Annotated in this window: 43 protein-coding genes; 18 read left to right on the top strand and 25 right to left on the bottom strand. The window is 67.9% G+C overall.

Features of this window, described 5'->3' with window-relative positions; all coding sequences use genetic code 11:
* Positions 1-246: 246 nt before the first annotated feature.
* The 7 genes from QHF83_RS38625 to QHF83_RS38595 all read left to right on the top strand — a co-directional run bounded on the left by QHF83_RS38625 (position 247) and on the right by QHF83_RS38595 (position 8,090).
* Positions 247-1,821 carry a hydantoinase/oxoprolinase family protein gene (locus QHF83_RS38625; protein ID WP_282423077.1) on the top strand — a complete coding sequence of 525 codons (1,575 nt, stop codon included), beginning with the start codon at positions 247-249 and terminating at the stop codon, positions 1,819-1,821.
* Entirely contained in the window at positions 1,818-2,921 is a 1,104-nt protein-coding gene (locus tag QHF83_RS38620) for a DUF917 domain-containing protein (protein WP_282423076.1), read from the top strand. Before QHF83_RS38625 ends, QHF83_RS38620 begins: the two co-directional genes overlap by 4 nt.
* A gap of 180 nt (positions 2,922-3,101) precedes the next feature.
* The gene (locus QHF83_RS38615) at positions 3,102-5,054 is read left to right on the top strand and encodes a serine hydrolase domain-containing protein (RefSeq protein WP_282423075.1); all 1,953 of its coding nucleotides are present in this window, start codon (positions 3,102-3,104) and stop codon (positions 5,052-5,054) included.
* Positions 5,055-5,106: 52 nt separating this feature from the next.
* Complete coding sequence (locus QHF83_RS38610; RefSeq protein ID WP_282423074.1) at positions 5,107-5,391, top strand: hypothetical protein; 285 nt, start codon at positions 5,107-5,109, stop codon at positions 5,389-5,391.
* Positions 5,367-6,122: a methyltransferase domain-containing protein gene (locus QHF83_RS38605; RefSeq protein WP_282423073.1), complete on the top strand. Its 756-nt coding sequence runs from the start codon at positions 5,367-5,369 to the stop codon at positions 6,120-6,122. Before QHF83_RS38610 ends, QHF83_RS38605 begins: the two co-directional genes overlap by 25 nt.
* Before the next feature lie 13 nt (positions 6,123-6,135).
* On the top strand, positions 6,136-7,164 hold the full coding sequence (locus QHF83_RS38600; protein WP_282423072.1) for a Gfo/Idh/MocA family oxidoreductase: 1,029 nt from the start codon (positions 6,136-6,138) through the stop codon (positions 7,162-7,164).
* 431 nt (positions 7,165-7,595) lie between these two features.
* Positions 7,596-8,090 carry a hypothetical protein gene (locus QHF83_RS38595; RefSeq protein WP_282423071.1) on the top strand — a complete coding sequence of 165 codons (495 nt, stop codon included), beginning with the start codon at positions 7,596-7,598 and terminating at the stop codon, positions 8,088-8,090.
* A gap of 18 nt (positions 8,091-8,108) precedes the next feature.
* Here QHF83_RS38595 and QHF83_RS38590 read toward each other — a convergent pair whose 3' ends face one another.
* Together QHF83_RS38590 and QHF83_RS38585 are read right to left on the bottom strand one after the other, a co-directional pair.
* On the bottom strand, positions 8,109-8,798 hold the full coding sequence (locus tag QHF83_RS38590) for an NAD(P)H-binding protein (RefSeq protein WP_282423070.1): 690 nt from the start codon (positions 8,796-8,798) through the stop codon (positions 8,109-8,111).
* A 16-nt stretch (positions 8,799-8,814) separates the two neighbouring features.
* Entirely contained in the window at positions 8,815-9,465 is a 651-nt protein-coding gene (locus QHF83_RS38585; protein ID WP_282423078.1) for a TetR/AcrR family transcriptional regulator, read from the bottom strand.
* Between the two features lie 78 nt (positions 9,466-9,543).
* On the opposite strand from QHF83_RS38585, the gene QHF83_RS38580 reads away from it, so the two are divergent.
* From QHF83_RS38580 to QHF83_RS38565, 4 genes are all read left to right on the top strand, one after another.
* Positions 9,544-10,245, top strand: a complete 702-nt coding sequence (locus tag QHF83_RS38580; RefSeq protein ID WP_282423069.1) for a VTT domain-containing protein — start codon at positions 9,544-9,546, stop codon at positions 10,243-10,245.
* 146 nt (positions 10,246-10,391) lie between these two features.
* Positions 10,392-16,079, top strand: coding sequence for an ATP-binding sensor histidine kinase (locus QHF83_RS38575; RefSeq protein WP_282423068.1), 5,688 nt, complete (start codon positions 10,392-10,394; stop codon positions 16,077-16,079).
* A gap of 61 nt (positions 16,080-16,140) precedes the next feature.
* On the top strand, positions 16,141-17,340 hold the full coding sequence (locus tag QHF83_RS38570) for a hypothetical protein (protein WP_282423067.1): 1,200 nt from the start codon (positions 16,141-16,143) through the stop codon (positions 17,338-17,340).
* Between the two features lie 270 nt (positions 17,341-17,610).
* Positions 17,611-18,480, top strand: coding sequence for a sterol desaturase family protein (locus tag QHF83_RS38565; RefSeq protein WP_282423066.1), 870 nt, complete (start codon positions 17,611-17,613; stop codon positions 18,478-18,480).
* On the opposite strand, the gene QHF83_RS38560 is transcribed toward QHF83_RS38565, so the two are convergent.
* The 5 genes from QHF83_RS38560 to QHF83_RS38540 form a co-directional block, all read right to left on the bottom strand.
* Complete coding sequence (locus tag QHF83_RS38560) at positions 18,472-20,250, bottom strand: ATP-binding protein (RefSeq protein WP_282423065.1); 1,779 nt, start codon at positions 20,248-20,250, stop codon at positions 18,472-18,474. The two genes, QHF83_RS38565 and QHF83_RS38560, sit on opposite strands and share 9 nt — an antisense overlap.
* A gap of 29 nt (positions 20,251-20,279) precedes the next feature.
* Positions 20,280-21,248, bottom strand: a complete 969-nt coding sequence (locus tag QHF83_RS38555; protein WP_282423064.1) for a PhnD/SsuA/transferrin family substrate-binding protein — start codon at positions 21,246-21,248, stop codon at positions 20,280-20,282.
* A gap of 51 nt (positions 21,249-21,299) precedes the next feature.
* Positions 21,300-22,574 (bottom strand): response regulator, encoded by a 1,275-nt coding sequence (locus QHF83_RS38550; protein WP_282423063.1) that lies wholly within the window; start codon positions 22,572-22,574, stop codon positions 21,300-21,302.
* Between the two features lie 341 nt (positions 22,575-22,915).
* Positions 22,916-23,185, bottom strand: coding sequence for a hypothetical protein (locus tag QHF83_RS38545; RefSeq protein WP_282423062.1), 270 nt, complete (start codon positions 23,183-23,185; stop codon positions 22,916-22,918).
* Positions 23,186-23,206: 21 nt separating this feature from the next.
* Positions 23,207-23,551 carry a hypothetical protein gene (locus QHF83_RS38540; RefSeq protein ID WP_282423061.1) on the bottom strand — a complete coding sequence of 115 codons (345 nt, stop codon included), beginning with the start codon at positions 23,549-23,551 and terminating at the stop codon, positions 23,207-23,209.
* Positions 23,552-23,623: 72 nt separating this feature from the next.
* Between QHF83_RS38540 and QHF83_RS38535 the strand changes: the two genes are divergently transcribed.
* Positions 23,624-24,601 carry a hypothetical protein gene (locus tag QHF83_RS38535; RefSeq protein ID WP_282423060.1) on the top strand — a complete coding sequence of 326 codons (978 nt, stop codon included), beginning with the start codon at positions 23,624-23,626 and terminating at the stop codon, positions 24,599-24,601.
* 63 nt (positions 24,602-24,664) lie between these two features.
* Here QHF83_RS38535 and QHF83_RS38530 read toward each other — a convergent pair whose 3' ends face one another.
* The 7 genes from QHF83_RS38530 to QHF83_RS38500 form a co-directional block, all read right to left on the bottom strand.
* On the bottom strand, positions 24,665-25,438 hold the full coding sequence (locus QHF83_RS38530; protein ID WP_282423059.1) for a LamG domain-containing protein: 774 nt from the start codon (positions 25,436-25,438) through the stop codon (positions 24,665-24,667).
* A 368-nt stretch (positions 25,439-25,806) separates the two neighbouring features.
* Positions 25,807-26,232 (bottom strand): hypothetical protein, encoded by a 426-nt coding sequence (locus tag QHF83_RS38525; protein ID WP_282423058.1) that lies wholly within the window; start codon positions 26,230-26,232, stop codon positions 25,807-25,809.
* A 76-nt stretch (positions 26,233-26,308) separates the two neighbouring features.
* A complete protein-coding gene (locus QHF83_RS38520) occupies positions 26,309-26,725 on the bottom strand; it encodes a hypothetical protein (RefSeq protein WP_282423057.1) in 417 nt (138 codons plus the stop codon).
* Between the two features lie 79 nt (positions 26,726-26,804).
* Positions 26,805-29,594 (bottom strand): CHAT domain-containing tetratricopeptide repeat protein, encoded by a 2,790-nt coding sequence (locus QHF83_RS38515; protein ID WP_282423056.1) that lies wholly within the window; start codon positions 29,592-29,594, stop codon positions 26,805-26,807.
* Entirely contained in the window at positions 29,591-30,412 is an 822-nt protein-coding gene (locus tag QHF83_RS38510; RefSeq protein ID WP_282423055.1) for a hypothetical protein, read from the bottom strand. Before QHF83_RS38510 ends, QHF83_RS38515 begins: the two co-directional genes overlap by 4 nt.
* Positions 30,412-31,071, bottom strand: coding sequence for a sigma-70 family RNA polymerase sigma factor (locus tag QHF83_RS38505; protein ID WP_282423054.1), 660 nt, complete (start codon positions 31,069-31,071; stop codon positions 30,412-30,414). The genes QHF83_RS38510 and QHF83_RS38505 overlap by 1 nt, the downstream gene beginning before the upstream one ends.
* A 93-nt stretch (positions 31,072-31,164) precedes the next feature.
* Entirely contained in the window at positions 31,165-31,707 is a 543-nt protein-coding gene (locus QHF83_RS38500; protein WP_282423053.1) for a dihydrofolate reductase family protein, read from the bottom strand.
* Between the two features lie 63 nt (positions 31,708-31,770).
* Between QHF83_RS38500 and QHF83_RS38495 the strand changes: the two genes are divergently transcribed.
* From QHF83_RS38495 to QHF83_RS38485, 3 genes are all read left to right on the top strand, one after another.
* Positions 31,771-32,766: a WYL domain-containing protein gene (locus tag QHF83_RS38495; RefSeq protein ID WP_282423052.1), complete on the top strand. Its 996-nt coding sequence runs from the start codon at positions 31,771-31,773 to the stop codon at positions 32,764-32,766.
* Positions 32,767-32,808: 42 nt separating this feature from the next.
* On the top strand, positions 32,809-33,423 hold the full coding sequence (locus tag QHF83_RS38490) for an FMN-binding negative transcriptional regulator (protein WP_282423051.1): 615 nt from the start codon (positions 32,809-32,811) through the stop codon (positions 33,421-33,423).
* A gap of 152 nt (positions 33,424-33,575) precedes the next feature.
* The gene (locus QHF83_RS38485) at positions 33,576-34,916 is read left to right on the top strand and encodes a radical SAM protein (RefSeq protein WP_282423050.1); all 1,341 of its coding nucleotides are present in this window, start codon (positions 33,576-33,578) and stop codon (positions 34,914-34,916) included.
* Between the two features lie 45 nt (positions 34,917-34,961).
* On the opposite strand, the gene QHF83_RS38480 is transcribed toward QHF83_RS38485, so the two are convergent.
* A complete protein-coding gene (locus QHF83_RS38480; protein WP_282423049.1) occupies positions 34,962-35,768 on the bottom strand; it encodes an arylamine N-acetyltransferase in 807 nt (268 codons plus the stop codon).
* Between the two features lie 106 nt (positions 35,769-35,874).
* Here QHF83_RS38480 and QHF83_RS38475 point away from each other — a divergent pair, with 106 nt between their 5' ends.
* Positions 35,875-37,836 (top strand): NusA N-terminal domain-containing protein, encoded by a 1,962-nt coding sequence (locus QHF83_RS38475; protein ID WP_282423048.1) that lies wholly within the window; start codon positions 35,875-35,877, stop codon positions 37,834-37,836.
* Between the two features lie 24 nt (positions 37,837-37,860).
* Here QHF83_RS38475 and QHF83_RS38470 read toward each other — a convergent pair whose 3' ends face one another.
* Together QHF83_RS38470 and QHF83_RS38465 are read right to left on the bottom strand one after the other, a co-directional pair.
* Entirely contained in the window at positions 37,861-39,456 is a 1,596-nt protein-coding gene (locus QHF83_RS38470; protein ID WP_282423047.1) for a lipase maturation factor family protein, read from the bottom strand.
* A gap of 99 nt (positions 39,457-39,555) precedes the next feature.
* Positions 39,556-39,924 (bottom strand): VOC family protein, encoded by a 369-nt coding sequence (locus QHF83_RS38465; protein WP_282423046.1) that lies wholly within the window; start codon positions 39,922-39,924, stop codon positions 39,556-39,558.
* A 157-nt stretch (positions 39,925-40,081) separates the two neighbouring features.
* On the opposite strand from QHF83_RS38465, the gene QHF83_RS38460 reads away from it, so the two are divergent.
* Together QHF83_RS38460 and QHF83_RS38455 are read left to right on the top strand one after the other, a co-directional pair.
* On the top strand, positions 40,082-40,774 hold the full coding sequence (locus QHF83_RS38460; RefSeq protein WP_282423045.1) for a YafY family protein: 693 nt from the start codon (positions 40,082-40,084) through the stop codon (positions 40,772-40,774).
* 138 nt (positions 40,775-40,912) lie between these two features.
* The gene (locus QHF83_RS38455) at positions 40,913-41,734 is read left to right on the top strand and encodes an NAD(P)H-binding protein (RefSeq protein ID WP_282423044.1); all 822 of its coding nucleotides are present in this window, start codon (positions 40,913-40,915) and stop codon (positions 41,732-41,734) included.
* Here QHF83_RS38455 and QHF83_RS38450 read toward each other — a convergent pair.
* From QHF83_RS38450 to QHF83_RS38415, 8 genes are all read right to left on the bottom strand, one after another.
* On the bottom strand, positions 41,724-42,740 hold the full coding sequence (locus QHF83_RS38450) for a hypothetical protein (RefSeq protein ID WP_282423043.1): 1,017 nt from the start codon (positions 42,738-42,740) through the stop codon (positions 41,724-41,726). The genes QHF83_RS38455 and QHF83_RS38450 overlap by 11 nt on opposite strands.
* A 179-nt stretch (positions 42,741-42,919) precedes the next feature.
* Complete coding sequence (locus QHF83_RS38445; RefSeq protein WP_282423042.1) at positions 42,920-43,999, bottom strand: prohibitin family protein; 1,080 nt, start codon at positions 43,997-43,999, stop codon at positions 42,920-42,922.
* 23 nt (positions 44,000-44,022) lie between these two features.
* Positions 44,023-44,703 carry a DUF697 domain-containing protein gene (locus tag QHF83_RS38440; protein ID WP_282423041.1) on the bottom strand — a complete coding sequence of 227 codons (681 nt, stop codon included), beginning with the start codon at positions 44,701-44,703 and terminating at the stop codon, positions 44,023-44,025.
* A gap of 37 nt (positions 44,704-44,740) precedes the next feature.
* Positions 44,741-46,282, bottom strand: coding sequence for a substrate-binding domain-containing protein (locus QHF83_RS38435; protein ID WP_282423040.1), 1,542 nt, complete (start codon positions 46,280-46,282; stop codon positions 44,741-44,743).
* 11 nt (positions 46,283-46,293) lie between these two features.
* Positions 46,294-47,019 (bottom strand): DUF6875 domain-containing protein, encoded by a 726-nt coding sequence (locus QHF83_RS38430; RefSeq protein ID WP_282423039.1) that lies wholly within the window; start codon positions 47,017-47,019, stop codon positions 46,294-46,296.
* A complete protein-coding gene (locus tag QHF83_RS38425) occupies positions 47,016-48,641 on the bottom strand; it encodes a cyclic peptide export ABC transporter (protein WP_282423038.1) in 1,626 nt (541 codons plus the stop codon). The genes QHF83_RS38430 and QHF83_RS38425 overlap by 4 nt, the downstream gene beginning before the upstream one ends.
* Positions 48,638-50,269, bottom strand: coding sequence for a cyclic peptide export ABC transporter (locus QHF83_RS38420; protein ID WP_282423037.1), 1,632 nt, complete (start codon positions 50,267-50,269; stop codon positions 48,638-48,640). Before QHF83_RS38420 ends, QHF83_RS38425 begins: the two co-directional genes overlap by 4 nt.
* The coding region (locus QHF83_RS38415; RefSeq protein WP_282423036.1) for a non-ribosomal peptide synthetase at positions 50,257-56,039 on the bottom strand (5,783 nt) is incomplete at its 5' end. The genes QHF83_RS38420 and QHF83_RS38415, both read right to left, overlap by 13 nt.

Genomic DNA, 56,039 nt, shown 5'->3' with positions numbered 1-56,039 from the left:
GCAGCGAAGGAGCCGCCACCCAGAGCGACGCCTGCTTCTCACGTGTTCGCCCCATCGACATGACGCGGACAAACTACCATCGTCGCCAGTTCTTGTCGATCCTCCTTCGGGATAAGTCCACGGGCTGATAGCTCCTGGAGCGCTCGATGGCGCGCCGTCTGCGACGAGCAGACCGACGGCGCCGTCGGCCGCCTCGAGCGCCCCGCGCATCGGGGCGAACCGCTCCCGGTGGGTTATCTTGACCGCATGCGCGTCGGCATCGACGTAGGCGGCACCCATACCGACGCCGTGCTCATGCGCGAGCGCGACGTGCTCGGCTGGGTCAAGCGGCCGACGAGCGCGGACGTCGCCTCGGGCGTCGAGGACGCGCTCGCCGCCCTCCTCGCCGAGACCCGCGCCGACCGAGGCGCCATCGGCGCCGTCATGCTCGGCACGACCCAGCTCACCAATGCAGTGATCGAGCGCCGCGGCCTGGCCCGCACCGCCGCCGTGCGCCTTTGCCTGCCGGCCGGGCAATCCATTCTCCCATTCGCCGACTGGCCTGACGACCTGCGGGACGTGGTCTCGGGCGGCGCGCACCTGCTCGCGGGCGGCCACGAGTACGACGGCCGGGAGATCGCCCCGCTCGACGACCACGAGGTGGACGAGACGATCGCGCGCCTCGCCGCCGCGGAAGTCGAGGCTGTCGCCCTCGTGGGCATCTTCTCCCCGGCCAACCCCGCGCACGAGGAGGCCGTCGCGGAGCGCGTGCGCGCGGCGCTGCCTCACGTCGCGGTCAGCCTCTCCCACGAGATCGGCCCGATAGGCCTGCTCGATCGCGAGAACGCCGCGCTGCTCAATGCCTGCCTCCGCCCGCTCGCGGACCGCGTCGTGGGCAGCCTCGAGCGCGCCGTCGCCGCGCACGGGCTCGCCGCGCGCATCTATCTGGCCCAGAACGACGGCACGCTCCTCCGCGCCGAGCTTTCGCGGCGCCACCCCGTGCGCACCTTCGCCTCGGGCCCGGTGAACTCCATGCGGGGCGCGGCCTTCCTGGCGAACGTGGCCGACGCCCTGGTCATCGACGTGGGCGGCACCTCGACCGACGTCGGCATGCTGGTCCACGGCTTCCCTCGCGAGGCGCCGGCCGGGGCGCGGCTCGGTGGCGTGCGCGTCAACTTCCGGATGCCGGACCTCGCGTCGCTCGCCCTCGGCGGCGGCAGCGTGGTGGAGGCGCGCGCCGGCGATCTCCGCATCGGCCCCCGCAGCGTCGGCCATGCGCTCGAAACGCGCGCCCTCGCCTTCGGCGGCGACACCTTGACCCTCACCGACATCGCCCTCGCCGCCGGGCTCTTCCGCCCTGCCGATTTCGCGCACGGCGGGCCCCGCCTCGAGCGCGTCGCCGGCCTCCCGCGCGACCTCCTCGCCGCGGTCGCCGCGCGCGTGCGCGCCCTCCTCGAGCAGGCCGTGGACGCGTGCAGGACCAGCCCGGAGCCGGTGCCCGTCATCGTGGTGGGCGGCGCGGCTGGCCTCGTGCCCGACGCGCTCGCGGGCACGTCGTCGGTGCTGCGGCCGGCGGCCGGCGGCGTGGCCAACGCCATCGGGGCCGCCATCGCGCAGGCCTCGGGCGAGGTCGACCGCATCTTTCCCCTCGAGCGCCGGAGCAGGGACGAGACCCTTTCGCGAGCCCGCGCCGAGGCGATCGAGCGCGCCCGCGTGGCCGGCGCGCGCCCCGACTCCATCGAGATCGTCGAGGTGGACGAGGTGCCGCTCACCTACCTGCCTGGCAATGCCGTGCGGGTGCGGGTGAAGGCCGCCGGCGATCTGGCGGAGGTGGCCGGGTGACCGACGCGCTTCGCGGGCTCGACGAGGAGCGCCTCGAGGATCTCGTCCTCGGCGCGGGCGTGCTCGGCGCGGGCGGCGGCGGCAATCCCTACCATGGCCGCCTCCGCCTCCTGCCCTACCTGCGCGCGGGCTGCTGCCCGCCCGTGGTCGCGCCCGAGGAGGTGCCGGACGACGCGCTGGTCGCCTCGGTCGGCGGCATGGGCGCGCCGACCATCGGGCTGGAGCGGCTGCCGCGCGGCGACGAGGAGCTCGTCGCCCTGCGGACCCTCGAGGCGCACCTCGGTCGCGCCGTGGACTACCTGATCCCGGCCGAGATTGGCGGGGGCAATGCCGTCGCGCCGTTCGTCACGGCCGCCCAGGCCCGCCTGCCCGTGATCGACGCCGACGGCATGGGCCGAGCTTTCCCCGAGCTCCAGCATTGCACGTTCACCATCTACGGCGTGCCCTGCACGCCTGCAGCCCTCGTGGACATCAGGCACCACACCGCCCTCTTCACGCGCGTCGACGACCCCGTCTCGCTCGAGCGCCTCGCGCGTGCGCTCACCGTGCAGATGGGTGGCGCTGCGGGGTTCGCCTTCCCGGTGATGCGTGGCGCCGACATGAAGCGGACCGCGGTGCGCGGCACCTTGAGCCTGGCAGCCGCCGTCGGGGCGGCCGTGCGCGAGGCGCGCCGGCGCCACGCCGACCCCATCGCCGCGCTGCTCCACGTCACCGGCGGCCAGGCGCTCTTCCATGGCAAGTTGCACGACGTGGAGCGCCGTTTCGAGGGTGGTTTCGCGCGCGGGCGGCTCACCCTGGAGGGCCTCGAGGAGGGCCGGGACGAACGCCTCGAAATCGAGCTGCAGAACGAGTACCTGATCGCCCGGCGCGGCGGCGAGGTCGTCGCCTCGGTGCCCGACCTCCTCTGCCTCGTGGACCGCCTCACCGCGGAGCCTGTGACAACCGAGATCGCGCGTTATGGATTGCGCGTCTCGGTGCTCGGGATCCCTGCGCCCCGCCTCCTGCGCACGCCCGAGGCCCTGCGCTTCGTCGGCCCTCGGGCGTTCGGTTACGACGTGGACTACCGGCCCCTGCCGGGCGTCTACGGCGCCGACCGCTGACGCGCTCCTGATCGTTATGGGTGATTGTCGACGCCGAGCGCGGCGATGGCGAGCAGCATTCCGCCCCTCTGCAATCTGGGGAGGTCGGTGCTACGCTCGGCGCCCGTGCGATCCCTCCTTGTAACAGTCCTCGTCGCTGCCATCGGCTGTAACTCGCCGGACCTTTCGCCGAAGGCTCCCATGGCGAGGCAACCCGCGCCGGTCGCGGCGCAACCGGCGGCGGCGCAACCGGTCGCGGCGCAAAGGCTTTCCGCAGATACGCCGAGCAAGACGGCCGCAGGCCATTCTTTCATCGCGCCGGCGGGCTGGTCGTTGCGGGAGAATGGCAATGCGGTGATCCTCGAAGCCCCCGAGGGCGGCTCGTGGATTGCCCTGGTCGACGCACAGGCGAAGGACGCGGAGGCCGCGCTCGCCGAGGCGTGGGCGGCGTATCGGCCGGACGCGAAATGGCCGCTCAGGTCGACCACGCCCGCGCCGAACAAAGATGGCTGGCAGGACCAGCGCACGTACACCTATCAGACCTCGCCGAACGAGCTTCGTACGGTCACCGCGCGGACGATGCGGCACGGCGATCGGTGGACCGTGCGGATTTCCGACGTGGCGAACGCGGTCGCCGGGAAACGCGAGGCCCAGATCGCGCTGGTGCTCGACCAACTCTTGCCAAAAGGCTACGTGCGCGAGACCTTCGCGGGGCGCAAAGCGCGGAAGCTCGACGCCGCGCGGATCGCCGAGCTCGAGGTGTTCATCACCCGTGCGCAGCAGGCGCTCTCCGTCCCCGGCATTTCGATCGGCGTGGTGCAAGACGGCGAGGTCGTGTTCGCCGGCGGGTTCGGCGTCCGCGAGATCGGCAAGCAGGCCTTGGTCGACGCGGACACGACGTACCTCATCGCGTCGAACACCAAGTCGCTCACCACGCTGATGCTCGGGAAGCTGGTCGACGAGGGCAAACTGAGCTGGGATACCCCGGTCACCACGTTATTGCCGGCGTTCAAGCTCGGCGACCCGGACACCACGAGCAAGGTCCAGGTCAAGCACCTCTTGTGCGCGTGTACGGGACTACCGCGTCATGATCTCGAGTGGTTGCTCGGGCCCGCGGGCGCGACGCCGGCGCTCGCGCTCACGATCCTCGGCAGAATGCAGCCGACGAGCAAGTTTGGCGAGATGTACCAGTACTCGAACCCCATTGCCGCGGCGGCGGGGCTGGTCGGTGGCCACGTGGCCTTTCCCGATCTCGAGCTCGGCGCCGCCTACGACCAGGTGATGGCGACACGCGTATTCGGGCCGCTCGGAATGACGCGGACGACGTTCGATTTCACGCGCGCGATGCGCGACAACTATGCGCGGCCGTATGCGTTCGACGTCGACGGCAAGATCGCGCCGGTCGCGATGGCGCAAAACACTCCGATTCGAGCGGTGCGTCCGGCCGGCGGCGCGTGGAGCACCGTCCGGGACCTCCTCAAATACGTGCAAATGGAGCTCGCCAAGGGCGCGCTGCCCGGCGGCAAGCGCTACGTCTCCGAGGCGATCCTGGCCGCGCGGCAGGCTCCGCAGGTCAAGACCGGCAAGGACTCGTGGTACGGAATGGGGCTGGACGTCGACACCACGTCCGGAACCCCGATGGTGTTCCATGGCGGCCGGATGCGCGGCTACCGGAGCAACATGGTATGGCTGCCGGAGCACGGGGTCGGGGCGGTGATCCTCACCAACGCGGACTCCGGCAATGTGCTGATGGACGCGTTCCCGCGCAAGCTGCTCGAAGTGCTGTTCGATGGCAGGCCCGAGGCGGACGACGCAGTCGCGGCCTCCGCGAAGGCGTGGCAGGAGTGGATCGCATCCTCGCGCAAGCTCCTGACCATCCCGCCGGATCCGGGCGAGGTCGCAAAGCTCGCGTCGCGCTACCGCAATGATGTGCTCGGCGAGATCCGGGTGATCAAGACGAGCGACGGCGCGACGTTCGATTTCGGCACGTGGAAGGCGCCAATTGCATCGCGCAAAAACCCCGACGGGACGATCACGTTCGTCGCGACAGCGCCGGGCTGGTCGCCCGAGTTCGTCGCCTCCGCGCAGGCGGGGCGTAGAACCCTGATGATTCGCGACGCGCAACACGAGTACGTGTTCACGGAGAGCGACTGACGAGAGCTCCACGGTCGATCACAAGAACATCATCATCGAGCGGTCGCTCCTCGTGGGTGACGAGTACAACGTCGTCTGCGCGACCGAGACCGCCTCGGGGCTCATGATCGAGGATTGCGAGATCTACGGCGGCATTCTCTCCCCGGGCAACACCACCGTGCGGCGGAGCCACACGCACGCCGGCCCCGCAGTGTTTCTACGCCTGGTACCACGCTCCCGCGTCCTCGCGCCGGCCCCCGCGGAGCCAGTGAAGCCGCATTTCATTGCTTCCATTGGAATGAACAGAAGCGACCGCCGCTCCACGGCGCGCTTGTGCGGTGGCACCCGTTCGTGCTAATGTGGCTCAGGGGGAGAAAGCAGGAAACGATGCACTTTTCTCCCCCCACGAGCGCCGTGGAAACGGTCGCTCCCTCTCATGGCGCGCCGCCCCAGGGGCATGAGCGCGCGTTCGACGTTGCAGCCTATCGGCGCAAGCTCGACGCGTTCAACCATTCGCACAATTATCGGATGGACCTCGACGCGTTGTTCAGCGTCGTGCGCGAGATGAGCTTCACGGCCATTCTGGACGTCGGATGCGGGACCGGCTTCATGGTGCGCGAGGCGAGGAAGCGCCACCCTGCGTGTCGCGTCGAGGGCATCGACCGTTTCGACTTCGACGGTGAGGGGTGCTGGGTCGCCGACGTCTGTAGCGTCGATTTTTCTTGGCAACGGCGCTACGATCTCTTGACGATGGTTCACGCGATCAACCACCTCGTCGATCTCGAGAGGGCCATCGAAAACCTGAATGTGCTCCTGGAACCCGGCGGGCACCTCCTCATCGCAAACCCGAACCCTGCTTTCGTGAAAATCATCCGTACGCTCAACGCTTACGGTCATCTGGAGACGCGCGGCGGTGACGATACCGTGGTCGCTTACCTGGGGGCTGCGGAAATCGATCGCGTCGTCAACCGGTGCGGTCTCGATCGCGTGCTACACCGTGAATACGGAGAAGCAATCCGGTGCACGGTGCACGGTACCGACATGGTCATCCGGGAGCGTGAGCTGCTCTCGTACCGGAAACGCGGATGAAGGGAGACCAGGAATGCGTCCGTTGCGCGTTGGTATCGTTGGGTGCGGGCGAAACGGTCTCGCGCATGCCGAGTGCTACCGTCGTGATGACCGAACCGTGCTCGCGGCGGTCTGCGACACGAACGAGGCCCACCGCGAGGAAGCGCTCGCCCGGCTGGGGCACGAGCCCGCGGGGTATGCGCGAATCGAGGACATGCTCGCACGTGCGTCTCTCGACATCGTTTCCGTGAACACCGATGATGCGCGTCATGCAGCCCCGTTTCTCGCTGCCCTCTCGGCGGGCTGCCATGTGTTCGTGGAAAAGCCGCTGGCAGACCGTCTCGAGGATCTGGACGCCATGGTCGAGGCCGCGCTGGCGCGACCTGCGCAGAGGACGCTCGTGGGGCAAATCCTCCGGTTCCACCCCTTTTTTCGCGAGGTCCACAGGCTCTGCTCCGATGGTACGCTGGGGCGGACCTTCTACCTGGAGGCGGACTATATCCACTACCTGGCCAAGGACACCTCCCACGAGCAATTCAACGCTGCATTGGGCGCGAACTGGCATCGCGAGTACGAGCAACCTGCCATCGGAGGCGGGGTCCACGCGTTCGATCTATGCCGCTGGCTCAGCCGCAGCAACGCCGTCGAAGTCATGAGCTACGAGAACAGGCTAGCGGTGCCGCAGATGCGCAATGCGGACTGCCAGGTGTTCCTCGCGCGGATGGCGGATGGAGCCATGTGCAAAGTGGCGAGCGCGTATGGGCCGATCGGTCCTCGACCTCCCGTGAGCCACCTTAGCGTCTATGGTACGCGCGGAACGATCCGGAGCACGGACATGTGGCTGGGCGAAGGAGCCGATGCGGTACACACCTCGCTCAAGGACCTGACCAGGACAGGGTACTCCTATGAGCTCGAAGTCGAGCACTTCGTGACCTCCATTCTCGAGGGCGTCGCGACCGTCTGCGAGGCCGTGGATGGGGCCAACAGCGCAGCTGCCTGCATCATCGCCGTGCAAGCCGCGAACACGGGCCGCGCGATGGCGGTGCCACAGTACACACGATAGTCCGTCCGTGGCGTCGTCCCAGCTTCGCACTGTCGTGGTCCGAGAACCGAAGGTGCCCCACGCCCCCTTCATAGCCCCGTGGGTCTCTTGACAATCGGAGCGGAGCCTGCGTTTCTGTCCTTTGGCTAGGCGCGGGCCCCAGAGGCTCGTTCGAGGCACTCATGCGCAGGCGACAAGCTCTCCAGATCGCAGCAGCCGCAGCGTCGTTCCCGTGGACGGGGTGTGGTGGCAGTTCTCCGAACCCCGGGACGGGGCAAACGAGCTCCCCGGCAGCGGCCCCCGGTACGAGTGCCGCGCCTACCCCCGAGCCGACCGCGCAGCCGAGCGCGACCGCGGCGTCCATCGAAGCGCCCCCGGAGCCCGCCACGAATACGCCCCCGGAGCCCGCGGCGAAGCCGCCCGAGCCATCGTTTGCGAGGGTGATCTGCAGGGTGGGGAAGAATCATGGTCACGTCTTCGTGGTGACGCTGGCCGACGTCCTTGCCGGCGCGGAAAAGACCTATCAAATCGCGGGGACGGCGAAGCATCCGCACGAGGTGACGCTCACCGCGGAGGATATGAAGACCCTTTTGCGTGGGGAGCTTCTGCGCGCCAAGAGCACCCAGGGCCTCACGCATACGCACCGCGTGCACGTGCGGTGCGCGCCCGCGGAGGATCCGCCGGAATGGGTGACCGCCTGCTCGGCCGAGTTCAGCGGGAAAGACGAGCACGAGGTCGTGATCACCGCCGCCGACATGGCCGCGGGTACGGATAGGACCTACGATGTTCAAGGTCTCGCCGGGCACGCGCACAAATTGACCCTGACCGCGGCGGATTTTCAAAAGCTGAAAAAGGACGGCGCCATCTCGATCCAGACCTCCAGGCTGGAAGAGGATGCCCACATGCACGTGGTGATCATCCGGTATCCGCCTCGGAAACGGGAGTAGAAAGCCCTCCGCATTGCATCAGCGAGCGGCTTCTCGCGAATACGCCTGCGAGAGCGCGTTGAGATCGTGATTTTCCAGCACGCGCCCGTCCGCGCCGTGCCGTGCCACCTGGAGCATCGCCCGCCCCACGTCCTCGGTGGTGATCACGTACTTCGGGGCCATGAGGCGAAAGACGGGGAAAAGTGGCCCCATGATGGCGTACCCGACGCGATAAAGCCTCGTCTTGGAGACGATGCCGTGCCGCGGCTGGATGTAGCCTGGCCGGAACATGTAGCTCGCCTTGAAGGGCAATCGCAAAAGCGCATTCTCGGTCTTGCCCTTCACCCGGGCCCACATCCAAGGGCCACGCTCGGTGCCGTCGGTGCCCGCGCCGGAGACATAGATGAACGTCATCCCGGGGTTCTTCCGGACGAGCGTCTCCGCCGCCGCCATGGTGAAATCGTAGGTGATGTGGTGATAGTCGGCCTCCTTCATGCCCGACGCGGAGACCCCCAGGCAAAAGAAGCACGCGTCGTATCCGGCGAGCTGGTTCTCGATGGCGGAAAAATCCGTGAAATCGTCATGGATGATCTCGCGCAGTTTTTCGTGCCGCTGCTCCGTCGTGCTGCGCACCACTGCGAGCACGCTCTCCACCCCGGGGTCGAGCAGGCACTCACGCAGCACACCCAGCCCGACCATCCCCGTCGCACCGAAGAGAAGGACTTTCATATCTCTTGCCCTCGAATCATCGCGTCTTGCCACGCGGCTTGCGCGGCCGGATCGCCCGTGTCTTCTTGCCGGCCTCCAGAAGCGGCATGCACATCACGCGCACTGCGATGTCCATGCTCTCGATGAACGCCTCGCGCGTCGCGGAGCCGTGCTTCAGGCCACGCGCCGTGGCATACAGCGTCTCCGCGAGCTTCGGCCCGGTGATCCCCGCAGGCTTGTAAACGGCCAAGAGCCCTGCGGCGCGCAGAGCCTTGGCCACGGCCTCGACGAACTGCTCTTCGTGTTCGCCGACCATGGGCCCGACGAGCTCCTTCGCGGCCGCTGCGAGGTCCGTCGCGTCGGGCCCGAGCGCGCCGACGAACCGGCCGACCCATACGTCGAACGCCGCCAGAAGCCTCTTTTCCAGCGGCATCTCCGCGTTCGCGAGGACCGCCGTCGAGCCGGCGAGCGCGGTGACGAGGAGGTATTCCACCGATGCGCGGAACAGATCTTCCTTGGTGGCGAAATGCAGGTAGAGCCCCTGCCGCGAGATGCCCGCGGCGCGCGCCACCTCGTCCATCGACGCCTTCCGGAAACCGAATCGCGTGAACACCGTGAGCGCCGCGTCCATCAGCTTGCGGCGGCGCGGGTCCTCCACGTACCTGTCGCGGGGGCTCGTCTCGTTCACGTCCGTCAATGTTGACAACTCTTGATAACTTTGTCAACCTGACTTGACAGGAACGACGCGGGCTGTAAACATCGTCGCGTGCGATCGTCCGATCCCCCGCCGGACCCCGCGGCGAGCCGCTCGCTCCGCAACATGAGGATCGCCGCCGTGGCCGCGGTGGCCGTCGGGCTGGTCGTGGCGCAGCGCCTGGGCCTGTTCGAGGTCTTCAGCGAGCCTGCGCGCATCAAGCAGGCGCTCGTGGAGCTCGGGCCGGGAGGGTATGTCGCGTTCGTGGCGGCGTACGCCGCGCTCCAGCCGTTCGGCGTGCCGGGCACGATCTTCATCCTCGCGGCGCCGCTCATCTGGCCGTGGCCGGTGGCATTCGCGCTCTCCATGGCCGGCACCATGGCGGCGAGCGTGGTGGGCTTTTCGTTCGCGCGCTTCGTCGCGCGCGATTGGGTCTCGAAGCTCGTACCCGCGCGCTTTCGCGCCTACGAAGAGGCCCTCGAGAAGCGGGCGTTCTTCACCGTGTTCATGCTCCGCTTCATCTTCTGGATGCCGCCCATGCTCCACGTGTTCTTCGGCATCTCCCGGGTGCGCTTCCAGACGCATTTCTGGGGCTCGCTGGCCGGGTACTTCCTGCCCCTCCTTTTGACCGCCTATTTCGGCGAGAAGGTCTTCGACGCGATGCGCGACGCGCCGCCCTGGGTGTGGATCGGCCTGGGCGCCGTATCGATCACCGTCCTCGTCCTCTTCTGGCGTTTCACCCGTCGCTCCCTCCAAAAGGTCATTCCCTCCTGAGGTCGTGGCTGCCCGGGCGGCGCGTCGCCGCCGCAGCGCTGCAAGACGTCTCCGGATGGCGTGGTGCGACTTGTGCTTACAAACAAGTGCAGCCCTCAGCCGCACCCAACGCCGCCGCCGACCGCCCGCTCGTCGCAGCACATTTCATGGACATGCAGAGTCCGTCCCCGTACACGATCACCGAGACCCTTTTCGAGGGTCGGGGGACCCTCGTGCTCCGTGCCATCCGAGAAAGTGATGGGCGCCGGGTGATCCTCAAGGCGCTCGATCCGAAGCGCAGCCGCCCGCAGGACATCGAACGATTGAAACACGAGCAAGCGCTCGGCGAGGCGCTGGACCTCCCGACCGTCATCAGGCCGCTCGCCCTCGACACGTATCACGGGCAGCCGGCGCTCGTTCTCGAGGACACGGCGGGCACGCCGCTCGACCGCCTGCTCGGGGCGCCGATGGAGACGGAGTGCTTTCTGCGACTCGCGATTCGCATCACGACCGCGGTCGCGGACATTCATCGGCACGGCGTCGTCCACAAGGACATCAAGCCCCAGAACATCATCGTCCAGCCTGCGACGAGCGAGGCGAAGCTCACGGATTTCGGGATCGCGTCCCGACTTCCCCGCGAGCACATGTCGCCGCAGAACCCGGAGCAAATCGAGGGCTCACTGCCGTACATGTCGCCGGAGCAGACGGGGCGAATGAACCGGGCGGTCGATTCCCGCACCGACCTCTACTCGCTCGGCGTCACGTTCTACGAAATGCTCACCGGTAGGGTCCCGTTCGAGGCGCGAGATCCGCTCGAATGGATTCATTTTCACCTGGCGCGTGTCGCGCCGTCCCCCTCGGAGATCGTCCCCGAGGTGCCCGAAGCCATTGCGCGCATCGTGATGCATCTTCTGGCCAAGATGGCCTGCGACCGGTACCAGAGCGCTCGAGGCGTGCTCCGCGACCTGGAAAAGTGCCTCGCGCAATGGATCGAGAGCGGTCGCATCGAGCCGTTCCCCCCGGGAGCGCTGGACGTGCCGGACCGCCTCCAGATATCGCAGAAGCTTCACGGGAGGGAGGCGGAGATCGCCCTCCTCTGCGATGCCTTCGAGCGCGTGGTGACCACGGGGATGCCGGAGCTCGTGCTCGTCGCCGGCGAGCCGGGGGTCGGGAAATCCGCGCTCGTCCACAAGCTCCACGAGCCCGTCGTCCGGGAGCGGGCGTTCTTCGTTTCGGGCAAGTTCGATCTGATCAAGAGCGACATCCCCTATTCGACGATCGTCCAGGCCTTCCAGGAGCTCGTGCTCGAGATCCTGGCCGAGAGCGAGGAGCGGATCGCGGCATGGAAGCATCGGCTCGCGGCGGCCCTCGGGGTCAATGGGAAGCTCATCGTCGACGTGATCCCGCCGATCGAGCACGTCCTCGGCGGGCAACCCTCGGTCCCTGCGCTGCCGCCGGGCGAGGCGCGGAATCGATTCCACATCGTGTTCCGGCAATTCATCGGGGTCTTCGCGCAGAGAGAGCACCCACTCGTGCTCTTCGTCGACGACATGCAATGGGCCGATTCGGCCAGCCTCGCGCTCCTCCAGGACCTCCTGACCGATCCCGAGGTGCACAGCCTCCTCGTCGTCGGCTCATACCGCAATAGCGAGGTGCCTCTCACCCATCCGATGATGCTGGCGATGAACGAGGTGCGGAAGTCGGCCGTGCGTGTCTCCGACATCGTGCTCGGCCCGCTTCAAAAAGGTCAGCTCGCGGCGTTCCTCAGCGACACCCTCCGCTGCTCCGTGGAGGAAGCCGAGCCGCTGTCGGAGCTCGTGCACGAGAAGACGGCCGGCAATCCATTCTTCGTCATCCAGTTCCTCACCGCGCTGTACGAGGAGCGCCTCATCGAATTCGACGAGGACGCGGTGGCCTTTCGGTGGGACGTCGCCAGGATCCGCGAGAAGACCTTCACCGACAACGTGATCGACCTGATGGTCGACAAGCTGAAGCGGCTCCCTGCCGAGACCCAGGACGTGCTGACCCACGTCTCGTGCCTCGGCAACCGCGCGGACGCCGCCACGCTCGCGATGATTCGGGGCGATTCCGAGGACGAGGTGCACGCGGCGCTCTGGGAGGCCGTCCGCGTAGGGCTCATCCTCCGCCTGGGCGATTCCTACCGTTTCGTCCACGATCGCATCCAGGAGGCGGCCTATTCGCTCGTCTCGGCGGAACTCCGCGCGGAGATGCATCTGCGGATCGGCCGGCTCTTTCTGGCCAACATGCCCGAAGAGGCCATCGAGGAGCATATCTTCGATGTCGTGAGCCAGCTGAACCGCGGGGCGGAGCTCATCACCGACGCGCGCGAGAAGGAATCGCTCCGGCGGCTCAATTTCCTGGCGGGAACGAAGGCGAAGGCCACGGTCGCCCATGCGTCGGCGCGCAACTACCTGGCCCACGCGACGGCGCTCCTGCCCAGGGACGCCTGGAGCGCGCTCTACGACGAGGCGCTCGCGCTCTATCTGGAGCGGTCCGAATGCGAGTACCTCGTCGGCAACTTCGAATCGGCGGACGAGCTGTTCAACCTGATCCTCGCGCATGCCCGCTCCAACCTCGATCGCGCCGCGGTCTATGGCTTGCGGATGCGGCTGTACCAGGTTTCCGGGAGATACCACGATGGGTTGACCGTCGCGCTCGAAGCGCTGCGCCTCTTCGAGGTGACGCTCCCTGATTCGGACGAGTCGCTGAAAGCCGCGACGGAGGCCGAGGTCGAGGTGATCCGGACGCACCTGCGTGGTCGTCGCGTCGCCGACATCCTCGACGCGCCCGTGGCCACCGATCCCGACGCGCGGACGACCATCGGCCTGCTCGTCGAGGCGGCGCCCTGCGCGTACATCGCGCGGCCGAAGCTCTTTCCCCTGCTCGCCCTCAAGGCGGTGAGTTTGTCTTTGCAGTACGGCAACACCCAGCCGTCCTGCTTCGCGTACAGCATCTATGGCATGATGCTGGTGTCGACCTTCGGCGATATCCCTCTTGGCTCCGCATTCTCCGAGATGTCGCTGCGGCTGAACGAGAAGTTTCACGACCCTCGATTGAAGGGGACGCTCCTTCACCTCCACGGCGACCACATCAATTTCTGGCGGAGGCCCTTCGCCACCGGTATCCCCATCCTCGAGCAGGCCTTTCAGGCGTGCCTGGAGGTGGGCGATCTCGTTTATGCCGGCTTCCTCGCCTTCGAGACCGTGTGGCAGGTCGTGGAGAAGGGCGATCCGCTCGACGAGGTGCTCCAGGTATCGAAGAAATATGCCGCGTTCGCCAGGCAGAGCCATAACGTTCCGGTCTACGAAACCATCCGGCTCGAGCGGCAGTTCGTGGCTTGCCTGAAGGGCGCGACGCAGGGACCGTCGAGCTTCGACGATGCTGCGTTCCACGAGGCCGCGTGCCTCGCGGCGATCTCCCGGGCGACGTTCGGCTGCGGCATCGTCTTCCACGACATCATGAAGCAGATCACGGCGTTCCTTTACGGGCGTCACGCCGAGTCACTCTCGTTCGCAGCACGCGCGGCGACGAACCTCGGCGCCGCGATGGCCATGCCGATCGAAGCCACCCACCATTTCTTCCACGCGCTCACGATGGTGCAGCTCCTCCCGGATGCTCCCGCCGGCGAGCGGGGCGAGTTCGCTCGGCGCATCGGTGACGTGCAGCAGAAGCTCGCGCTCTGGGCGGAGAACTGCCCCGAGAATTATTTCAATCGATACGCTCTGGTCTCGGCCGAGATCGCTCGCGTCGAGGGGCGCGACCTCGACGCCATGCGCCTCTACGAGCAGGCCATCCGGTCCGCGCGTGAAAATGGCTTCGTCCACAACGAAGGGCTCGCGTACGAGCTCTCGTCGAGGTTTTACCGGGCGCGGGGCTTCGAGCAGGTTGCCGAGACCTACCTCCGCGACGCCCGCGCCTGTTATGCGCGCTGGGGCGCCGATGGCAAGGTGAGGCAGATCGACGAGCAGAATCCACGCCTCCCGGAGCACAGGCCGCTCACGCCGACCGCCACCTTCGCGCTGCGCACCGAGCAGCTCGATCTGCTCTCCGTCGTCAAGGCCTCCCAGACCATTTCGAGCGAGATCCTCCTCGACGAGCTGGTCCGCACCCTCCTCCGGGTCGTCCTCGAAGAGGGCGGCGCCCAGAAGAGCTACCTGCTCCTCTTGCGAAATGGCGACCTCTCGATCGAGGCCGAAGCACGCCTCGAAGAGAAAGGGGCGGTGACGCGCCTGCTCCCATCCCTGCCGGTCTCGTCGTCCTCCCTCGTGCCGGCCATGATCGTGAGATATGCTCAGCGGACGAACGAGCGGGTGCTCCTCGACGACGCGACGGCGAGCAAGTTCGCCTCGGACCCGTACGTCACCCGCGAGCGGCCCAAGTCGGTCCTGTGCATGCCCATTTTGCGGCAGGCCAACGTGGTCGGGCTGCTCTATCTCGAGAACAACCTGCTCATCGGCGCGTTCACGCCCGATCGGCTCGTCGCGCTCTCGCTCCTCGCGGTCCAGGCGGCCATTTCCCTGCAAAATGCGCGGCTCTTGTCCGACGCGCAGGCGGCGCGGGGCGCGGCCGAGGAGGCGGAGCGGCGCTCGGCGCTCCTGGCCGAGGCCGGGGAGCTGCTCTCGGGGTCGCTCGATTACGAGGACACACTCGCGCGCCTCGGGGAGCTGTGCGTGCGATCCATGGCCGACTGGTGCGTGATCGATACCGTGGAGGGGCAGGAGATCCGGCGCATCGCGGGGGTTCACAAGGACCCCGCGAATGCGCCGCTGCTCGAGGAGCTCCGGCGGCGATATCCGCCCCACGAGGGGTCGGCCCATCCGGCCGCCAGGGCCCTCGCCACGGGGGAGCCGGTCCTGATCCCCGAGCTCTCGGATGCTCGCCTCCAGAGCAGCACCGAGGACGAAGGGCACGCGAGGATCATCCGCGCCCTCGGGGCCCGATCGATGCTCGCCGTGCCTCTCCTTTCGCGCGGACAAACGCTGGGCGTGCTCTCCCTCGTCTCGGGTGCGTCGGGACGCACCTATGGGGGCGCCGACCTCGAGCTGGCGAAAGAAGTGGCGCGCCGGGCCGCGACCTCGATCGACAATGCGCGGCTCTATCGGGCGACCCAGGAGGCCATTCACGCGCGCGACGAGTTCCTGTCCATGGCGTCGCACGAGCTCAACACGCCGCTCACGTCGCTGATGCTCTCGCTGCAATCGATGGGCCGAGCCAGTCTGTCGGGCTCCTCCAGCGACCCGCAGAGCATGACCAAGCTGGCCGAGCGTGCCTTGCGGCAAGGCGCGCGCCTGCGCCGGCTCAATGATGATCTCTTGAGCGTCGCGCGGGTCCACACGGGTCAGCTCCCGCTCGAGCTCGCCGCCGTCGACCTCAGGGCCCTCGTCCGGGACGTGGTCGAGCAATTCAAACTGCAGCTCTCGCAGGCCCGGTGCTCGACCTCGATCCGGGACCACGTCCCGGTCGTGGGAAACTGGGATCCCGCCCGGATCGAGCAGATCGTCGTCAATCTGCTCTCGAACGCCGCCAAATTCGGAGCCGGCAAACCCATCGAGATCTTCATCGACCAGGAGGACGGGATCGCGCACCTCGCGATCAAAGATCACGGAATCGGCATCGCACCGGAGCAGCAGGGCCGCATCTTCGAGCGCTTCGTGCGCGCCGTGCCCAGCAAGTATTACGGCGGGCTCGGGCTTGGTCTTTACCTCAGCCGCAAGCTCGCCGAGGCGCACGGCGGTTCGATCCGTGTCCAGAGCGCGCCTTCCGCCGGCGCGACGTTCATCGTCGAGTTACCTGTTGCCGGGCCCCCCGTCGCCACCGGGCGAGGCGAGGGGTAAGACGAGCGGGAAGCGAAGGCATGCCGGTTGCATTGGGTGTGCTCCACCCATGAGGGACATCATGCTTGCAAAGACGAACCTTTTTCTTCTCTGCGCCTTTGCCACGGCGGGCGCGCTCTTGCTCGGCTGCGGAAGCGACGGCACCCCTCGAATCGACGGCACCGGTGGTAACGGCGGAGGCGGCAGCGGCGGAGCGGGTGGCGCCGGTGGCGCGGGTGGCACAGGTGGCACAGGGGGAACGGGCGGCTCCACGCCCGGCTGGGCGCTACCTGCGTGCGAATCGGTGAGCGGGACGTCCGCCGTGACCTTCACGTTCGATGAAGGAGCGACCCTCGCGAAGACGCCGGGGCAGCTCCAAGGAATCGGATACACCTACGGGCTCGCGGCGCTCGATACGCCGAACACGCTGCTCGCCGAGCACAAGGGCAAGGTTTTGCGCTCCGAGGACGCCGGCTGCACCTGGAGCGAGGTGGGAACGCTCTCGGGCAGCAATTTCAGGCTCACGGCCGCGGCGGGAGGGCGCGCGTACGCGTGGGCCGAAAATGGGGCCGGGTTCTATCGAATCGATGAAAGTGGTCCTCATGCCTTTTCGACGCCCGCGCCGAACATCGTCGGCCTGGGCGTCGATCCCGGCGACGGCAAACACCTGCGCGTGGGCGACGCGAGCGGCAGCCTGCACGAATCACACGACGGCGGCGAGACGTGGTCGAAGCTGGGCACCCCGCCGGCCTCGGGCAACATCCTCGGGTATCGGTTCGCCTTCGATCCCAAGAACCTCGACCACGTGCTCTGGGGCCAGTCCGTGGACGGCGGCTCCGTCACGTTCGACGGCGGAGCGACGTGGTTCAAGAGCGAGGGCCTCGGCGCGAATGGCGCAAACGTGTTTTCCCTCGCCGTATCGCCCGTGGACGGGGACGTGGTCTGGGCCGAGGGGCTGGAGATGGGCCCGGATATCCGCCACATCTATCGATCGAGCGATGGTGGCAAGACCTTCGACGTGGTCGTCACCGAGTCGGCGGACGTCGCCCTCATCAATGGCAACTTGCTCGCGCCGCACGCGGCCGACGTGAACGTGCTCTACTTCGTGTTCGGCATGGAGTACAACGACTACGGGACAGACCTTTTCCGTTACGATCACGGCACCGGCAAGGTCACGAAGACGCACAACGCGAACGACGATGTATCGGCCATCGTCGCCTCGCCCGCGGACCCGAAGCTGCTTTATCTAGGGCTGACGGTCGAGAACGGCGGCGGCCCCTAGCAGGCTGCTGAGAAGCTTGCTGCGCGCCCTGGATCGTCGGTCGTCGTCCTCGGAATACTCTCGTATTCCTGCGTCCTCCTCCCTAGCTCCAGGGCGCTCGCGGCGCTTCTCAACAGCCTGCTGGATCGGGTATTCGACATGCCCGCACGGTCTGCCTGGAAAATCCTGTCCCAGCCGCAATGTCGTCGCGTCCGACGCTTCGCTGCTGGGAATTGATGAACCGATGCAGGCTGTGATACACGCTCGAAGGCATCCGATCGGAGGTATGCCATGCGAGCTCCGCCTCCAGCGCAGAATGCTCGGCGCTGGACCATCCACGAGATCATCGACGCCGCCGTCCTCGTCGCGCTGACGGCTGCTGGATTTCTTCACCCCGAGGCCCCGGGGACCTGGTTTTCGAGCCTCGCCTTTTCCGTTGCCGCCCTCGTGGTGCCCGTGCTGTCGGGCGCGGCGATCGTGACATGGCTCTCGCGCCGCCTCGGGGCGCGAATTCAGGGGCCACGGCTCAAGCCGGCGCCCATGGCGCGCGAAGCCTTCGAGACGGCGCGCGCCATGTACGTCGCCGCCTGCCTCATGGCCTGGCCCCTCACGGCGTGGCGACTGGGGCATCCGACGGGGCTCGTCTGGGACCTCGAGGCTCACGGCGTGAGCGTGACGCGGGTCCTCGTGCAGACCTTCCTCGGCGTCGTCGTGATCGACGCGTGGCTCTACTGGAAACACCGGCTCTTGCACACGCGGCTCTTGTTCGGATTCCACAAATCCCACCACGTCTTCCGTGATCCCACCGCCTTCGCCGGCTTCGCGGTGGCCCCGGTCGAGGCGCTGCTCACCTTCTGGCCGATTCTTTTTCTGTGCATCCCCGAGGCGCTGCACTGGGCGCCGCTCTATTTCGCGCTGGTCGTGGGATTCGTGAACCTCAACTTCTATCTCCACTGCGGCGTGACCCTGTCGTGGGTCGAGAAGACGTTGCCGCGTGTCTTTCTCAACACCTCGGCCTTCCACAACGTGCACCACGCCCGTGCGAACACGCATTTCGGCGAGGCGCTCTACCTGTGGGACGTCCTCTGCGGCACCCGGCTCACGGGACGACCCGCCGAGGAAACAGCCGCGGGAACGGCCGCGGAATCCGCCTCAGGCTGACGCCTCACCCCCCGCGGGTCGGAACGGGAACTCCAGCGTGAACGTCGCCCCGCGACCCGGGCCCTCGCTCTCCGCGGCGAGGGTCCCGCCCATCGCGCGGGCCACGAGCGCCGAGGAATGCAGCCCGAAGCCGTGGCCGCCTTTCCGCGTCGTGAATCCGTGCTGGAAAATCTTCGTGAGCAGCGCCGCGTCGATCCCCACGCCATTGTCGATGACCTGAATGCGCACCCGGTCCTCCGCCGGTCGCGCGAGCCGGACCGAAAGGCGCTTGCCGTCTCCCTCCCGCTCGTCGAGCGCCCATTTCGCATTGGCGAGGAGGTTCAGGACGATCTGCAGCACCTTGTGCTTGTCGCAGAGCACCCGCGGCAGAGGCGATAGCGCGCGCTCGACGACCACCCCGCCCCGGCGGACGTTCGCCATGGAGATGCGGAGCGCGTCGTCGAGGATCACCGCGAGATCCACCGGCTCGTCGAGGTTCGTCACGGTGGCATAACTCTGCTGGAAATCGACGACCGCGCGGATGTGCGCCACGTGCTCCTCGAGCCCGCCCACCAGGGCGACGAGCTCCGCCCGCTCGGCGGCGAGGCTCTGGCCGAGCTTGCCGAAATACTCCGGCAGCCTGCGTCCGCGCTCGTCTGTCGAGAAAAACCTGGCCAGGTTCGCCTTTTGCGCCTCCAGGAGCTCGGCCGCCTTGAGGATGGGCTCGACGCGGAGCGCTCGCAGCCGCTCCGCGAGCATCGCGCTTCCGGTGTTCACGTGGTTCAGCACGTTGCCCACGTTGTGCAGCACGTTGGAGGCGATCTCCGTCATGCCTGCCTGCCGCGCCAGCTCGAGCGAGCGCTGCTGCGCCTCCCGGAGCTCCGCGGTGCGCTCCTCCACCCGCCGCTCGAGCTCCTCGTTGGAACGCCGGAGCGCCTCTTCCTGCCGCTCGAGCTCGGTGTTGGCCCGGAGGAGCTTCTCGCGTTGCGCCTCGAGCTCCTGGTTCGCACGAGCGAGCTTTTCGCGCTCCGCCACGAGCTCGGTGTTCGCGGTCGAGAGCTCCGCCGTGCGCTCCTCCACCCGCCGTTCGAGCTCGTCGCGCGCCACGCGTAATGCGCCCTCGCTCCGCGCGAGGTCCTTCATGGATGCGTCGAAGGGCAGGAGGATGCGCCGGAAGACGAAGACGGCAAGCAGGAGCATCAGGGCCACGCTCCCCACTGGCAGCGCCCGTTGCGCCCGCCCGAGCCAGAGCAGATCGGACCCGGCGCGTCGGCCAAGGTCCGCGTCGAGCGCGTCGAGCGCTTCGTCGAGCCGCCGCGACGCTGCCTGGAATCGCTCGATGTCGGGGTTGTTCCGGAGCGATTGGTTGTCCGAGCGGAGCACGCGCACGGCGCTCGTCCGCACCTCGGCCCAGAGCGGCTCCGCGGCCGCGAGCCGCTCCTTCGTCGCAGGATCGTCGTCGGCGAGGAGCGAGACCTCCGCGCCGACGAGGTGCGCCGTTCCTCCGCGCTGCAGCGCCGTGAGGTTCTGCGTGACCTGCGCTTCGAGGGCTTTTGCCAGCTTTCGCTGCCGGAGCAAGAGGTCCCAATCGGAGGTGGAGAGCCCCACGACGGCGAGGTACATATTGCTCTCGTACCGATCCAAGAGCTCACGCGTGGCATCGGAGGCCGAGAGCAAGAGGCGGCGTTGCTCGGTGCGGAGGCCGATCTCGCGCACCGCCAAGAGCGAGGCGAGCTGCAGGGCCACGCTCGCGGCGAGGAGCACCACGAAGGGCTGGACGAGGCCGCGCATGCCCGCGCGAGGTGGAGGTGGCGGCGCGCTCATCGGAGCGCGACGATCCCCGCCTTTTCGGCGGCGGTCTTCATGGCGCGGTGCGCATCGTATTGGGCGTCCTCGATCGGGGCGAACCGCTCGATGAGCGCCGCGTCGAGCAGCCGCTTCCCCTCCGGATCCTCGTGCATGCCGAGGAGCGTCCGCCGGAGCGCGGCGCGGAGCTCTGCCGGTAAATCGGGCGAGGCCACGACCGGGCTCACGGTCATGGGACCGATGCTCTCGAGGACCCGCACATCGGCCGCGCGGCCGAGGCGCTTTTCGCGATCGTAATCGAGCACCAGGCTGTCGACCCAGCTCGCGTCCGCCTCGCCCGCGGCCACCATGCGGATCGACTCCTCGTGCGAGCCGGAGCGCACGACCTTGCCGAAGAAGCCGCGCGCGAAGCCGCGCTCCATCAGGTGGTGGCGGGGCGCGTTGTACCCGGTGTGCGACCGCTCGTCATTGTACACGAGGGTGCGGCCCCGGAGATCCTCCAGCGAATGGTACGGGCCATTGCTCCGCACCACGAGATCCGCGAAGTACACGGGCTGGCCCCCATAACGAGGGTACTTCATGATGGGCCCGCCGAGGAGCTCGGCGCGCGGGGTGGGTTCGTCGCGCAGCACGGTATAGGGCAATCCGCAGATGAAGCCGAGCTCCACCGAGCCCGTCTGCAGCATGCTGTTGATGGTGCTGTAGGCGAGGCCCGTCGTGACCTCGATCGTGATCCCGGTTCTCCGGGCCAGGTGATGCGCGATGCTCTCGTAGAGATTGATGCCGGACTCCGACACGAACGCCCCGCTCATCACCATGCGCACGGGGCGCGCGGCCGCCGAGAGCCCTGCTCCCACCACGACATCGGGGCGCTCGGATACGGGCTCCTCCATGGGCCCCGTCAAGACGACGGAGAGCGCCGTGACCGGGACGACGCCTCCCAAAAAGCTCCACATCCCCAGTGATTTCAGCCCCCCACGCATACCACGCTCCTCCCCCGCTGACAGACTGTCGATGCGTCTCTCCTCCGCCTGCTAGCGGCGCCCCATCGCGAATGCGATGCCGCTCTGCAGCGTCCGCTGGGTCGATAACCCGGAAAAAACCTCACCCAGGGCCACCAAGGTCTGCGCCACCTCGGGCCGGATCCCCGTGAGCATGACCTCCGCGCCGAGCAAGCGCGCGCTCTGCGCGATACGCACGATCTCGTCGGCGGTCACCGGCGTGACGCGGGGCACGCCGGTCAAGTCGAGGATGGCCGTGCGCGCCCTGCGCGTCATGATGCCCTGCAGGAGCGTCTCCTGCGCGTGCCGCATCCGCAAGGGCTCGAGCTCGCCCACGAGGGGCATCACCACGATATCGTCGGTGATGGGGATGAGCGGCGTGGTGATCGAGAGCAGCGTCTCGGCCTGCGCGCGCAAGGCGTCCTCCCGCGCCCGCTGCTGCTTGATCGCCTCGTCACGTTGCCGCTCCTCGGTGATGTCGCGCAGGAGCACGAGTGCGTCCTCGGCGTCGATGCCCGCGACGCGCACCTCGAAATGGCGCGCGCCGCCGTCCTGCTCGCGCCGGAGCTCGAAGAGCCGCGCGCTGCCGGTGTCGATGGCGAGCCCCACGTGCTCGGCCATCTGCGCGCCGAGCTCCTCCCCGAGCACGGCGGAAATGGGCTCGCTCGGACGGAACACGAGCGTGGACGCGACGGCACCGCGCGCGGGCTTGAAATCGCGGCACGTTCCGTCCCGCCCGACGACGAGCAACGCGTCGGGCAGTGCCGTGAGGATCCCTCGGTTTTTCGCCTCGCTCCGCCGGAGATCGGCCTCGGCGTGGGCCGAGCGATCAGCCTGGTTCCATTTCTCGGTGAGCGCGCAGGCGATCTGGCGGACCTCCACCGGATCGAAGGGCTTCTTCAGGATCAAGAAGCGATCGGTCACCCCGAGCTTCGAGGTGATCTCGGCCCAGGAATGGTCCGAATAAGCCGAGCAAATGACGGCTTGCAACGTCGGATCCTCGGCCCAGAGGTGCGTCAGCGTCTCCAGCCCGTCCCACCCCGGGGGCATACGCATATCGACGAAGGCGAGCGCATAGGGCGCGGCGACGTCGCGAGCTTGCCGCACCTTCTCCAGCGCCTCGGCGCCTTGCGAGGCGAAGCTGAGCTCGAAACCCAAAACGGGCGACGCGGCGACGTGCGCCCCGAAGATCGATGCCTCCATCGCATCGAGGTCGTATGTGTCCATACGACATTTCAGTATCTCCTGAAAGTCGCGGTGAATGGAGTCGCTGTCGTCCACGACCAGGATGCGTCGGTTCTTTGACAAGGTCGCGTCCATACGTGTTTTGCCAACGTCTCATGGAAAAGAACGCACGTCCATCAGGACGAATGCTGGAAACTTGCGCACGGAACGAGCTCCCATCCGTTGTGCTCGATTCGATGGGGACGTTCCGGTGCCTTCGGATCACGCGACGATAACGACGGCTGTCGTTTCCCCGTCCCGGTGCCCGTGGCGTAGGGCGATGCCGAATCCCCGGAGGTCGCCATGACGTGCGTGATGGAAACCGAGGCGCCCGCGCGTATCGTCTCGCCCGTGGACCCGACAGCCTACGAGCCGATCGTCCTCTCGCCCGAGCAAGAGGAGACCCACACGCTCCACACGTCCTTTCACGACGCAGCCGAGACCGAGCGCAAAGCCCAATGGGTCACGCGCAAGAGCGACGGGACGAACGACGGCCCGGTGCGCTGGTACCACCCGAACGGCGCGCTTTGGCAGGCCGGCGTCTCGATCGGCGAGCCGATCGGGACCTGGCACACGTTCCGCCAGGACGGCTCGCTGATGTTCGAGGAGGTCGCAGGAGGTGACGGCGTCTGGCACGTGACGGTGTTCGAGGACGACAAACCCGTTCGGAAAGGCAAACGCTCGCGAAACGCCAAGGGCGAGCAGGTGTTCGAGGGCTACTGGACGATTTTCACGAACGGCGTGCCCACGCACGAGGAGCGCTGCCCGCGCGGCGATGCATGGGGCAGCTCCCTGAACGCGACGCGACCGATGCCCGACGCCATGCGCGCGGCGCTCCTCGCGACCGACGTGCCCGCCGCGCTCGCCGCGCTCCGTCGCACGCTCCCGTCGCCGAACACGCGCGACGTGTTGTGGGATGACGATGAGAGCGTCGTCTCGGCGGCGCGCGTGCTCTGCGCGCTGCCGTCTCCGGAGGTGGCTCCTGCGCTCGAAAAAGCGCTCGCGGGTGCGACCGGCGAGCGGCTCGCGGCGCTGACGCTCGCACTCGAGTCGTGCCGCACGAGCGCGCTCGCGTCCGATCACGCCACGCTCGACGTGTACCTCGCCGAGCGCGCGAGAGCGCGGGGCGCGGGATGCCGGCGATTCGCTTCCGCGACGGCGTGGAGCTCTCCACAGACGCGCGCCGTGGGCTCCTCGCCGCGCTCGCCGCGGATGATGCGAGCGTGCCCTTCGGCGGCCTCGCCGCGGTCCGCCGCGAGATCGACGACGGCGATGCGGCCGAGCTCCTCGCGGCGATGCAGCGCGAGATGCTCGGGCACAAGCCGTGGCGCGTGCTCGCGATCGGCACGCTCGGCAGCGACGCGCAGCTCGACGCGCTCGGCGCCGGGGCCCGGACGCCGCTCGAGATCGAGGCGCTCTGCCGGAGTGGCCGCGGCATCGCGTTCGAATGGCTCGATCACCTCGCAGAGCACGGCGAGCCGGCGCTCGCGAGGGTCGCGGGGGAAGCGCTCCGCCGTGCGTGTGAGGAGCGGGGTGTCGACCGCGATCGACTTTTCGACCACACGACCCCGCACGCGCCGCACGATCCCGAGAAGACGCGCGCGACGCTGCGGCGAAGGCTCGAAGCGGCGATGATCGAGATCGACGAGGCCGCGCTCGTGGCGCTGCGCAGGCAGCTCGCGGCGCTCGCGCTCGTGCAGCCTTTTGCGCAGCTCGAACGCCCCTTCACCCGCGACGCCGAGGCCCAGCTCTCCGCGCTGATCGCCGCGACCGAGCCGCGTCCGCTCGTGGCCTTCGAGGGCCTTTTGCGGCAGCGCGGCTACCATCGAGGCGAGGTCGAGCACGGTGTCGTGACCGACTCGAGACGTCCGCTCGCGGACGGCTGGGTCCTGATGGCGCGGCACGACGCGATCTGGGTCCGGGAGCGGGGTCAGAAGAAATGCGGCCTCCAGGGCATCGAGCCGGTCCGGCTGCCGATCTGGGCGCCGCCGACGCCGGCGCTCTTCAGCGAGGCCTTCGAGGACGCGCGCGTCGTGCTCGAAGGCGGGGTGGGAGCGAAGAAGGCGAGAGCGCCCAAGCCGCGCAAGCCCCGGACCCCTCCGGCGACGTGATCGGCGGACGATGCGCCGACGGGCCGCGCCCCGTCACCGAGGCGCCTGCCACGTTCCGCCATTTCAGTTCAGGCACTCGGCCTTCAACGTCCCGATCTCCGCGGCCGTGAGCGCTCGGTTGTACAGGTAGACGTGGTCGATGTTGCCATTGAACGCGCTCCACGACGGGTGATTGCCGATCACCACCGGGCGGCTCGATTGCTGCAGCGTCCCGCTCGCCGGCGTCGACGCCACGAGGGCGCCATTCCGGTAAAGGAGCAGGTTCGCCCCGTCGTAAACGCCGGCCACGTGTTGCCACACGCCCGTCGCCGCCGGCGCCGCCACGTCCTTCGTGACGCCCCATTGGCCGCCCGGGAATGCCACCGAGAAAAGGACGTTCCCCGAGGACACGCCGAGCTGGTAGGAATCGAGGGCGTACCATTTGCTCAGGATGGTGCCCGACGCGAGGGACTGAGGCCGCACGCAAGCCGAAACGGTCATGGCGGTCGTGAAATCGAGCGCCGCGTGGTCCGGGATCTCGACCTTGCCGTTCGTCCCGTTGAACTCGAGGCTCTTGCCGCCTTTCGCGCCCGCGGCGCAACTCACGCCGCCCGACCGGACGCCGTGAAGATCGTTGCCCGATGAATCGAACGCGGCGGCGCCGCTGCAATTGACGTCGAAATGCCACGCCGCGGCGGGCCATGCGATCTGCAGCGCCTCCTCGGCCTCGCCGACGCGCTCCTCCTCGACACCGTACTCCTCGACGACGTCGTCCGCGCCGCCGGGGTCCGCAATGCAAGCCGTCGCGACGAGGCCGGTGCCGATGAGCAATGCCGTGAAAATCGAGTTCGTCTTCATGGTGTGTCTCTCTTCCTCTGGTTTTCGAATGGTCTTCGTCTGGTGCCCCCGCAGGGGCGATGGCTCTCGGGGCAGACGAGGGCAGGGGGCCTTCGCGGCGCCCGTGCCTCGCCTCCCCGCGTGAATGTTCTCGGGCAGCGCTCTTTCGTGTCCTCGCGCTCGCCTCGATGGTTCTTACGACGAGGGCTCCCGATTTCTGACGACCCTCGCCGTTTTTTTTTTTCGCGCCGGCTACGTCACCGGATCCTCACTGCGGACGCATGGGTGCATCACGCGGGGTGATGCGTGGCGCGGCGGCAGAGGTGATACGGGGGAGCAGGGGGCCGGGTGGGCGGCAGGAGGGGAGGCGCGCAGGGGCAGCGCGCGGGTCATTCCACGGGGAGGAGGATTTCCGAGTCGTTCACCGGAATCTTTTCCGTGTGGTAGCCCGTCCTCCCCTGCCAACCGAGCAGACCATAACCGACGTTCCTCTGCGCGCCCTCCGAGACCCAGTACGTCGCCTTGCCCGGCTCGTACGTCCGGGGCGCGAGCCCATAATATTTGCCGAGGACCTGCCCCGTGGACGAGTAGAGGACGAGATCCATCGGGGGCATCTGGTCCACGCCGTCCAGCGACGCATACACCAGCGTTTCGTTGATCACGTACCTGCACGCGCCACACTGCGGATCGGTCGGTCGCGGCAGCGGAGCTCGAAGCGCCATGACGGCCGCTTTGCTCTCCACCGCCTCGGGCGCGCTGCTCGAGGCGCAGCCCATGACCAGAATGCACAATCCGAACACAATTTGATTTCGCATCGTATCCCTCCGCGCCTGTCCCTTACGACGACGCCCCGCCCGGTCTGACAACCCCACCGCAGGCAGAGCGCGCTGGTCATTCCGTGAGGAATCCGGACCTGTACGCGACCGGGATCGTTTTGGTTTGGTAACCCGAACGGCCCTGCCAACCGAGCACGCCATAACCGACGTCCTGCGTCGCGCCGTCCGGGACCGGATACGTTGCCTTGCCCGGTGCGTACGTTCGGGGCGCGAGGCCGAAGTGTCTCTGGAGGACCTGCTTGGACGGCGAGTAAAGGACGAGATCCATCGGAGGCATCTCGTCCATGCTGTCCAGCGAAGCGTACACGGTACGCTCCGCCAGCACATACGAACACGCGCCGCATTGCGGATCGGTAGGATCCGGCCACGTGCGGGCCATGACGACCGGCACGCTCTCCTTGGTGTCGGGCGCGCTGCCCGAGGCACAACCCATGACCAAAAGGCACAAACCAAGCGCGATTCGATAATGCATGACGTCCTCCACGCCTGTCCTTTACGACGCCGCGTTTCGGAGTCTGACAACCCCACCACATTTTTCTGACAGCGCGCGATCAGGGCACGAGCACGCGCAGGCTCGCCCAGTCGGACGCGGCATCCTCGCCCCGGACCGCGAGCGCCGCGTCGCGCAGGGCGGCGGCCGCGTCGATCGGGCCACGCGCGGACGGCGATCCATAGAGCGCCGCCATCATGCGCTGGGCCATGCGATCGTCGATCGGACGCGTCGCCGCGATCACCGACCGAGCGCCGGCCACGACGAACGCCTGGGCGAGCCCGAGCCCCTCGGCCCGCGCCTCGGTCGCCGTCCGTGCCGTGTCGCACCCGGACAAGACGACGTGCGCCGGCACCCGCGGCAAGGAAAGGACGTCCCGCACGCTCAGGAAGCCGCCCTCCGCGAGCGGCAAGCCGCTCTCCCAGCCATCGCGCCCGCCGAAAAAGCCATGCCCCGCATAATGGAAGAGCATGGCCCCGGGCGTTTCGAGCCCCTCGCGCACCGCGCCCAGCGTGGCCTCCCGGGTCCAGAGCCGCCGCACCCGAAAGCCCCCCCGTTCTTCGAGCGCCCCGGCGACGATCTCGGCCTCGCGCCGCGCCGCCGGCAAGTCGCGACGTGGATCGGCCACCACCACGGCCCACGCCGATCCCTCCGCGGCCGGCGCCTCGGCGCTCTCTCCGCGCCCGGGCAGGTCCACCGCGTAGGCCACCGGCGCCCGCGCGAGCAGCGGCGCGCCACGAAAGGGCAGGGCCTGAAAATCGATCCGATCGAGCTCGCCATAAGGCGCGAGCCGGATCCGCCGGGCCGCCGTGATCACGTCCCCGAAAGGCTCGAGCAGCACGCGCGAGAGCTCTTCCGGCGTCGGCGTCGCGCTCGGCGCGGGCAACCTGCGCGCCGTGACGCCCTCGCGGGTGAGGGCAAACCCCGCCCAGCCTGCGCGAATCGGGTGGTACACGAGGAGCAGCTCGCCCGGCTGCACGGGGGGCAGCGCCGCGCCTCCGTCGACCTCGGCGCGCCCGAGCACCGCGAGCGCTTGATCGAGCGCGGCCACGAGCTTCGCCTCGCGCGCGCTCCTCGCCGCGCGGGCCCGCGCGAGCGCGTCGGCCGCGAGCTTCCAGTCGCCCCGGGCCTCGTGATCGAGCGCATCCCGCTCGCGTCGATAGTCCAGAATGGCGCCCTCCCAGCGAGCCCGCTCCTCGGGGCCGAGTGCCGCGATACGGCCCTGCCACCGCAGGGCCGCGAGCGAGCGCGCCCGCGAACGACGCGCGGCCCGGGCGGCCTCGGCCGGATCGTGGCGCAGGAGGAAATCGACCCGCCGGCGGGCGCCCTCGTCGAACCGACCGAGGAACGTCTCGCGCCCCTGCCCGAGCGGGACGAGCAAGCTGTGGTCGTCGAGCAGCGCCTCCGCCTCGGCGTACGCTTCCTTCGCGGCCGCCACGCGCCCGAGCGCCTCGAACGCCTCCGCTCGCCCGAGCGCCGCGCGAAACCGGCTCGCCGGCAGCACGCCCGCGGCCGCGATCTCCGCCATTCGTTCGTAGATTCGCAGCGCGCGCGCCGGCGCGCCGCGCCCGAGGGTGATGCGACCTTCGATGTCGAGCAGCCACACCGCGAGACGCGCGTCCGGATCGGGCCGCTCGCGGCGCGCGAGGGCGAGGTACTCCGCCGCCCGCGCGGCGTCTCCGCCGAACAGCTCGCCGAGCGCGAGGTTCGTGAGCGCATTGGCGAGTTTTTCGCCGTCCGGGCACGCGCCCCGGTGAAGGGAGAGCGCTCGCGAGAAGGCGGCGATCGCGTCCTCGATGCGGAGCTCCGATCGATCGCCCCGCGCGATGGCTTGCAAGGCGAACCAGCCGACGCTCGTGTGCATCGAGGCCTTTCGGCATGGGCTCGCGTCTTCGGGGAACGACGCGCGCACCTCGGCGAGCAGCGCTTCGCCCTCCGCGCCTCGCCCGAGGATCTGCAGCATGTCGGCCTCGAGCTGCAGCACGTCGAGGCGGTGCAGGGCGAGCCCGAGCCGCTCGGCGCCCTCGGCCGAGGCGCCGAGGAGCCGCAGCGTGGTGCGCAGATCGCCGGTCTCCGACGAGAGGAGCCCGGCGTAATAGGACAGGAGCACGCGCCCCTCCGGGTGCCGATCCGCGAGCGGCTCGAGGCGTTCGAGCACGCGCCGCGCCTCCGCGAGCCTGCGCCCGTGGTACGTCAGCGTGTAATAGAGCGCGAACCCATCGAGGAACTCGTCGGAGATCCGGCCGAGCGCGCGGTGGGCCCGCATGCTCTCCTCGAAGCGCCCGATCGCCGCCTCGATCCGGCCCTGGGCCCTGTCGATCCGGGCGAGCTTGCCGAGCGCCCGCGCCCGGCGCGCCGGATCGGGATCGGAGGTCATCGCGGAGAGCTGCTTCGCGGCCTCGTCGAGTTTGCCCGTTTGCCGCAGGGTTTCGGCCTCCTTCAAGGCGGGATCGGGGCTCGGCGGGCGCAGCGGCAGCCGGAAGGCCGCGCGCCGATCGCCGAGCGTGGCCGTGACGGAGAGCTCGCGCGTGGGGGCGGGGACCTCGATCCGGCCGAGCGTGCCGCCCTGGATCGCGGCGCCTTCGAGCGGGGCGGCGCGGGCGTCGAGGGCCGCTTCGATCCGGGCTCCCGGCGGCGCCTTCACCCAGACGCGCAGGGTTCGATCCTCGGGCAACTCGCAGGCGGGTTCGGCGAGCACGGCGCCGCAGCCCGCGACCTCGACTTCGAGCGGCAGGGGCGGCGGGGGCGGGGAGGGGGTTGCTTCGAGGCGCGTATCGCCGCGCGTGACGAGCGCGAGCGCGAAGAGCAGGGCGGGAACGAGCGAGGACGCTCGCGCTGGCGCCGGCGTCATGGATCCACGAGCACGATCGCCTGGCGAAACAGCCGCACGCGCGCGTCCGCCTCCGCGCCGCGGACCACTGCGTCGGCCTCGGGCAGCGCTCCGACGCGGCCGACGGCGATCACGATCTCGTACGAACCCGCGGAAAGGTTGGGGAACAAAGTTTCCCGCTCCCCTGCGACGCGGATGGCTCCATCGGGCGAGATTTCAGGCTGGATCGGCCACACACGCGCGCGTCCATCCTGGATCAAGAAGCCGCCCGCGGCGATCGGCTTCCGGTCCGGCGTGGCCGGGCGGAGCACGATCTCCAGGGACGAACCCGGGCCGAGGCGGAGCGGCGGGCGCGGATCGGTCGGCGCGGGCTCCGCGCGGGTGCTGTGCTCACCGCCGAGAAGGCTGACCTCGTAGGCGGGAAGCGGGTCCCCGTTCGAGGGCCCGCGAGCGGGCAGCCCGACGAGCAATGCGACGGCCGCGGCGGCGGCCAGCGCGGCGACCGCGGGCACCCACGTGCGTTTCTTCGGGAGCGGGATCACCTGGGCGCCTTCGCGGGGCGGTGGAGCCGGGGCGGGGCTCTCCTCGGCGGCGGCCTTCTCCTTTGCCATCTGCGCGAGGATCCCGTCCGTGAACCGCGCGCGCGCCTTCTCATCGAGCGGCCTGAGCATGTGCCAGGCCTCCTCGTGCCGCGGCGACCTCCGCGCGATCTCTTCGAGCGCCGCGCGATCTTGCTCGGGCAGGCTCCCCTCGGCCAGGGCGGACCAGCGCGGATCGTCGTCGATCTCGTCCTCGCGCGCAGCCTGCGCCACGGCTTTCAGCAGCTCATCCGTGGTCATCAGGGGGGCCTCCGCAGAGATCTACGATCCGGATCCTCGTTTTCTGACACGATCTCGGCGGCGATCTGCCGGACGAGCTTCCCGATCCGGCTGCGCCACGCGTAGACCGCGTCCGGTGTGAGGCCGGTGTCCGCGCAGACCTCCTCGGTCGACCGCTCCTCGACGAAGAGCAGGAAAAAGAGCTCGAGGCCTCGGTCGCTCAGGCGCTCGCGCAGGCGGTCGACGACCGTCCGCAAGGCCTCGCGGGTGAGCGTCTCGAGCTCGGGCCCGACGTCGCCCGGGGGCGCGTCTTCGGCGAGATCCTCATCCGCGGTCGGATCCTCGGTCCAGGGGCTGCGCCGCCGGCTGCGCAGGATGGCGGCGATCTCGTGATCGGCGAGCAGCCCGACGAAGCCTTCGAGCGAAGAGCCGCGGGCGGGGTCCCACTTGCGCAGGGCCTGCCCGCCGTTCGCGAAGATGGCGAGGAACACCGACTGCGTGAGGTCCTCGACCTCCTGCCGGACATCCCGCCCGAGCGCCGCCCCCCGGCGCCGCCGGAGCGCCCTGGCGACGCGCATCTGGACCACGGGCGTGAGCCTGTCCACGAGCGCGCGCACGGCCTGCCGCTCCCCCACGAGGGCTTTCGCTACCAGCGCGATGGTCAGCTCGGGGGCGAGCACGGCCGAGAACCTACCGTCCTGCCCGGGGAGGGGGCAAACAGACGGCGGAACTGGGAACGCGCCGTACCACCCGCCCGAGGGGCGCCCCCTGCACTATACGCGTGGGATCGTGTATCGCAGCTCGACGAACCCGCGGTCGAAGCGGGTGATGCCCTGGAGCTCGAGCGGGCCTGGAATCGAGGCGGGCAGGAGCGGCGCCCCGCTGCCGAGCACCACGGGCGCGACGCCGAGCAGAATCTCGTCCAGGAGCCCTCGCCGCGCGAACTGCGCGACGACGTTGCCGCCGCCCACGAGCCAGATGTGTTTCCCCTCGGCCGCGCGCGCCATCTGCTCGTGCACGATGCCCACGTCCTCGGAGGTGAACCGGATGTCCGCGCCCTCGAAGGCCGGCAGCGCGCGATGCGTGAACACCCAGGTCGGTAGACCGGCGTACGGCCACGCTTTCAGGCCTTCGGCGAGGATGAACTCGTAGGTCGCGGCGCCCATCGCCAGCGCGCCGATCCCGGCGAGGAAGGCCTTGTAATGCGGGTCCACGCCCTCGACGTCGTTGAATTGAAACAGCCAGCCGAGACGCCCCTCGGCGTCGGCGATGTACCCGTCGATGCTGGCCGCCACGTAGTATTGAGTTCGTGTCATGAGCGGAAGATACCCGCACATCCCTGACACCTTCTGTCAGCGTTTTTCTGGCATGATGCGAGTGTGCGATCCAGCCGGCTTCTCGCGCTTCTCCTCATCCTCCAGCGACGCAAGCACGCCACGGCGACCGCGCTCGCGGACGAGCTCTCGGTCTCGGTCCGCACGCTCTACCGGGACATCACGGCACTTTTGGCGGCCGGGGTTCCACTCTGGACCGAGTCGGGCCCGGGCGGCGGGATTCGCCTGGCCCCGGGCTGGCGTACGCACCTCGATGGCCTGACCGCCGAGGAAGCGAGCGCTCTGTTTTTGTCCGGCGCGCCGCAGGCGGTCGCCGACCTCGGATTGGCCACGGTCGCCGCGACGGCGCGGGCCAAGGTCGACGCGACCCTGCCGGCGGAGCTGCGCGGCCGTGCCGGCCGGATCCGGGAGCGATTCCTGCTCGATGCGCCGGGGTGGTTTTCGCGCCGGGAAAAACTCGACGCGCTGCCAGCCGTCGCCGAGGCCGTCTGGGAAGGTCGTCGGCTCGACCTGCGCCACGGGGAGAGGTCGGCCCGTCGTCGCGTGGACCCGCTCGGGCTCGTCCTCAAGGCGGGCACGTGGTACCTGGTCGCGCGGCATCGGCGGGCGATCAAGACCTACCGGATCAGCCGGATCCACAAGGCCGAAGCGAGGGCGGATGCGTTTGTCCGGCCGGATGATTTCGACCTTGCCGCGTGGTGGGCCGAATCGTCGTCGGCGTTCGACCGATCGCTCTTGACCTACCCGTGCCGTGTTCGTCTGTCGCCCGGCGCGCAGAAGGGCCTGCCGCACGTGGTCCCGCACGACGCCGTGCGCCGGATGCTGGAGGACGCGGGGCCGCCGGACGCGGAGGGCTTTCGGACGGTGGATCTCCTGCTGGAGAGCGAGGACGTGGCCACGCACCAGCTCACGGGCCTGGGCGACGGCGTCGAGGTGCTGGCGCCGGCCGCATTGCGAGAGCGTCTCTATCGCGTGGGCATGCGGATGGCGCTGCGGAATGGTCCAGATGCGTGCAGGGGGCTCGACTCCGAACCCGCGTGATCTCTCGACCACGCGCCGCGCCGTCCGCTATCCTGCGTCCGCGTGTACCTCCCCAGAACGTTTCAAGCGACCAGTCCCGCGGAGATCCACGGCTTCATCGAGGCCCACTCGTTCGGCGCCCTCATCGTCCCGCACGGCGATGGCTCCCTGGAGATCGCGCATCTGCCCTTCCTCCTCGATCGCAACGCGGGCCCGCACGGCAGCTTGCGCGCCCATGTCGCCCGAGCGAACCCCATCTGGAAACTCGCGGGCCGCCCTGCGACGGTCGTTTTCTCCGGCCCCCACGGCTACGTGTCCGCCCGCTGGTACGAGCACCCGCGCGAGCAGGTCCCGACCTGGAACTACATGGTCGTGCACGCCCAGGGACGCCTCGAAGCCCCCATGGATCGAGCGAGCCTCGCGTCTTTGCTCGACGATCTTTCCTCCTTCCACGAGCGAGGCGCGAGCGAGCCATGGCGCATGGAAACCCTCGAAAGCGACGTCCGCGAGGACCTGCTCGACGCGATCGTCGGCCTCACGCTCCCCATCGAGCGCCTGGAAGCCAAGTTCAAATTGAGCCAGAATCGATCTCCGGAAGACCGTGCGCGGGTGATCCGGGCACTCCGGGAGCGCGGCGGCCCTGACGATCTCGCGATGCTCGAATGGATGGAACGATGACATCGTGGCACGACGAGCTCGCTCGACGGATGTCGGGGCCGCAGCGGCACCGGCTGCTGCAGGGGTATCCGATGCTGCCGCTCATGCGCCCTGCTGTGGAGCCGCATCCAAGCAGGCGGGAGAGGGCCGAACGCTGCGCGAACGGTGAGGTCTTGACGACGGGTTTTGTGGAGATCGAGCCCCCTTGGGTGGAGCTCGATCCCACACGCCCGATCCTCGTCGGCGTGCTGCCGCACGCGCAATGCAATCCGCAGGTCGAGGGCTGCGGATTCTGCACGTTCCCGCACGATCGTTACGACAAGGGCCTGCTCCGCCGGACCGCAAAGGCGGTGGCCGACCGGATCGACTCGTTTTTCCTGGAACACAAAGAGCTCGCGGAGCGCCGCGTCGACGCCGTTTATTTCGGCGGCGCGACGGCGAACCTCACGCCGAAGACCGATCTCGCGAACATCGTCGAGGCGCTCGGGCGCCACCTCGATCTCCGCGGCGCCGAGGTGACCCTGGAGGGTGTCCCGAGCCTGTTTCGCTCGCTCCTGCCGGGCCCCTTCGAGGTGCTGCGCGACATGCCGGCCCGGCACCGTCGCATCAGCATGGGCGTGCAGACGTTCGACGAGGCGATGCTCGATCGAATGGGGAGACGCCATTTCGGCGGCCGGCGCGACATCCGGCGCGTCGTCGAGAAGGCGCACCGGGACGGCCTCACCGTGTCGGGCGATTTCCTCATCAACCTGCCGTCCGAGCCCCTGACGCAAATGCTGGCCGATGTGGACGAGGCCGCGGCGCTCGGATTCGATCAGATATGCGTCTATCATCTGGTGCTCGCCGAGGGCCAGGGCACCCCCTGGGCCGAGGACCCGGCCGTCCGCGCCGAGCTCCCTTCCCTCGAGCAGGCCTGCGACAACTGGCTCGCCGTGCGCGAGGCGCTGCGCGAGCGCGGGTACGTGCAGACGACGCTGACCAATTTCGAGCGGGCCGATGTCCACGCGACCGATCGTCGCTTCGTCTACGAGGAGCACAGCTTCACCCCCGAACGGTACGACGCGATTGGTTTCGGGCCGCTGTCGATTTCGACGTTCACGAATCTCGGGCAGCGGCGCGCCGTGAAGTTCGCGCGTGGCAAGACCTTGGAGGGGGCCTTCTGGGGAGCACACGATCTGTACTTTCCGTACGGCGAGGAGGACCTCCGCCTGCTCTTCACGACGCGTAGCCTCGCGCGGCTCCGCATTCCGCGCCCCACGTACCGCGACCTCTTCGGCGTGGACCTCGCCGAGCATTTCGGCGCGCAGATCGAGGCGATCGAGGCCGCCGGCCTCGCGAAGCTCGACGCAGACGCGCTGCACCTCACGCCGCGAGGGATGTTCTACGCGGATTCCGTCGCGGGGCTTTTCGCCTGGCCACGCGTCGAGGCGCTGCGCACGGGCGGCGCAGGCCGGCGGACGCGGGACGTCCTGCAGGACGAGATGCGGATACGATTCCTGGATCCCATGGGCTGAGCCGCGGGAGCGGTTTGCCCAGGGATGGAGCGCGCGCGACGCCCATTACGTCAGGCGCTCGAAGGCAGCTTCGAGCTCGGGCGTGTCGGGCACGGCGAGCAAAAAATCGCGCTCCAGGGTCCGCCTCAGGCCCTGGGCATTCTCCAGGGTATGGCGCTCGGTGGGGCCGCCGAGGCGGTGAACCGCGAATTGCCGGTTTCGAAGCGTGTAGCGGCGACCGGGGACGGACCGGGCCACCATCAGTCCGGTGCGGAAATGCGAGCGCGGATGCGTCGACAGGTAGTAGTTGTAGACCTCGAAGTCGACCGGGTACTGTGGTTTCAGGTCAAAGCGATAGGTCGTCTTCCAGCTCTCGCCGATCCTCGACTGCATCAGGATGTCGTCCTCCCTCTGGAGCAACCGGAAGGGTTCGTGGGGAGTCGGCTGTTCCGTGCCGAGCTCGAGACGTAGCGGTCCTGTGAGGACTTGTCCCCCGAAACCGACGTCGACGATGTACGGCTCGTCGCCGAGGTCGACGCGCAGAAGCATGTGGCTGCGCGGCGTGATCGCGTCCTCGGTGGCATTCCAGAGCACGCGCGCGGCGAGGGCCGTGACACGAAAGCCGAGCGCCTCGAGCGCAGCCTGAAAGAGGCGGTTCTGCTCGAAGCAATAGCCGCCTCGCCGCCCCTCGACGAGCTTTTGCTCGAGCGCCGGAAGGTCGAGCGGCACCGGCCACCCCAAGAGCGGGTTCAGGTTCTCGAACGGGATGGTTTCGGTGTGGCGGAGGATGAGCTCGCGCAGGGCGTCGAGCGTCGCCGCCCGCGGCCCCGCGAAGCCGATACGTCGAAGGTACGCGTCGAGGTCGATGGTCATCTCGTCTCCTCGGGGGAATGTGATTGGCCTCGAAGGGTCTGGCCAGTCGTATCGACGGCGCGCCTACCTGGACCTCATCTGCCGCCGGCGGTAGCATCGCCCCTCGATGTACCCCACGTCCCATCAAGCATTCATCGACGAGCTCGTGCGCACCCGCGGGCTCACGCGCGAGGTGGTCGTCGACGAGATCGTCGCCATCGCCCGCGACGCGGCGATCCGCGTCCTCGGCACGCGGACGCCGATCTCGGTCGAGCTCTCCGAATCCGACCAGGTGCAGGTATGGCAGGTGCTCACGGTCGTCGACGTCGTGAGCGACGCGGCTCGGGAGCTCGCGCTTGCCGACGCGCACCTGATCGCGCCTGACCTGGAGGCTTCCGACGGGCTCTCGATCACGATCGACTACACCCGAGATCCACGCGACGCCGAGCGCCGGGAGAAGCTCAGCGCGCTCGCGGACAAACTGCCGCTACCCCTGTGGGCCGAGGGTCTGTGGGAGGCGCTCGGCGAGGCGCTCAATGACTACTGGCTGCGCCATTTCCCGGGGCCGGTGCTTCCGAAGGGCACGCTGTGGACGCTGCTCTGCGAGGGCGGCGGCTGGCTCGTGGGACACGCGGCGCGTGAGGGTGGCACCACGCTCCGGTTCGAAGACGCGTGGCTCAGGTTCATTCGCTTGACCCCACATCACGGGTGGGTCGACGCCGGGCTCACCGTCGTGGTCGAGCGCGACGGCGGCACCCATCGCTGGCGCTTGCCGTGCTCCGGCAACGACTCGCTCGCGCGGCGGTATCTCGACGTGCCGACGGGGCCGGATGCTCGGGAAGGCTTCGCCCGCGTGTTTGCGACGCTTTGCGCCGAGGTCGACGCGAAGGGTATCGAGAGTTTGTCGGAGTATACGGCCTGTGAGCACCTCATCACCGCGGCGATCCTGCCGCCGCGACCAGGCTCGCTCTGGGCGTGGTGCGAGGAGCATCTTCCCGCGCTGCTCGGCGGGCACCGCCACGCGTTCTCGCTCGCCGGCCGCGACCTCGAGCTCGCGATCACCACCGTCTTCGCGGTGGACCGCAGCTTGCGTGGCTTTGGCAGCAGCAGCGTCGGGCTCACGCTCACCGATCGCAGCACCGGCGACGCGGCACACGCGGGCCTCCCGCTCGGCGGCCTCGAATGCGCGGCGCTGACACGACCGGGCCCTGATGCGACGACCGAGCGGGATCTCGCGGCGATGGCGGCAACATGGCGCGCTTGGCTCGACGTGCATGTCGTCGAGCACCTCCGGCGTGAACCCTTCGAGCTCGTGGACGACTTTCTGTATGCAATGGCGGGCTACTTCCCGCTGGTCGACCTGTTCGCCGCGCGCGTGGAGCACGGGGCGCCGCCGCCTTTGCCCGTGCCGCCCTTCGATTCCGATGCGCTCGCGCGAGCCGCGGCGCTCGTGCGCGCGCCTGCCCCCGAGACGTTCGCGCGCGCCCGCGATGGGATCGGCCCGGAGCGGCTGCTCGGCGTGTTCGAGGTCGGCCCCTATGCAATCGTGCTGGCGGACGATCTCCGGCGCGCTTTCCCATTTGCCGGCGCGTTCGTCGGCCTGCTCGCGCCCGGGGTGGACGGGATCTGCGAGATCCTGCGGGTCGATGCCTGGAACCCGTCGAGCCGGGCGATTGTCGACGGCGACGCCTTCGCGTTCCGGCGGCTATGCGAGTGGCTGCGCGAAGCGCTCGTCCGCAGCGGGCTCGATGCCCAGATCACGTATCATGGCGAGGACGACGCGGACGAGGACGCGGACGAGGATGAGAACGAGGATGAGAACGAGGATGACGACGCGGCGGAGCCCGCGGCGCCGGCGAGCCTGATGCTTTCGGAATGGCTGCGCTTCGGCCTGCCTGATGTGGGCGATCGCTTTCTCGTCGATTGGCGACACCAGTGGCACATCGCGTTCGCGGGTCCCAGCATCGTCGAGTGCTTCGGCGGCATCTACGGCATGAACGGCGACGAACGCGCGCGGATTGGCGAGCGCGATCGCCGGATATGGCGGGCCTTCCTGCACGACGTGATCGATCCACGATTCAGCGCTTGATCGGGCCGCGGCACGCCGAGGCTCCTACACCGGCGCGGAGTCGGTTTTCGTGATCGTAATCGCGGGGAAATACAGCCCGAGCTGCTCCCGCTCCCACCACATGCCCGTGCGGCGCCGCGTCTCGATGTCCGTCATGCGGTACTCGTAAAGAACGGCGCGCACGTAACGCGGTGGCCGATCCGGAAACGGACAGCGCTGGAGCAACGCGAGCACCTCGGGCGATCCCTCCAGCAGACGTGCCAGGAACGCGACGAACCAGCGTGGCGGCGGCCCGAGCGCGGCAAACCACATCTGCCAGTCGAGCCGTGGTTGATGCGGCGCGACCCAGGGCGGGGGCCGGCGCGGATCGGTGGGCTTGTACCGGAATTCGTACTCGAGCCAGCGGTCTCCGTCGTCGGAGCCTTCGATCACGATCTCGGGTCGACGTACCGTCATGACGCTGAAGAGCCCGTACGTGTTGACCGAATGGATGGGCACGAGCGCGTTCAGCATGCGCGAGAGAATGCCCGGCGGGCTGCGAGGGCCGTAGCGTTCGAGATGTGCGCCGAGGGTGAGCGTGAAGAGAAGGCCCGCAGCCGCTCCGATCACGAAGCGCCGGACGCCCCGCATCGGCCGCGCGGGCCCCGTGGCCCGAAAGAGGGTTTTCCCGAGCAGCGGCTCGTCGTCCAGGAGCCATGACCCGAGTACGACCGTGAGCAAATTGAAAAATCCATAATTGCCGGTGGCGGCGATGCCCGCCTGTAGTCCGGCGAGGGGCCAGAAGGAAAACCGCCGGAGGCGCCGGGGAGCGAACACGAGAAACGGCACGATACACTCGCAAAGAAGCGCGAGCCTGGTCGACAGCCGCTGGACGGGGCGGGGGAGCTGATGCGCATACCACCCGAGCGGGGTCGGGAGCGGCTGCGTCTCGTAATGGTAGCCGAGCGCGGTGCGGTTCTTCCACGTGACGTCGCCGGACTGGAGCTTCGCGAGGCCCGATTCATAGTAGAGCCGGAAGACGTGCCATCGCAGGAGCAGCACCGCTTGCCACGGAGGGTCCTCGCGGCCGAGGCCCGGACGCAGGCCGCGTGGTGCGATCAGGAGCGCGTGCAGGCTGCTCTCGAGGAGGAGCGCGTCCCATTGAAACGACAGGAACGTGCCGCTGGCCGAGACGAACGAGAGGTAGAGCGCCCAGAGCAGCAAAAGCACGGGCCGAGGAGCGACACCGAGCACGAGCAGCGCCGCGAGGAGCTTTCCTGCGCGGCAGGCGCGAACGAGCGTGGCATCGGACGCATCCACCCAGAAAATCGACGGCACGGCCTGGTAGCGCTTCGGTCCGAAGACGTACCGGGCACGCTCGAGCCGCTCTCGAATGGGGAGGATGCCGCGGCGGCCATGAAGGCCGAGCACCTGCGAACCGAGCGAGGCGAACGCGAGGTAATGGACCGCGCCGAGCGAGCGCAGAAACAGCCATCGAACGACGCGGCTCCGGGGCTGTGAAGCGGAAGGACGGCGTGTGATACGCCTCTCGACCCATGCAGCGACTGAACGAAGGATGGGCAAGCGCGCGAGCCACCCGAGCGCTGCGAGGTTTGGCGCTCGAACGAGGCCATCGTGGATGAGCACGGGCTTTCGCGACATGCCGAAACCCCGAGGCGGAACCTACGGCCCGCCATTTCATCCCGCGAGTGCCATCCGGCCCGCGCCGGAGCGCCGTGCCTGGCTCGCCCGGCTCGTGCGTCAGCCCAAAGACGAGAGGACGAACTGGTTGCCGTCCGGGTCCTTGAAGATCGCGCTCGTGCCCCACGACTCCTTCTTTGGCGGCTGGACGAACTCCACCCCGCGCGCCTTCAGCTCCTCGTAGGTCTTTTCCACGTCGGCGGTGGCGAACGAGCCATTGAAGAAGGTGCCGATCCGCGACTCCTGTCCCGGCGGCGTGAAGAGCACCACGCCGGTCTGCGCCCCCGGGATGGACAGCTCGATCCACCGCTGCCCCGGGCCCATGGGCTGGTCGGTCTTCACCTGGAAGCCGAGCTTCTGCGTGTAAAACTCGAGCGCCCGCTGCTGATCCTTCACCGGGATGCTGACGAACTTCACCTGGGTAATCATGCGGTTTTGCTTTCTGTGGTGACGAGGAGGGTCGTCCTGCCGGCGCGCTGATCCGGACGGTACAACGAGACAGGGCGAGCGGGCAATGGCCACGGTCCGCGCCGCCGGTACACAACGGGCTCGACGCCGGCCGTTCGTCCTGCGATCGTCGTGGTCGATGGGTAGGACCGAACGCCTCTTCGCAATCATCGACGCGCTCCGACGCCATCGACGCCCGGTCACCGCGGCCGAGCTCGCGGCCGAGCAGGGGGTCTCTGTACGCACCCTTTATCGGGACGTGCAGACGCTGATCGGACTTGGCGCGCCGATCGAAGGCGAAGCGGGCGTCGGCTACGTGCTGCGGCCCGGCTTCTTCCTGCCGCCGCTGATGTTCACCGCGGAGGAGCTCGAGGCGCTCGTCCTCGGCGCGCGCTGGGTCGGCGCGCAGGTCGACGAGAGTCTTGCCTGCGCCGCGAAGAACGCGCTCGCCAAGATTGCGACCGTCTCGCCCCGGGAGCTACGCGAGAACATGGACGACACGAGACTTTGGCCGGTCGTGCTCGACGGGGCCAATGCGGTCCCGGTGCCCGCGCTCGGCCTCGTACGGCAGGCAATGCGGAAGGAGCGTGCGCTCGCGCTACGCTATGAGGACGAGTCCAATCGCATCACCGAGCGCGAGATCTGGCCGGTGCAGCTCGCGTACTACGAGGGCAAGCAGATCGTCGGGGCATGGTGCTGCTTGCGCGCGTCGTTCCGGCATTTCCGCACCGATCGGATCGTGAGCCTCGCCCTCACCGAGCGACCCTACGGCAAGGCACGCCGCGTGCTGGCCCTCGAATGGTTCCAGGCCTGGGAGCGCGAGCGCGGCTAGCCTGCGCCGCCCCATCGAGGGAAATGCGCTCGCGTGTGGTTTGCTCCTGCCATCCGTTGTCAGCAGGGGTGGTGCAGGTTCTTCGGTGTCAACCCCAAGGCGCCCACGAGGCGCCCTTCACCCCCATTTGAGGAATCAATGAAAATCTTGGTCACAGGCGCGACCGGCACCGTCGGCCGCGAGATCGTCAAGCAGCTCGTCGAGGGCGGTCACCACGTCCGCGCGCTGTCCCGCAATCCCGCGCGAGCCCATTTCCCCGCCGGCGTCCACGCCGTGGCCGGCGACCTGACCGCGCCGGACACATTCGCGGAAGCCTTCGAGGGCATCGAGGCCGTGCACTTGATCAACTTCGGCGGCGACGATTCCGCGCCGCTCGAGACCGGGGCACGGCTCGTCGCGCTCGCCGAACGGGCCGGGGTGCGACGGATCTCGGTGCTGCTCGGCGGCGCGCCCGCGCCGCTCGATGAGGCGGTCGCCGCCGGGAGCGTCGATTGGACCTTTCTGCAGCCGGTGGAGTTCATGTCGAACCACCTCGAATGGGCGGCGTCGATTCGCAGCGAGGGGCTCGTGCGCGAGCCGTTTCCCGACCGGCTGAGCGCGGTCGTCCATGAGGCCGATATCGCGGCCGTCGCCGTGGCAGCATTGACGCAGGATGGCCACGCAGGCAAGACGTACACCATCACGGGGCCGGAAGTGCTCAGCCTGCGTCAGATGGTCGATATCCTCGCCGCTGCAGCCAAGCGCGAGATCAAGCTCGTCGCGTTGACGGAGCAGCAAGCACGCGAGCGGTGGCAGGGGATGGGGTTTTCGCCCGAGGCCATCGAGTTTTTCGTGTACATTTATGGTAATACGCCGGAAATCGGATACACGGTCACGCCCACGGTCGAGCAGGTGACCGGGCGACCGGCGCGGACGTTCGCGCAGTGGGCGGCGGAACACGCATCCGCGTTCACTTCGTAGGTGAGCCGCCGAAGAGCGCGCGAATGGCCTCCTCGGCCGCATCCGATAGGACGTCCCTATCGAGGCGCAAGGGGTCGTCGAAGAATGCCGCGGCGGCGGTTCGATCGACGATGTGCGTCCCGACGAGCGCGATCGAGCGGTCCGTATCGAAAATGTTCTCGGCCACGATGATACGCGCCCCGTCGACGATGCGCTCGTCGGCGGCGCGACCGGCGACGGGCTCACCGAGCCATGCCGCGAAATATTGGATCGACAGATTGCCGGGGCGTGCCATGTGCGCCGTCCCGATCACCACCCGCAGCCGCGCGCGCTCCTCGGGCGTCATGCGCACGGCCCACGCCGTCACCTGCGCGTGGAGGGTCATTACATTCTGGTAGGCGGCCTCCCTTATGTTCTCCAGGACGTCGGCGCGCTGCGAGCGAACGAACGCGCCGAGCGTGCTCGGCGTCAGGCGCTTCTCGCGGGTGGTTTGATCGATGAGCGAGAGCGAGCGGGTCAGGATGCGCCGCTGGCGCTCGCGCTGGGCCACGTCGGAAAACCTCGCGTCGATCGTGGAGAGCGCCGCCCTGAGGAGGGCTTCGTAGGAGACGAGCTTGCCGAGCTGCGCCTCGTCGATCGGGCCATCAGCTCCAGAAAGCAGCAAATAGAGGGCAAAGGGAACGTGCGCGAGGGTCTTGAGCTCGTGATAACGCTCATTCGTGGCCGGCCGCTCGAGCCGCTCGCCACGATGCAGGAGGACGAGCGTATCGCCGTATTGCACGAGCACTGGTCCGGAGGCCGCGAGCATGGCGGCGCGGCGCTCGGTGTAAGCGTCGCGGAAGGCGCTGTTCAGGGGGCAGAGCGGGTCGCCGGAGGGGAGCGGGCATGGCCGCGCGCTACGGACATGTTCCGTGGGCGGCGGCGTTTGCGCGTCCTTCGCGGGGGAGACCCGCCCCGCCTGGCACGCGGACAAGAATATCAGCGGAAACATGGCCACGAGCACGCGGGCCGCGCTCCCTGCACGCATCGTCATCCCCTCCCTCGGCCGCATGGTGAACCTCGAATGGCAAGGCTACGCCATACGCTGCGTCGCACGAGAGTCGGGCTCCTTCGGAATGGGCCGTCAGGCCAATGCGGACCAAAAAACGGCCACGTTCCGCCCGGAACTGTACGCGGGGAGCAGCGGCGGGAGCGCGTCCCACGTCGTCACTGCCCGTTCCCCTGTGCCCCCTGCTGGCTCGAAGCCTGCGCAGATGCCGCATCGGCCGCGGACGTACCGGTTCCCTGATCCTTCTTTACCTCCGTGCTTTTTTCGACCGCGGCCGCCGCCGGGGGAGCGACCGTGGCCCCATCGACATTCATGAGCATCTGCGTGCCCGGCCCGCCGCCGAGCACGACCACCTTCGAGTTCTGCGATTTCGCGAGCTCGATCTGCGACTTCGCGAGCTCCAGCGACGCCTCGATGCTGCGCCACTTGAGGATGTCCGGAGAAACCTTGGTCGCGATGAGGTTGTAATCGCGGATCCCTGCCGCCTCCGTGCGCCTCCGCTCGGCCTCTTTCTCTTCCTTCTCCAGCCTGAAGCGATACTCGAGCATGAGCTGCTCTTGCTTGTACTTGTCCGCGATCGCGCTCTGGACGATCTCGGGCAGCTCGATATCGATGAGCTTGAGCTCGTAGAGCTGCACGTAGGGACGCGCATTACCACTTTCATCGAGGCGCCCGAGCGCCGATACCTTGCCGACCTCCTGGAGGAGGTCACGCACGCTCGTGTAGATCTCGTGCGCCGTCCGGCTGCCGAAGGTGCGCCGGACGTGGGACTCGACCTCGGGTCGGATCAAGCGCTCGAAGTAATCGACGCCGATGTCCTGGTGTAGATAACCGAGCATCTCCATGTTCGGTTGGTATCGTACGGAGACCTCCACCGGGAGGTTGAGCCCCTCCTCGCTGAGCACGTCGAATTTCAGCTTTTGCTGCTGCATTCGCGTCTCGTAGACGGTGAGCTCGTCCCAGGGGGGGATCACGTTGAGCCCCTCGCCCCAGAAACGATTCGTCACCGTCCCACCGAGGAAAAAACGATACATGACGGCGCTGCTCCCCGCCGGCACGCGGATGAAGATCCGCGGCCAGAGGAAGCCGACCACGAACAGGAGGACGACCAGCGTCGTATAGAGGGTGAATCGTGCCTTCCGGAGCCACTTCGCGAGCCGCTCCCGGAAGGGTGGCTTCTTCGCGTCGCCACTCGAAGATCCATTTTGCATCTCTTCATCCGCTTCCGGTTTGCTCATTGGCGGCTCTCATCAAGGGCTGGTCAGGACGGCTTGGTCGTCTTGGCGTCCTCTTGGGACTTCTGCACGTCCGCGACGTACTCCTTGGCGTTCTCGAACTCCTGCTTGAAGTAGCTGCGCACCTTGTGCGGGTCGAAATCGAGCAGCGTACCGCCTGTCTCGAAATGCATGACGAAGACCTTGCCCAGCGCCCGGGTGAACGCGGCCGAGATGACGGGGACCGTCACGAAGCCGAACGCGGTGCCCACGAACGGAATGAGCTTCCCCAGGCTGGCACCGAGCACGGCGCCGGCGCCGACGCCGAGGACTCCCGAGAAGAGCGAGCCGATGAGCTTCTTGGCGATGTCCTCCCGGAAACTGAGCTCATAAAGCTCCGAGAGCTCGGCGAGCATTTTCACCTGGATGCCCGTGACCGCGACGATGTCGACGATAGGCACGGGAACGAGCCCGGCGCCGAGCACCCAAAGCACGTTTCGCCGAATGACGGCATCCGCGCGGCCCACGCGCGAAACGGGCTCCGGGGACTTCGGCGCGGCGTTGCTCCGGGCCTTCTCCTCGGTCTTCGGCGCGGCGCTCGGCCCGGCCTTGGCTTCTGCCTTCGGCTCGACCTCGGGGGCGCTCGTCGCCTCCTCTTTCACCTCGATTCGAGGCTCGTCCGTCTTCTTCTCCGTCGGCTGATTGGATTGCGTGGTTTCAGTCGCCATGATTCTCCTCCGTTCGCAAGCTGCAACGATGGGCGGGTCAGTGTCTCCCCGTCGCGTCCCGCCAGGCGCGAACGAGCTCGTTCACGAATTTGCCGTCGAGGCGCGGCGCTTCGACGAACGGCGCGTCGATCTCCACGCCATAACGTCGGAATCTGAAGAAAGGATTCTCGGAGTCCTCGATGCTCCGGAGCTTCAACTCGGGGGTCGCCGGCCGAAGACCCCGCTTGACGGCCAGCTTCTGCATCTCCGGGCCACGAAGGAAGCCGATCCACTTCTCGGCAGCCGTGCGTTGCTCGGCGGTGAGCGTCCCGTCGTCGAAGATGACCACGGGATGTTCGTTCACGAGCGTCGGCTGCGGGTACACGACGCGCAGCTCTGCCATCACGTCCGCATGGTTGTCGAATTGCTGAAGAATCGTGAAAACGAGCTGCTCCTGCGTCACCACGGCGTCATATCGGCTCGCGCCGAGGTCGAAGATGGCGTCGGTCAAGAGGGGCGCCGACGGGGTGGGGGCCGGCGCGCCCGCTTCGCATCGCTTGAGCCAGCGCTCGAAAGCCTCCCGCCGCTCCTGGAACGAGCGAGCGAAATCCGGCTCGGCAAGGTCGCCACGCACGACCACGCCCTCTTTGGCGGGTTGTCCGAGCGCCTCCTTGATCCGCTCCTTGAGCGCGGTCGGCCTGTCGTTCGGAGGCAATGCGTAATCGTAGGCCATGAGGTAAAGCGCCGCGAGCCCCTCCGCCGAGCGCGTCGGCGACGGGTGCTCGAACTTCGCCCTTCCCCACCGCTTCATTTCGTCCGCCGTCGGAAACGGCGCGATATAGGCTCGTTGGGGTTTCTTGTCGACCCGCCGAGCCGCGGGCGCCGGCTGTGGCGGGAGCGCGGCCGGGACGACCGAGCCGTACCAATCGCTCCACGTCCCTGGCACCATGTGCTCGAGGGCCATCTCCTCGAGATCCTGCGGGTCCCGCGGCACCCCCGGGCACATCGCGTCCACCCACAGCCCCTCGCCACTCTTGCTTTTCTCGAGGATGGCTTCGAGGACCTCGAGCCGATCTTCCCATATCAAGATCACGAGCGGGGATCGGGCGAGAGAAACCTGCTTCGTGATGTCGAACGGTGATCGGCCGCGGCTCTCCTTCCAGCGCCCATCGAGGTAACGAAGGACGAGATCGTCCGCGGGCGACCAGAGCGTCGGTTTTACCTCCCCCTTCAGGATGGAGTCGGCTCCCTCGATACCGCCCGCCGCAATCGCCTTGATCTGGATTTTCGGACATATCTTCGCGAACCGAGTCGCTGCCTCGTCGATCCACGCCTGTTTGTCACTGCTGTACAGCATCTCGACGATGACGGGGTGTCCGTCGTGCGGCGCCGAGCCACAAGTCTCGCTCGAGGCCTCGGTCACGATCTTCATGTCCACGAGCCGTGAGGGCTTTGGAAGGTCGGGCACGAGCCTGCCACCTCGCGCGAAGAATGTTGCGAAGAGGGCGAACAGCCCCGAGGAGATCACGATGTCGCGAATGGTGAGCCCGAGTGTCGTTTTTTTCGAGCGAGGTTCGTCTTGTTTTCGCGTCGGGGCCACGAGGTCCTCCATCAATCGACGTTCGCCTCGGGTGGAAACGCGGCGTCCACGACCGCTTCCCAGAGCGTCGGCATCTTGGGGATGTCGGCGGCTGCGACGCGCGCCATGAGCTCGTCGCGGGAGGAGACGCCGAACTTCCGGACGTACGCGCGCAGGCACTCCGGGCGCGAGAACAAGAACATCAGATCGGTGAGCTGCATCGAGCGAATCACCAGCATCGGGTGCGGTGCCTCGAGGGGGCGGTAATCGGGATTGTGCAAGCCGGGCTCGAGGCAGCCGGGGTAGAATTGGCCTATCATCAACCCCTGGGCCGTGATCTCGGGCTTCAGCGCCTCGTGCACGGGGTCGATCAGCAGCGGCCCCCCGTCGTGGGGCAGGCCCGGAAACAAGGTCAGGATGGCGCGGAACTCGCGGCCGACCTCGGTGGCGGGCGGCAGCGTCGGAAAGCGCGCCGCAAGCGCGCGCAGCACCGGCTCCACGGCGGCCGGGCGGAGCTCGCCCTGGTACACATGAAAACGGATGGACCGAAAGCGGGTCAGGGCAGGCCCGACGAAGGGACACACGTGGCCCTTGCGACCGATCTGCGGATCCGGTTTGGCGATGGAGGTCTGGAGCCAGGCCAGCACCTCGAGCAGCTGCGCGCGGGCAGCCGCCGGCAGACCGGCGCTCTGCTCGACGAGCTGGTTTGCGCTGATCAATACAGGCTCATGGGCCAATGTCTCGATGCTCGGGTTCATGCGCGTTCCACAGACCGAATACGGCCATACTCCATGGTGATCACTCGATCCGCACAGTGGAAGAATCGGTCGTCGTGGGTGACTGCAATGACCGTCTTCCCTCGCTGCTTCATTGCCGGCAAAAGCTCTTCGTAGAAGTAGGCGCGGAACTCGGGGTCCTGATCTGCGGCCCATTCGTCGAACACACAGATGGGCCGGTCCTCGAGGAGCGCCACGATCATGGCCAGGCGTTTGCGCTGTCCGGTGGAGAGATTGCGGTTCGTGAAACCCTGGTTCTCGAACGACGTCTTCTGCTTGAGATCCATCTGCGCGATGAGCCGATGCACGGCCGCCGGGTCGACGTCGAGCAGCCCATAGAGCTTGGCGAACAGGTGGAAGTCCGAGTAGATGGCCGAGATTTTCTCGCGATATGCGGCCACGTTGCCGGAATCGACACGTATCCCGCCGACCAGGAGCTCACCGCCCGTCGGCGGATACAGCCCCGTGAGCACCTTGAGGGCCGTCGACTTGCCGCTCCCGTTTCCGCCGACGATGAACACGATCTCGCCTTCCGCGATGTCGACGTCGAGGGGGCCGATGCGGAACGCGCCGTCGCTGTCATCGGAGACGTATTCGAATTCGATGCCGCGCCCAGCGATCGCGCCGAATCCGCCTTGCCACGCGTCCTCGACGTCCAGCGCGATTCGTGTCTCCTGGATGGCCTTGTCGAGCTTTTCCTCCAGCGTCCGCGCCCTGTCCAGCGCCACATTCGAGCGGATGTATGCGGGCGCCCCCGTGATCAGCACGGTCATGGGCCCCCAGAGGAACAGGATGGCCGCGACGATACCGATCAGCGTCGAGGAGTCCACGTCGATGTGCTGCGGAATGACGATGACGATGACGCCGAGCAGCGCATAGAGGTTGCTGCTGGCGAAGATGAAATTGTCGCCGTTCATCTCGCCGGACTTCAGGTTGAAGCCCTGCAACGCCTCCGATGACCGCTCGATGTCGGTGCGGATGTCGCGGCCGCGCCGGCGGCTGAGCTTGACCTCCTTGAAGCCCTTCAAGAGGTCCGTGAGCCGATCGAAGAACGCGACGCGTGCGTCCCCGAGGCGCTGCAGATAGCGCTCGAGCTCCTTGGCCCTGTCTCGGTACGTCGAGTAGCCGATGGTGAGCAAGAACGTGATGGCGATGAAGGTCGGCAAGGAGAGCCAGGCGACGTACAGCACCGCGAATGCAAGGATGAGGGCCGCTTGCAAGAAGGCCGATATCAGCGGCCCGTAGTTGGACACGACGCTCAGGTTTTCGGTGATCCCGTCGTGGATCTCTGCGGTGCCGATGCGCTCGACGCCCTGGATGTCCGCCTTTTCGAGCTTGTCGACGATCCTGATCTTGATCCGGTGCAGCGCCGATTCCACGACCGTGGCCGTCCGGTAGTACACGTACTTGGCGCTGAGATAATGGCCGGCGACGACGAGCGCGAAGAGGCCGGCCGCAGGCAGCCCCGAAAGCTCCGGCGCGCCGGCGACGACGTTCGCCCCGATGAGCACGAACATGCTCGTGGCGCCCGCCACGCACGCCGCCATGAGAATGCGACGGCGCTCGCCACCCGCCTCCTGGGTGATGAGATCGACGATCGTCAAGGCGCATCCATTCGGGGGGTCGCCTGGACCTTCCCGTAGCTCAGCTTGATGACGCGGTCCGCGCAATGAAAGTAGCGATCATCGTGGGTGACGGCGATGACCGTCTTGCCCCGGCCCTTCAGCGCGGGCACGAGCTCCTCGTAGAAGTACCTGCGGAATCCAGGGTCCTGATCGGCGGCCCACTCGTCGAATACGTAAACGGGGCGATCTTCGAGGAGTGTCATGATCGTGGCCATGCGCCTGCGCTGGCCGGTCGACAGATTGCGCCGGGTAAATTGCTGCTTCTCGAAAGAGGTCTTCCCCTCGAGGCCCATCTGCGCGAGCAGCGCGCGCACCGCCTCCGGCTCCGCGTCGAGCATGCCATAGAGCTTGGAGAAGAGGTGGAAGTCCGAATAGATTGCCGAAATCATCTCTCGGTACGCGGCCACGTTCTCCGGCTGGACGAGGACACCGCCGACGCGCAGCTCTCCGCCGCTCCGCGGGTAGAGCCCCGTGAGCACCTTGAGCAGCGTCGATTTGCCGCTCCCGTTCCCACCGACGAGGAAAACGACCTCGCCCGGCTCGATGTCGAGGCTCAGGGGGCCGACGCGGAAGCTCCTGTCTCCGTTGCCTGCGGGATACTCGTACACGATATCGCGCGTCGAGAGGGTGCCGATGCGACCGTTCCACGGATCCTCGGTCTTCTGGACGGCCGCTCGCTGAACGGCCTCATCGAGCTTCTCCTCCAGCGCCCGGATCTGTTCGAATGCGACGCTGGAGCGAAACACTGCGTTGAGTCCTCCGGCCACGCTGGTGAAGGGGCCCCACACGAACGCGGTGCACGTGACCAGGCTGGCCATGGTCTCGGTATCCACGTCGACGTACCTGGGCATGGTGAAGATGACCGCCCCCAGCAGGATGTACAGGACGCAGTTGGGCATGACCAAGACGCCGCTGAGCCCCTCGGCCGTCCTCACGGCGCCGGTGCGGAGGGACTCGGCCATCCCCACGATATCGTCGTGGATCTCACGCCCGCGCCGGCGGCTGAACTTGGCTTCTTTGAAGCCCTTCAGCAGATCCATGACCCTATCGAAGAGCTCGAGCCGTAGCTGCCCCATCTGGCGCAGCACATCGACGACCTCTTCGAATCTGTATTGAACGATGAAGAACCCGAACACCAACATGAGCGCGATCAGCGCGAAGGCGGGCGGCGAGATCCACGCAATGTAAACGAGCCCGAACACGAGGACGAAGAGCGCCTGCAGGAAGCTCCCGAGCACCCACCCTTGCTCCGACACGACGGACATGTTCTCCGTGACGCGATCGAAGATCTCTGCGGTCCCGATGCGCTCGAGCCCCTCGAGCTCGGTTCGCTCGATTTTCGAGACGATTCTCGTCCTGATGCGGTGGAGCACAGCCTCGACGAGGGACGTCGTCCGGTGGTACGTCGCTCGAGCGCCGAGGATATAGAGGGCCATCGTCGACCCGAACAGGAAAAGCGCCCGCAGGTCCGCCTGCTCCGGGGACCCGGCGAGGACATTGGCGCCGACGAGGAGGAGCGCGTTCGCGATACCCCCCATCGTTGCGACGGCCAGGATGGCAGCCCGCTCCCCCTTCGCCTCCTCGAGGAGAAGCTCTAGGACGTACATTGCTGCCCCGCGATCGAGCGTGAGGTGCAGTGCGCGATGAGGCGTCGCAGCGAAGAGAGGACCTTTTCCGCGATCCTCTCTATCGTCGATTTTTCGTACATCGCGAGGCTGTAGCCCCACGTGAGCCGCAGTCGCCCGTGCATCACGATGCCACTCAATGCGAGCTCATGAAACAAGGCCATGTTCGGGCTCGCGCTCGTGTGCTCCGTCCCCGCGAATTCCCAGGTCGAGCCTGCCTCATGCTGCCCGAGATAGTTGAACAGCACCGGCATTGGCACGGTGAGCGACGCGCGCACGGCCTCGTCCGGGTGCGCATACCGCAGCCAGCCGTATCCCACGCCCCGCCCTGGCACCGACCGGAGCTGCTCCTTCACGCCATTCAGCAGCAGAGCGGGATCTTCCCCCGGAGGGACGCGCAGCGAGAGCGGGAACAGCGACGAGAACCACCCCACGGTGCGGGACACGTCGACGTCCTCCACCACGGGCTCGCGACCATGATGCTGCAGTGCCACGCAGACCGTATCCGTCCCGGAGGACGCGCTCAATCCCTCTGCGAACGCCGACAAAAGGACCGCATGGATCTCCGTTTTACCCGCCGAACCCACGTCGTGGAGGAGCGCACGGGTCTCTGCCGCTGACAGCTCCACCTCCAGGGTGCGGCTATCGCCGAAGGTCCCCACCGCGCCGTCGCGGTCCCGCGCGCCCGGCGTCACGCCGCCGGCGCATTGCGCCTGCCAGTACCCGAGCTCCTCCGACAGACCGCCGCCCCCGACAAACGCGTGCAATCGCTCGGACCATTGGCGAAGGGATGTCGTCTTGGGTCCGAGATCCGGCGTCCGCCCAGCGATCAATGCGTCGCAGGTGCGCTCCACGTCCTCGCACACGATGCGCCATGACACGATGTCCGTGACGAGGTGGTGCATGGCGAGGAGCAGCCGCGCCCCGCCTTCGCCCATATCCAGCCACGCAGCGCGGAAGATCGGGCCGCTGGCCAGGTTCATGCCCCGTTGCAGGACCTCCGCTGCCTTCTTCACGGCGGCATCACGGGCCGAGGGCCGGAGCGACGACAGATCCACCCGCTCGAGCACGAGGGTCGCCCCCTCTTCGTGCTCCTGCACCCACCCGGCGTCGGTACGACGATATCGGAGCCGCAATGCGTCGTGCTGCTCCGCGAGGATCCGCAGCGCCTCTGCGGCGATCTCCGGCAATAGCGCGGGCGGCGGCGTCCACACCATTGCCGGACTGAAATGCTGGGCATCCTCGGGATCTCCATCCAGGAACCAATGCTGGATCGGCGTCAGCGGGACCGACCCGGTCACGGCACCCTGCTCCGCGAGGACCGCGCTTTCTTTGCGCGCCGCCTGCGCGAACTGCGCCACCGTCTGGTGCGCGAACAGGTCGCGCACGGTCACGTGGAGGCCGGCTCGTTTGGCGCGACCTATCACGTGGATCGCGAGGATCGAGTCCCCTCCGAGATGGAAGAAGTTATCGTGGATCCCGACGGGTGAGACTTGCAGCACCTGCGACCATAGCTCGGCGAGCGTGCGCTCCGTCTCGGTCCGCGGCGCCACGTACGAGGTCTCCGCCGCGCTACGCGTCATCTCCGGTGCCGGTAGCGCCTTGCGGTCCACCTTGCCGCTGGGATTCAGCGGCAGCGCCGTCAGCCGCACGAATACAGAGGGGACCATGTATGCGGGCAGCGAGGCCTGAAGGTGCTCGCGCAGCGTGCTCTCCGTGCATTCGTCTTCTCCGGCCACCACGTACGCGACCAGCCGTTTGTCGCCAGGCGTGGACTCCCATGCGACCACGGCGCACGCTCGCACCGCCGAATGGGACGACAGCACCGCCTCGATTTCGCCGAGCTCGATGCGGAAACCCCGGATCTTCACCTGATGATCGATTCGCCCGAGGAACTCCAGCTCTCCGTTCGCGTCCCATCGGGCGAGGTCACCCGTGCGGTACATCCGCGCCCCGGGCACATTCGAGAACGGGTCAGGGACGAACCGCTCCGCTGTCAGTCCGGGGCGCCCCAGATAGCCGCGCGCGAGCCCGTCGCCCGCGATGTACAGCTCCCCAGGAATGCCCACCGGGACCTGCATCAGGTTTCGGTCGACCACGTGGAGCTGCGTATTGGCGATACCTCGGCCGATCCGGACGTAGCTCTGCTCGGCGTCGATGCGATGATGAGCAGACCAGATCGTGGTCTCCGTCGGCCCATACACGTTTCTGACCGAGGATGCCCGGCGTGCGAGCTTGGCCGCGAGATCCGGCGTCATCGCTTCTCCACCGCACAACACCTGCAGGGGCCTTCCGCCCTTCCAGCCTGCGTCGATGACCATGCGCCATGTCGCAGGCGTCGCCTGCATCATCGTCGCGCGCTCCAGGGCTCTCACCAGCGCTTCCCCATTGCTCGCGTCTTCTTGCGACGCGAGGTGGACCGAGGCTCCCCGGAGCAAGGGCATGAACAGCTCCAGCCCGGCGATATCGAAGGACAGCGACGTGACGGCCAGCATCACGTCCCGGGGCCCGACCTCCATCTTTTCGGCGAAATCGTGGAGCAGGTTCGTCAGCGCGCCGTGCAGAACCTGGACGCCTTTGGGCCTCCCCGTCGAGCCCGACGTGTAGATGACGTAAGCCGCGTTCTCCGGCCCTACCTGGGCGCCGGGAGCCGTGAGCGGCTGACCCTGCCAAGGGGGCGCGCTCGCATCGAGGTGTACCGTGACAAACGCGTGCGCGGGAAGCTTGCCCTCGAGGCGTCCCTGGGTGAGCAGCACCGCGGGCCGCGCGTCCGTCAGCATGTAGGCCAGCCGCTCTCGCGGATAGCCGGGGTCGAGCGGCACGTACGCGCCGCCCGCCTTGAGGATGCCGAGCAGCCCCACCACCATCTCCAGCGAACGCTCGACGCATAGCCCCACCAGCACCTCCGAGCCCACGCCGAGCGCGCGCAGGTGGTGGGCCAGCTGATTCGAGCGCTGGTCGAGCTCCCGGTAGGTGAGCTCTTGCTCGGCGAATACCAATGCCACCGCGTCGGGGGCTCGTGCGGCCTGCTCCTCGAAGAGGTCGTGAATGCACTTGCCCTCGGGATACGCGGCCGCCGTATCGTTCCAGGCAGCGAGCTGCTCGTGCTCCGCCTCGGTCAGGAAGGCAAGCTCGGACAGGGGTTTGTCAGGGTGCGCCACGACGTCGAGGAGCAGGGTGCGGAGGTGCTCGCCCAGCCGCTTTGCCGCAGCATCGTCCACGCGTGTCGTGTCATAGGCCAGGTGGACGCTGGTCCCTTCCGCGTCACGGACCACGGCGAACACCAGCGCGTTTTTCGCGGTTGTCACACTGGAGGACATCGCTTCGAGGAGCGGTGACCACCCCGCCGCGATCCCGGTATGCGGCGCCGACACATCGAAGAGAAGCACGTCATACAGCGGGTTCTCATCGCCGTGCCTGGACAACCCCTGGTCCTGCACCACCACGTCGAACGGCAATGCCTGATGCTCGTGGACCTCCACGGACGTGCGCCTCGCAGTCGAGAGCAGCTCGCCAAACGTCGGGTTCCCCGAAAGGTCGGTCCGCAGCACGACCGTGTTCGTGAAGAAGCCGAGGAGGTTTGCCGTGCCCGGCACCTCGCGATTCGCGATCACCGCGCCGAGCCCGAAGTCCTTCTGGCCGCTGTAGCGCGAAAGGACCGCCGTGAGGACGGCATACCACGCCATGAACGGCGTGCAGCCATGGTCACGTGCGAGCGCCTGTAGCGCGCTGCTCGCATGCTGAGGAATGCAGAGCGTCACGCTCGCTTCAGGGCCAGGGCCGCCCTCCGAGGCAGGGCGGAGAATGGGCAGCTGGAGCCGCGGCACGCCGGCAAGTTTGTCCTTCCAGTACGCTCGTGAGGTCTCGAAACCGCCTCCTGTGAGCGCATCCTGCTCGGCTCGTGCATAGTCGGCGAACTGGTACGAAAGCGCCGGCAGATTCGCAGGCCCGCCGCGGCAGCACGCCTCGTACAAGCGCGAGAGTTCGGAGAGCAGGACGCCGCTGGACCATTCGTCGGTGATGATGTGGTGCTGGAGGACGAGCACGACATGGTGCTCGGCGGCCATGGTCACGACGAGCACGCGTGTCAGCGGCCCGGCACCGAGGTCGAAACGAACGCCGATCTCGGCTTCCAGGAGCGCGCGCAAGGCGGCTTCCCGCGCCGCTTGGGGCAGCGCCGAGACGTCATCCACGCGCACCGGAATCGATACGCCCTTTGCCACGACGCGTCTCGGCAGGCCGTCGACCTCGGGATAGGTCGTGCGCAGGATTTCGTGGCGCTCCGCGAGCAACGTCACGCTCTGGCGCAGTGCCGGCTCCGAGAGCGCGCCTCGAATGACGAACGTCTGCGGGACCTGGTACGACAGCGCCTCGGGGGATAGTTTGTCGAAGAACCACATTCGCCGCTCGGTCCCCGAGAGGCCGGCGTACGCGGGATCGGCGGTGCCGCGCGGCAAAGGGGAGACCGCGGCCACGGGCGCCGGTTGTTTCTCCATCCCGTCCAGCGACGCCGCCAGGGCGGCCACCGTCGATTGCTGAAACAGCGTGGCCACGCTCAGTCCGAGCCCGAGCCGCGCCTTCACCGCGGACACGAGGCGCACTGCCAAAAGTGAGTGGCCGCCGAGCAGGAAGAAGTCGTCGTGCGCGCCGATGGGCCGCACCTCGAGCAGCTCTTCCCAGATGGTCACGAGCGCGCGCTCCGTCTCGGTCCGCGGCGCCACGTACGAGGTTTCCGCCGCGTCGCGCGTCGCCTCGGGCGATGGCAGCGCCGTGCGGTCTACCTTGCCGTTCGTGGAGAGCGGCAGTTTGTCGAGGAACACGAACGCCGACGGCGTCATGTATTCCGGCAATCTCGCGCGGATCCACTCTCGCAGATCGCCTGCCGTGCAAGCGCCGTCCTTCGCCACCACGTATGCGACGAGGCGTTTGTCTCCCGGCGCGTCTTCACGCGCCACGACGACGCACGACCCCACGGCGGAGTGTGAGGAGAGCACCGCCTCGATTTCACCCACCTCGACGCGGAAGCCTCGAATCTTCACCTGGTGATCGGCGCGACCCAAGAACTGAAGCTCGCCGTCCTCGTTCCAGCGCGCGAGATCCCCGGTGCAGTACATTCGGGCGCCGGGCTCCTTCGAGAAGGGATCCGGGACGAACCGCTCTGCGGTCATGCCCGGACGATTGAGATAACCACGCGCCAGGCCCACCCCGGCGAGGTGGATCTCACCGGCCATTCCGATGGGGACCTGCCGCTTTTCGCCATCGAGCACGTAGATGTGCACGCCGTGAATCGGTCGGCCGATCGAAAAATTCTCCGGGCGTTCCGGGTCGAAATAGGCTTGCGCGCCGAAGATGCTGAACTCGGTAGGGCCGTAGGAGTTGAGCACTCTCCGGCCCTTCGCCCACTGCGCGACGAGCGCGGGCGAGGTGGTGTCGCCGGCCAGGGTGATATGGCGCAGATGGGGCGCGCGGCAGTTCAGGACCCGCAGCATCGCGGGGGGAATGAACGACACGGTGACCCCCCGGTTGTCCAGGCACTCCGCAATGCCCTCGACCGGGCCGTAGGCATTGCTCGGTAGCACGCACGCGGCGCCGTTGCAGAGCGAAATCATCCAGTCGATGATCGCCCCGTCGAAGGCCACCGCTGCGCTCTGGAGCACGCGATCGCTCGGATGAATCACGAACTGCTCGCGCAGGAATGCGACCCGCGCGGAAAGCCCTCGGTGCTCGTTGACCACCGGCTTGGGTTTGCCCG

Source organism: Polyangium sp. 15x6 (assembly GCF_029960785.1).
GTDB lineage: Bacteria > Myxococcota_A > Polyangia > Polyangiales > Polyangiaceae > Polyangium.
The sequence above is the reverse complement of the archived record's forward strand: the minus strand, read 5'-3'. Positions and strand labels throughout refer to the sequence as shown.

Excerpts from the sequence above, each read along its gene's own strand:
- QHF83_RS38625 (WP_282423077.1), top strand. The coding sequence starts at position 247 with ATGCGCGTCGGCATCGACGTAGGCGGCACCCATACCGACGCCGTGCTC.
- QHF83_RS38615 (WP_282423075.1), top strand. The coding sequence starts at position 3,102 with ATGGCGAGGCAACCCGCGCCGGTCGCGGCGCAACCGGCGGCGGCGCAA.
- QHF83_RS38600 (WP_282423072.1), top strand. The coding sequence starts at position 6,136 with ATGCGTCCGTTGCGCGTTGGTATCGTTGGGTGCGGGCGAAACGGTCTC.
- QHF83_RS38590 (WP_282423070.1), bottom strand. The coding sequence starts at position 8,798 with ATGAAAGTCCTTCTCTTCGGTGCGACGGGGATGGTCGGGCTGGGTGTG.
- QHF83_RS38575 (WP_282423068.1), top strand. The coding sequence starts at position 10,392 with ATGGACATGCAGAGTCCGTCCCCGTACACGATCACCGAGACCCTTTTC.
- QHF83_RS38570 (WP_282423067.1), top strand. The coding sequence starts at position 16,141 with ATGCTTGCAAAGACGAACCTTTTTCTTCTCTGCGCCTTTGCCACGGCG.
- QHF83_RS38565 (WP_282423066.1), top strand. The coding sequence starts at position 17,611 with ATGCGAGCTCCGCCTCCAGCGCAGAATGCTCGGCGCTGGACCATCCAC.
- QHF83_RS38560 (WP_282423065.1), bottom strand. The coding sequence starts at position 20,250 with ATGCGCGGCCTCGTCCAGCCCTTCGTGGTGCTCCTCGCCGCGAGCGTG.
- QHF83_RS38555 (WP_282423064.1), bottom strand. The coding sequence starts at position 21,248 with ATGCGTGGGGGGCTGAAATCACTGGGGATGTGGAGCTTTTTGGGAGGC.
- QHF83_RS38535 (WP_282423060.1), top strand. The coding sequence starts at position 23,624 with ATGCCGGCGATTCGCTTCCGCGACGGCGTGGAGCTCTCCACAGACGCG.
- QHF83_RS38530 (WP_282423059.1), bottom strand. The coding sequence starts at position 25,438 with ATGAAGACGAACTCGATTTTCACGGCATTGCTCATCGGCACCGGCCTC.
- QHF83_RS38525 (WP_282423058.1), bottom strand. The coding sequence starts at position 26,232 with ATGCGAAATCAAATTGTGTTCGGATTGTGCATTCTGGTCATGGGCTGC.
- QHF83_RS38520 (WP_282423057.1), bottom strand. The coding sequence starts at position 26,725 with ATGCATTATCGAATCGCGCTTGGTTTGTGCCTTTTGGTCATGGGTTGT.
- QHF83_RS38515 (WP_282423056.1), bottom strand. The coding sequence starts at position 29,594 with ATGACGCCGGCGCCAGCGCGAGCGTCCTCGCTCGTTCCCGCCCTGCTC.
- QHF83_RS38510 (WP_282423055.1), bottom strand. The coding sequence starts at position 30,412 with ATGACCACGGATGAGCTGCTGAAAGCCGTGGCGCAGGCTGCGCGCGAG.
- QHF83_RS38500 (WP_282423053.1), bottom strand. The coding sequence starts at position 31,707 with ATGACACGAACTCAATACTACGTGGCGGCCAGCATCGACGGGTACATC.
- QHF83_RS38480 (WP_282423049.1), bottom strand. The coding sequence starts at position 35,768 with ATGACCATCGACCTCGACGCGTACCTTCGACGTATCGGCTTCGCGGGG.
- QHF83_RS38475 (WP_282423048.1), top strand. The coding sequence starts at position 35,875 with ATGTACCCCACGTCCCATCAAGCATTCATCGACGAGCTCGTGCGCACC.
- QHF83_RS38470 (WP_282423047.1), bottom strand. The coding sequence starts at position 39,456 with ATGTCGCGAAAGCCCGTGCTCATCCACGATGGCCTCGTTCGAGCGCCA.
- QHF83_RS38465 (WP_282423046.1), bottom strand. The coding sequence starts at position 39,924 with ATGATTACCCAGGTGAAGTTCGTCAGCATCCCGGTGAAGGATCAGCAG.
- QHF83_RS38460 (WP_282423045.1), top strand. The coding sequence starts at position 40,082 with ATGGGTAGGACCGAACGCCTCTTCGCAATCATCGACGCGCTCCGACGC.
- QHF83_RS38455 (WP_282423044.1), top strand. The coding sequence starts at position 40,913 with ATGAAAATCTTGGTCACAGGCGCGACCGGCACCGTCGGCCGCGAGATC.
- QHF83_RS38450 (WP_282423043.1), bottom strand. The coding sequence starts at position 42,740 with ATGCGTGCAGGGAGCGCGGCCCGCGTGCTCGTGGCCATGTTTCCGCTG.
- QHF83_RS38445 (WP_282423042.1), bottom strand. The coding sequence starts at position 43,999 with ATGAGCAAACCGGAAGCGGATGAAGAGATGCAAAATGGATCTTCGAGT.
- QHF83_RS38440 (WP_282423041.1), bottom strand. The coding sequence starts at position 44,703 with ATGGCGACTGAAACCACGCAATCCAATCAGCCGACGGAGAAGAAGACG.
- QHF83_RS38430 (WP_282423039.1), bottom strand. The coding sequence starts at position 47,019 with ATGAACCCGAGCATCGAGACATTGGCCCATGAGCCTGTATTGATCAGC.
- QHF83_RS38420 (WP_282423037.1), bottom strand. The coding sequence starts at position 50,269 with ATGTACGTCCTAGAGCTTCTCCTCGAGGAGGCGAAGGGGGAGCGGGCT.